Origin of the sequence: Allobacillus salarius (assembly GCF_007559425.1) — a bacterium.
Classification (GTDB): domain Bacteria; phylum Bacillota; class Bacilli; order Bacillales; family Alkalibacillaceae; genus Allobacillus; species Allobacillus salarius.
In genome coordinates, this window is sequence record NZ_VMHE01000018.1 from 1 (window position 1) to 48,690 (window position 48,690).

The window sequence follows — 48,690 nt, forward strand, 5'->3', positions numbered from 1 at the left end:
CTGTTTTTAAAAATGCAATTCAAAACATTGGAGAAGTCTTTGTATTTTTAAAAAGAGCAATTATGAAATTGATTCATATAGTATATGTTTTTACTTTAATACATCAAGTATTTGTCTCTTTTTTGGATAAAACGTTCGAGTTCAGGTTTAGTTTCATTTAACCAATCGTCAGCTTTGCCTACTAACAACGCATGTCGAAGTTGATCTGTACCTGCTAATAAATCAAGAAAATAAAACTGACTGTCATCCAAACTTTTTATGAATTCTATATCATTTGGATATAGATTATAGATGATTTCTAACAATTTCACACCCGTATAAAAAGAGTTGAACTTCTCCCTGTCTAATACGTGTAGTTGAACTCCGGCGCAAGGTTCCCCTTTAAATTTCTGATAATGTGGAGTGAAAAACACTGGTCTCGCCTTTACGCCAGGTATTTCAAGATTATTAAATGCATTAGTAAGCTCGTCTGCATTTATGAAGGGTGCTCCTACATATTCAAAAGGTTTTGTTGTTCCGCGTCCCTCTGATACATTTGTACCTTCTATCAAACATGTGCCTGGATATAACACACACATATCTATTTGAGTAACATTTGGGGTTGGAGCCACCCAACATAAATCCATTTCGTCATAGTAATACTTTCTTTCCCAATCCTGCATCTGTATTACATCCAGTGAGCAACCAATCGAGTATTCTTCATTGAAGTAATTTGCTAGTTCTCCGACAGTCATTCCATGTCGCACAGGAATCGGATAAAGTCCAACGAATGAGGTAAATCCATCTTCGACTATATTTCCCTCAACTTGAAAACCATTTATCGGATTAGGTCGATCAAGCACAACAAATTTAACATTATATTTTGCACAAGCTTTCATCATATTTGCCATGGAATAAATAAAAGTATAGTATCTAGAACCGATATCTTGTAAATCAAAGATAACAACATCAAGACCATCTAGCATTTCTGCAGTCGGTTCTCTCACTTCACCGTATAGACTATAAACTGGGAGACCTGTTTTTTCGTCTACCGTAGAATCCAAATGCTCCCCTTCATTAGCATTACCACGTATTCCGTGCTCAGGTGAAAAAAGACAATGCAAATTTAACAAATCGCTATTATACATCAAGTCAATTGTAGAATTCAATTGCTTATTCACACCAGTAATATTCGTTAACAAGCCTAACTTTTGCCCTGAGAAGTCTTTTTCAAATGAATCTAAAAAAACATCAACACCGAGTTTCATACACGCACCTAACCTTTTATTGAATCAGATCCAGAATTTTCAACGAAGTGTCTTTGCAATGCTAAAAAGACGATTAATATTGGAATTAAAGCAATTATGGTACCTGTTGCTATATGTCTCGTATTTGCTGAGAACTGACCTTCCAATTGATAAAGGCCCACAGTAAGTGGATACATCGAAGAGTCTTTTAATAAAATAAGCGGCCACAAGAAATTGTTCCACGCTCCAATAAAACAAAGAATAGCTAAAGTTGCGAGCATCGGTTTGGTCATTGGCATCATAATTCTCCACCAAACTTGAAATACATTCGCCCCATCAATAATTGCCGATTCTTCAATTTCTTTCGGAATTCCCAAATAAGCTTGGCGCATTAAGAATATACCGAAAGCATTAATAGCAGTTGGTAAAATAACACCTGTATATGTTCCTACTAATCCCATCTTATTTAAGATTAAATAAATCGGAATCATAGATGCCTCAACCGGAATCATCATCGTTGCAATAATCAAGATAAAGACTATCTTATTTCCTCTAAAGTTAATTCGAGCTAGAGCAAAGCCTGCTAAACTAGCAAATAATAATGGAAGAACAACCCCAAAAAACGTTAAGATTGCACTGTTCATCAAATAAATTGGGATTGGTAACGTATTCCACACTTCAATATAATTTGCAAAAGTGAAATTCTCCGGAATAAAAGTTGGAGGAAATGAAAAAACTGATTCATTCGCACTCTTGAAAGAAGTTGATACTGTCCAAATAAATGGCATAATCGTAAACAGCGCCAAAACCGTCAATAGTAGATAAGATACTAATTTATTTACAGTTTTGGGCTTTAAACGACGCTTAGACATTTTGTTTTTCGATTCTATTTCTGTTACTTTCGCTTGGTCTAAACCTGGCTGTTGTGGCACTTTTGTTCCTCCTCCCCTTTAGGATGATTGGTCTTTTCGATCTTGAGCAATCATATTTAAGATTGTAATTAACAGAATAACGACAAATAGCAATACTGCAATAGCACTTGCGTAACCGAAGTTAATATTCTCAAATGCTTCCTGATAAACCATATAAACTAGAGTCGTTGTTGATTTTAATGGACCCCCACCTGTCATAACAAGCATTAAAGTAAATTCTTTGAAAGCACCCATAGTTGAAATGACGGTTACAAAAAATATAATTGGTCTAATTAATGGAAATGTAATGGACATGTGTTTTCTCCAAAACCCTGCTCCGTCAATTTCAGCTGCTTCATATAATTGTGGGGAAATCGCTTGCAATCCAGCCAAATATATAATCATATAGTAACCAATACCTTGCCATACAGTTACTATAGCAATACTGATCATCGCAGTGTTTTCACTTGTTAACCAAGGTATTGCGTCTATACCGATTAGAGAAATTAAGTAATTTAGCAATCCTTCGCTAGCAAACATCCACTTCCAAAGAAGTGCTGTAATAACGACAGATACAAGTACCGGAAAATAAAATGCTAGGCGATACATTTTAATACCCATCAATTTTTGATTTACCAAAATGGCTAGTAACAAGGAAATAATTGTAATGGCTGGCGTTACCATGATCCAATAAAAAAATGTATTCTTTAAAGCTTTCCAAAAATCACCGTCATCAAAAGCTTTTTTGTAATTTTCTAACCCCACAAATTCAGGAGGAGTAAACACGTTATAACTAGTAAAGCTTAGATAGATGACCCATCCAATAGGAATTAAACTGAAAAGCAATAATAGTATTGCTGCCGGCGAAAGGAACAGCCAAGCATGTCTCTCTTTATACATAGATATCCTCCTAGAATCTAAGAAAAATCAAACCCCGTGTATACAACTACACAGGGTCTGTATTTTTCAAGCCATTCGCTGATTACTCACTCAACAATTCATTGACCTGTTTCTCAGCATTATCTAGAGCCTCTTTGGGATCTAGATCATTCAATAGAACTTCTTCATATGTTTCACTTAGAATCGTGTTAATTTCGTTTGCGTTGCCGATTGGCGGTGCCATGTCAACAGCTTTTTCAATGTTTGTTGCTGAATAATAGTTACCCTTTTCCTGAGGGTCTTCTGAATCTTTACCTTCAAGGAATTTATCATCACTTGCAGCTTCTTCGTTAGTCGGCAAAATTGCTGCCAAATCTGTAAACTCTAACTGATTTTCAACATTTGTAACGTGTTTTACAAAAGCTGTAGCTGCTTCTGGGTGTTTAGTATTCTTTGAAACGACTAAGTTTTGAATTGCTGAATATACGATATCTTCATCACTTACAAAGAATGGTGCTGCTTTGGACTTCTCATACATTTCTGGATTCAAGTCTTCAATTTGTCTGTACAGTTGTGGACCAGAAACCCACCATGCTAAACGCCCGTCAGCGTACCATTCACTTGCAAGGCTAGAATCCAATAATAAATCATCTGGAATTAAGCCTTTATCGTAATATTCTTTTCGCTCTGTCAACAACTCAAGAGCTTCCGGTGTATTAAATGCGGCCTTTGTACCTTCTTCATTTACTAAGTCAATTCCATATGTTGGGAAAAGAATCCAAAGGTCTTGCCAAGAGGTTGTTGTATAACCACCTGCGTATGTTCCTGTTTCTTCATAGATTTTTTCTGACATTTCCCATGCTTCATCGATTGTTTCTGGTGGTGCATCGAAACCAGCTTCCGCGAGAATTTCAGGATTATAAATAACTCCTCCAGTTGTAAAATACCAAGGTACAGCATAAGAAGTTCCATCAACTACACCTGATGCCCATAAACCTTCTGGATAGCGATCTTTGTAGTCAGACGCCGCTTCATCCATATTCAATAGTGCACCTTCACCAGCTAAACGCTTTGTAAAACGAGGGTTCAAGTTGACAACGTCAGACATATTGCCACTTGAAGCTTCTGTTAACGTTTTCTGCTCAATATTTTTAGCTGGAACATCTTCCCAAACTACTTTCACATCTGGATTTTCTTCTTCAAACGATTCAATCATTCCATTAATATAATCATCGAAAGTAGGGCTTAACTCCATCGTGTTAAAGACTATTTCTTTTTTACCATCACTGCCCTCTTCGTCCCCACAAGCTGCTAAAAACGTTATCATGAGAACGATCAATAAACCAGATAATGCTTTTTTCATGATCTTACCCCCTGTTTAATTAGATAAAGAATCAAAAACAAGATTGTGTACCTCTTTTCGCAAAGAGGCTATACTGTTTTCTCTTCCATAGTGAACTCGGTTGGTTAGAAGAATCACTGCTTTTTTTCTAGAGTCATCAAACCAAATCGACGTACCCGTAAAGCCAGTATGACCAAAACTCCAATCTGAAAACTGCTCTCCAGCAATCTGTACACCCTTGTTGAATTGCCATCCTAGTCCTCTCGCTTGATTCGATGAAACGAACTTCGTTTCAATGGAAAACTGTCGAGTCGTTTCTGCCAGGAAGTCATCATCATTTTGTTTCAACCAAGCTTGTGCATATTTTTTCATATCTGTTAAGGTCGAGAATAATCCTGCATGTCCCGCAACACCATCCATGTGACGTGCATTCTCATCATGCACCTTCCCTTGGATATATTGCTCACTGCTTGAATCCCATTCTGTCGCAGCAAATGAAAGGTTTAATGAAGGATTAAAACATGTGTGGTTCATCTCTAGCGGTTCAAAAATTATTTTATCAGCTAATACATCCAGTGGCTTTCCGGTTATGTTCTCTGCTAATAGACCAAGCAAAATGAAGTTCAAATCACTGTAAGTAATTTCATTCGATGTTTCTGTTCGTGATTCTAGCTCAATAATTTTTTGGATAATTGCATCTTTCGAAAAATTACTCATATGATGAAATGGATAAAACGCTTGCAATCCGCTAGAATGTTGTAACAATTCTTTAACACTGATTTCCCTAGAAAAATGAAATGAAAAATAGTTGTTGATTGAATCATCCAACTGAATCTTTTCTTGCTCAATCAACTTTAATATGACTGGAAGCGTTGCTGTTACTTTCGTCAATGAAGCTAAATCAAAAACTGTATGTATATTGATGGGTGTATGGTCTTGTTCTCCATTAACTCCATTGTAAGCTTCAAGAATTGTTTGGTCGGAATCCACAACAGCTAATGCATAACCTGGAATCTTTCTATTTTCGATACATTGATCCAAATACTTTATTACTTGATGAACCAAGGACTCTGCACTCCTCTAATACCATTAGAAACCGCTTTCACTATGTTTAATTAAGATTATATAGAATATTATTACAAATAGCAATACTTTTTTCTGAAATTTAATTTCATTTTTATTTTTGCAATGGAATATACTTTTGATTGATTTGTTGTAATGCAGCAATAACCGATCCGATCACCGGTTCAACCTTAGGCAAGATCAATTCACATTCCTCATTTAAAAAATGTTCAAGCATAGGAAGAATCACATCATTACGATTGAACAACCCTCCAACGAGCACGACCTGCTTATTTGATAATGGAAAATGTTCGAGAATCATTTCAATCGATTTCGACAAGTCTTTCGCAGCTCGTTGAAGGATAGATTTTGCGTCGGTATCACCCATATCAAAAGCTTCAAAAACGACCTTACTTAAAGCAGAAATATGATTCCTTGGAGATTCGGCTTGATAAATGGTCGGTACAATATCTTTTAAATCCCCACTGATCTCAAAATATTTTCCAATTAAATTAGCTAAGATGGTTTCTTTCTGATTTCGATCGTAATGTTGAAAGATAACTTGTAAAGCATCCCTACCAATTGCATAGCCACTACCTTCATCACCGATCAAATACCCCCAACCGCCGACACGCTTTTTATTTAAGTGTTGATCTATCCCAAAACCAATTGAACCGGTCCCAGCAATTTGGACAATTCCAGGTTCTCCGAATGTACCACTATACAATGCATTAACAGCATCATGTTCGATTAAATACGGAAATTGACCTCCCACCAAGCGTTTAAATAATGCTTCAATAAACTCTTTATTTACATGGTTTTCTGTTCCAGATAAACCTGCAAAACAGTAATCAATATGTTGAAAAAGTTCTGGTTGCTGGTTTTTTATTTCAGAGAATATTTTTAAGAAAGTACCTTCTATGGATTCTCTTGAACCGGAATTTAAATTGGAGGGTCCGGCTAGAACCCTTGCATACACCTGTCCTGTTTCATCAGATAATACCGCTTCCGTTTTCGTACCTCCACCGTCTATCCCAATAACGTAACTCATGAAATTGCCTCCGTTCATTTTTTCGATTCAATAACTAACAGTTTACAAAGAGAATATATAAAGTGTCTACTATATCATTGAAAAAATTTCCTGTTTTAGATAATCCATATAAACACTTCAACCCAGCCACATTTACCAGTAAGTAGAAATTAGTGCATTCTCAGTTTTTTCTTTCGAATGATATAATACTTCGAAATCTTTTATTCATGCTGTGTACTAGAATCTAATTTGGCTCATATTTTTTCCGTTAGGTCACATAAAATTCCTGATCGGGCGCATATTGTGTTCTTTCATATTCATATTTTTTGAAACTATACCCATATATGACATACTAGGCTCAAATATGACCGATTGGGTCGCATATCCTAACGAAGCATTGCATGGAAACAACCTCTACAACCGCCACCTAAATCCATCCATACAAAAAAGAACCCGCCCTCCATCAGGCGAGTTCATCATTCAATTCGGCGTTGTCATCAACGCATTTTTATCAGTTTTTTCGACATGCGGTTTCGGAAGTTCATCGATAATATGAAAGCTCTTCGGTTTTTTATAACGTGATAGTTTCTCCGCACAATACATTTCCAAATCGACTTCCGTTATTTGGTCATCCTTCACCGAAACGTAAGCGACGACTTTCTCGCCCCATTTTTCATCTGGAATGCCCAGCACAGCTACTTCGTTGACCGCTTCATTCGATTGGAGCCAATGTTCGATTTCGAGTGGAAAAATATTTTCACCACCAGAAATAATCATTTCCTTTTTCCGGCCAATGATATACACGAAGCCATCTTCGTCAATCCTTGCTAGATCGCCCGTTTTCAACCAACCATTTTCTAGTGAACAGTTCGTTTCCTCATCATTATTCCAATAGAATTCGAATAAATGATTTCCGTGAAGCCACAGCTCGCCAACTTCCCCTTGTTCTACTTCATTTCCTCGATCATCTACGACTTGAACGTTATTAAAAATCATTTCTTGCCCGACGGAGCCACGTTTCATCCGAGCAATTTTCGGATCGATATAAAAGTTATTCGGCCCTATAGTAAAATCAAATCGTGGCTAGGACACCAAAATTTTGCGCTACCACCGATTTGAAGCACGCTATTCGTGAATAGGTCACTAAAAATTTGCGCTACCCTTTTATAGTATTTCTCTCGAGTTTTTATGTCTTCAAACAAAACGAATTGTTCGCTCATCAAACACCAAAAAATCCGAACTAAGTTTTTAGTTCGGATTTCGATTCCATGGATTCACTTCATTCCAATCTCAGTTAGTCATCCAAATTGGATATCCCTGACTAGCTCCCGTAATGGCTCGTCCCAATAGTGTGCATACTGACTCGCATATTGGTAGGCTTCGTATTCAGATTGACCGATCTCAGGGGAGATTCCTCCATTTTGAAGATTATCTAAAATGCCCATCACTACGATGACTTGATTATTTGCTTGAATGGCAGCTTGAATCGTTTTCTTTAATTCTTTCTCGCTTATTCCAGCCTTATAATCAAACAACACTTTGTGATACATCATTTCAGTTGTTTGTTCTGGAAACTCATCAAATAGCGCTTGTGCTTGATCAAATTTTTCGAGTTCGATCAGCAACGGAATTAAATCATAACGAACACCAAGATTATCATTCTCGTTTAAATACATGATACGCTCAAAATACTCGCTTGCTTTTTCCTGAGTATTTGTTTCGAGGAGATATTGTGCATATGCATATAAAGCTCGCATATATGGTCTTGTTTCAACCATCATCCAATAAGAACCTGCATTTTCCTTCTCAAATGCATCATCGAACTTCTTTTCGCCAATTTTTACTGCATCCTTCAAATAACTTTCTCTCTCATCAAATGTTAGGTGAGACGCATACAGAACGAGTGCATCGATATAATCAGGTTCAAGGGTCAATACTTGCTCGAGCATCTCTTTTTGCTGCTGAGGTGGAGCTTGGACCGCTTCCTCGAACAATCTTTCAGCTTCGGTTTTATCCGGCATCATTCCTACACCACCGGTTTCATTCCACTTCTGAATAAATTGTTCGAACTCTTCCTCACTCTCAAAAGTTTGTTCGTTCAACGCCCGAAACATATCTTCTGTCGGACTGGAAAAATCCGCTGCTGGAGATTGTCGGGTAATAATCGGCGATCCCATTTCCATTTTATCATCAAAATATTCCTCGATTTGTTTTTTTCGATTACTAATCGACCCAGTTGTTGTTTGATATTTTTCAGCCAAAAATTTGAGTGTCACCTTTTTATAATCCTCTGGATAAAGATCTACTCTGTACACACGCTCAAAAGCCGCGATCATTGGTTCTGGTTTATTGATTTGAATATAATTCATGCGCGCCATATTTTCCCACTCTACAATCATTTCATCAATCACATCTTCATTCCCGGGTTTTTGAAGTCGTCGGATTCCCTGCGAAACTTCTTCTTCTTCCGGAAGCAGGAAAAATGGGCCGTCCATATATTCATCCGCTTCTTCTATGAATTCATCTAAATGATCAATTGCCGGAAAGATATAATCAGTTGTTCGTAAAAACTCATCAATACTTTTTCCTTCTTCATCGGCCGCATACTGAATCAATTGTTTCAAAAGCTCCATTTCATCATCCATGATTTCTATTAGTTCATGCGGAAAAATTTGATATGGACCACACTGCACAGGGAGTCCAAAAACACAGTCCAACTCCGGATCGTCTGTGTGGAATCCTAAGAGTAGTGACGTTTCTTCTTCGGTGAATATATTTTTCGCACGCGCGACACCATTTTCCATTTCAAAAATTTCAAAAAATGACGGCTCAACCTTATGCCATTCATCCATACTTCGGATGACAGACTCCCGTCGTTCTTTTTTCTTTTGGCGCTCGATAACATGATCAAGATAAGATTTACTCTCTTCCTTTTCCTCATTTCGTAACGCGTTCAACAGCTTAGATACTTGATATACAAAATCAAGATCATTGTCTTCAAGTTCCACAAACTGAGTCGGCAATAAATGCGTATAGTTCTCTGTAATCTCAAAAATCATTCGTTGAAACGCTTGGATGGTTTCTTCAAACATCCCTTGAGATACCATCCCTGCCACTTGTTGACTATTATTTAAACAACACTTTTTATACTTTTTTCCACTCCCACATGGGCAAGCATCATTTCGACCAGGCATATATTCACCTCATTTAAGTTCATTTGTTTCAGTATACTCAACTTGATATAATCAGTAAACATAGACGATAAGGAGGTATTCCGTGAAACTTCACTTCTTAATTGGTATTTGGCTCGGGTTCTTTCTCTCATTTTTGATCGCTGGTTGGTTTGAAGGTGAGTTTAATTGGGCTTTCCTAATTGCTTCATTGATCGGTGGTACGCTAGCTCACTTTTTACTCATCGTTCCACTTTCACGTAAATATCCTCATAAAGAATCAAAATAACAAAACGAGAAGCGGAACACTAACGACGATTGCTATGACGCGAATCGTATGTACCATGATGACGACAGGCATTTTGGCACCGAACTCTTCGGAAATAATTGTCACTTCACTCATCCCAGCCGGTGCCGAACTGCAAAAGGACGTCACCATATCAAATTCAAAAATACGATGAAGTACCCACGTTAAAATAACGGCAAGTATTAGGTGTGCAATCGGCGCCAACAGTGCAACCTTCCAAACGGACTGAATCGCCTGGAATGTTTCTGTCGTAAAAGCCAGTCCGATACTTCCGCCAATAATACTCTGCATCACTTTTTTTGCACGAAAGCTGAAGGTCGGTAAGTTTTTTCTAGCAAATTGATAGCCACCGACCGCAAACAACGATCCGAGCAATGTGCCGAGAGGAATACCTGAATAAAAGCCGACCGTACCGCCCGCAAAAGCCAACACGACCACAAAAATCCATTTATCCATGAACATCCCCCTCCTTCTTTCTCAATCGCATCGCCAGTTTCAGCAATACCGGAAATAAACTCATAATGACAATGACACGCACGAGATGAACGAGCACAACGGTCGGTGCGTCTAAGTTTAGTTCCTGTGCTAATGTGGCCACTTCAACAATCGCACCAGGTGACGCCGCGAGTGTTGTTAAAACAGGATTCGTGCCCGTTATCCAACCGAGCGTTGCACCAGCCAATCCTGTAAAAATAACGACAGTGACCACGACCGCTACTAAGCTTTTCCCAAGTGTGATCAGTTGTTTTTTATTGATCTTAATGAGTGACAATCCAAGCATCGCACCGAGCAATACTTGAATGACAAAAGATATTGAAACCGTTCGTTCTAAATGTAAAATATTGAAATACTTCGCCAAACCGACCGCAAACATCGATCCGAGGACAACGCCTACCGGAAATCGAGAAAAATAACCAATTGCACCGCCGATTAATGCGAGAATAAGATAAAAGATAACGGAAGCTGTCATTGTCTATCGGTCCCTTTCATGCGAACATCTATTTTCCATAGTAATGGAGATGCTATAGAAAAGAAACCCAGTAAGTGAGAATGGACGTTGGATTGGGGCACATATTTTTTTGAGTTGGGACCATAAATGTCGCGATTGGGCACATATCAATCATTAAATGCTCATTTCTTCGAGTGTTTGGCTCATATCCGATCGCGGCGATTCCATGACAAACGTCAACAACTTTTCTATAATGGTACAAGTGAATCACAAAGGAGTTTCAACATGAGTTATATACGTTTGCAGTCGACGAGCATTTTACTGATGGGAATAACGTATTTGATTTCCCAATTCATAGACTCGCCGCTTCTACCAAAATTGGTCAGTATTTTCGCTTTTATAACATTAGTTCTTTTTATCCCTTATTTAACAAAAGTTCCAAGGATTCTCATTAGCTCTTTGTTGATTTTGACAATTCTCTTGTCCATTTTCGGCGAAGGGCTTTTGACGATGCTGTGGAGCTTTGATGAAAATGCGGGGCTTTTAGCGATCTTTATTTTCGTTCCGCTTATTTCCATTCCGATTAAAGCAGGTAGATACTTAGATTCCATGGATGTTATTTTTACCTCATATGTTCGTTCAACAAAACAACTCTATAACTATTTGGCCTTCTCAACAATGGGAGTTGGCTCAGTAATGAACTTAGGTTCTATTCCGATTATTCACCAATTAACGAGCACGGAAGCATTCGATCATCATATGGATACGAAGTTACGGGCAATGAACCGCGGATTTTCAATGGCCTTCATGTGGTCCCCGTATTTTATTTCCGTTGCCCTCGTTTTGAGTTATTTCGATATTTCTTGGTTAGAACTATTCCCGTATGGTTTTGCACTCGCTCTTATCGGTATGGTTATCGGGACGATTGCTCAGAGAAAAGATTCACAGCCAATCGTCATCAAACAAGATGCTATCGATAAGCAAACATTGAAAAAAGCCCAGCGAAAAGTAATGCAGCTATTAACGCTCATCGTCACGATGACAGTCATTACGATTTTACTCGAGCAGTTTGTCGATTTATCGATCATCACGATCGTTCCACTCGTCGCGATTGGATTTTCGACCGTATGGACATTGTTTTACTTATCACCGAAGCAATTTGCTGAAAAATTATCCGAGTACGCTCAAGATCGACTACCGAAAATGGGGAATGAGCTATCATTATTCATTGCAGCCGGTGCATTTGGGTATGCAATTATCCAAGCTGGCGCAAGCGACTTAGTTATCTTCTTCTTGCAATCAACCGGCATTACACATGTGCTCATTCTATTGCCATTAATTGCTTTACTCATTAACGTGTTGTCATTTATCGGCATCCACCCAATTATTACAAACACGGCACTCGCGACGACATTTAGTTCATCAATCATTTTTGCTGGCGACCATCTGATTCTCAGTCTCGGCATTTTGAGCGGATGGATGCTGACCATTATGATCTCGCCATTCTCAGCAACAAACTTAATGGTCGGAAACCTCGTCGGAAGCAACTCACTGCGCGTCGGTTATAGATTAAACTTCCACTTCGGATTGCTGATCTATCTTGTACAATACTTAATGATTTGTGGATTTTATTATTTTCTATAAGGAAAACCCGCTCGGCGAAACCGGCGGGCTTTTTTATATGGATGATTTTATGGGGTTTAGCTTGAGCGGTTGGAGTGCTGGTTTGAACGGTTAGCGCGATTCTTTGAACAGTTAGGGCACCCTTTTGAACAGTTGCAGCGACATTTTGAACGGTTAGAGCAACTCTTTGAACGGTCAGCGTGATATTTTGAACGGTTGGAGCAAATCTTTGAACGGTCAGCGTGATATTTTGAACGGTTGGAGCAAATCTTTGAACGGTCAGCGTTTCGGATTGAAAAGTCACGCGCTAACTTTGAACGGTCACGCACGCCCCTGCCTTACGAAAATTAAAAACTTCAGGAATCCTCCTGAAGTTTTCTTTACTTCACCCGATAAAGCCAGTCGTGACTGCGTACTTCTCGTTGGCATTCACCTTTTCTTCGTAAAAATTCCAAATGGGCCAACGCTTCACCAATCGCAAAGCGCATCTCATGCGTTGTCAAACGGTCACCAAACAAATACTGACACACTTCATAAACCGTTTTTCCGTCTCTTAGTTGATCGAGAATATCATTCAGACGGTCTTCATGATGCTTAACGATCTCATCAATTCGTTTATTCGCTCCATGAAAAGGCTCACCGTGCGATGGAATGACATAATCAACATCCAACTGTTTAATTTTCCGCAACGATTCCATGAAAGTTTGAAGCGGGTTTTGATCACCCATGAACATATAAGAAACATTCGGCGTAATCTTCGGTAAAATATGATCGGTCGATAGCAGCACATTTTTTTCTCGATTATATAAAGTAATCAATCCTGGCGCATGACCGGGTGTGAAAATAACCTCATATTCATAGTTTCCTACTTTAATAACATCACCTTCATTGATATATCGATTCACTGAAGGCTCAGGCATGACAAAGTCCCTAGACTCTTTCGTATTTTCACTAATTCCATCAGCTATTTCTTGCGGTATTCCAACGGCTTGATAATACGCGCGTATTGTTTCCACTGTGTTTTCTGACCAATTTCTTTTTCTTGCTCGCTCAGTAGTTTGCGTCATCAACACTTCTGCGCCTGTTTCTTGTTGCAGCTCGCCCGCATAGCCAGAATGATCCGGATGATAATGTGTAATCAATAATTCTTTCACTTCTTTATCGGATAAATGACTTTGCCAAATCTCTTTCGCGACTGGTCGGTTTAACGCCGTATCCATCACGAGCCATCCATCTTGACCTTCCGCTAAAAAACAATTGACATGATTCAACCGAAAAGGAAGCGGAATCGTAACTTTGGTTATTCCTAGTTCCTCTAACATTCAATACCTCCAGCGACTTTGATAGATTTAGTTATCTGATAATTAAATCATGCCATTTTTTGACCAAAAAATCTATGAAGTTCATGTGAATTCCTGTAGAAACGTAGTAGATTCTATCGGTTACTAGGAATAAAGTCTTGTTTATTTTTATGAAAGTACCATAAGACTACATTTGATTATGTATAGGATGAACAATTGCAACAATTACCTGCATGCTTGTTAATACATAAAAAATCGTGGAGCACATCACTATGTAGCCCCACGATTTTTTATTCTTATTGATTAATTGCGTCCATTGATTGGACAAGTCCATACCCATATTCACGCTGAGCACCTAATGGCTCGGCTGTGTCACGCAATAATTGACGCAATTGAACATTGGATAAACCAGGCTTCGCTTGCCAAACTTGCGCTGCAACACCCGCAACATGCGGTGAAGCCATCGACGTACCGTTATACGAATCATAACCATTTCCAGGAACCGTACTTAAAATTTGCACGCCGGGCGCGGATAACTCGACTTGAGAACCGACACTTGAAAAAGAACCGCGTTGATTATTTTCATCAACCGCTGCAACAGCTACCACGGAATCATACGCAGCTGGGTAACCAACTGTATCGAACCATAGGAAGCTTCCTTCATTTCCTGCGGCCGCTACAACGAGAATGCCAGAATCATAGGCAAGATCACTATACTCTTTTAAAATACTAGAGCTGGATGAACCACCAAGGCTCATGTTAATGACATCCATATTGTTTTGGATAGCCCATTCAATTCCTTCAGCGATATCTGCATACGTACCGCTTCCTTGATTATCTAATACTTTTACTGCATACAACTCAACATTTGGCGTGACGCCCAGTACACCTAAATTATTGTCTTGTGCAGCAATTGTTCCTGCAACATGTGTACCATGCCCGCTACCATCATTATATGGATCCGCATTTGCGCCACTATCGTATGCAGAGAATCCACCGGCAACGTTTAAATCCGAGTGACTGCGATCAATTCCTGTGTCCAGCACAGCAACCTTTACGCCGTCACCACTAAAACCATTATCTTGCGCAGTCGTTCCTTCTACTTGAGGAATCCCATAGGGTACCGTCTGCCCATACGCCTTAGCTTTAGCGTTTTCTTCCACAAATTTAATTTGCGGGTGGTTCTTTAACCCTTTCGCTTGTTTGTCTGTTAACTCGATTTGATAGACATCGAGCAACTCAAATTCACGTAATACATCCCCGTCATTCACCCCAAAAGCTTGGAGAATTCCTTTTTTGGCAGGACCGTCAAACATAACCAGGTAATCATTCTTTTCTTTTTTGTCTGCAGATACACCTGTTTGCAATGCCAATAGCACCAAGATCACTGCACTTAAACCGACTAAAAACTTCTTCATTCGAAACTTCCTCCTTTTGGGTATGTTTTGGCAAAAGATGACGTTTCCTGTTGTGTAAATGAAATGTAACACTTTTGTGAACTTTCTTTAATAGGTAAATTGAATGAAAATTCAGTTTAATGTCTTATGGATAAAAGTGCTAAAACGGTGATTTGCTAACTAAGCAAATTCCTTAAAATGGATACAACCGGGTTGCAAATGTAGTTTCATGGAGGGTTTTGTCGAAAACTTTCAATCGTATGAACTAGGCCAATGGACATTTTTCAACAAAAAAAGCTGGAACAAAATTTTGTCCCAGCCTCTTTCTGTTTTTTATTCGATTTTACTAAGGAAGTACTCTCCATCTTTTTCGACAACGGTATAAGTCCACTCATACTTGTTTGTTTCGCTTTTACCGCTTTCATAGTTAATGGTGATTTCTTCTCTGGATTTAGCCTTCCATCCATCCCCACTTTCCTCAACGGATAACACTTCGAACGATTTTAACTCCTCAGTCGTTCCTGCTTCATATAACCGTTTGACAAGCGATCGCTGGTCACTTTCCAAACTACTATCTGATAAGATATACGGTGAAACAAGCGAATAATCTCCCGCATTGATGGCTTCCACTAAATGCTCCACATACTCACCGACTCGAACTGGAATCACTTTCCCCGGATCACCAGCCGCTTCCTCTACTGTTGTTTCCAACAAACGAACGTCACCATCGTACGTATAGTCAAACGTCTGCTCACTATCCGGAAAACCAAACATAGACAGATGGTCCACAACAACCCACTCACCATCACGGTAATTCAATTGATAGTGTCGGTTATTATTCCGGTAATCCGCCAAATCACTTTCACTCGGTTCAGCGTATGAATTGACGATCATTTCTTCTTCCGTTACCGGAACCGTCACATGCCATTCACCTTGGTCATCCTTTCCAAAGCTCATCATAGTCGGATGGATATTGAAATTCTTATAGTGCAACCCACTATACCACTCATCATTACTGTCAAAAGTCCCGTACATCGATTCATAATTATTTTCATACGAATTCCGCAGTCCAGCATTCATGTCTTCCAGTAAACTGAAATCTCTTGTTTCAAAACTCGTCAAAACAGTTTCATAATGATTCTGCAGCCCATCTGCCAACTGCTCAGCCAATTCCTCGTTTACCTGGAAATCCAAGCGTACATATTCTGAATCAATAGGCTGCTCGCCAGTTGACATCGTTCCCCACGGAAAATCAACCTGGTATTCATACGTCGACTGCTCATCCAGTAGAAACGGACCGATTTCCTCGTTAAAAATCGGATCACTGACTTCGTTGCCACTCACGATTAATTTTTCTTCGTAATCATGCTGAAAACCCGTTTCAAATGTTAAATAATCGACATCAAATTCTGGTGAAACATATTCACTTTTGTCGGCAATATAGTGCTCCCTTTGCTCCTCTAACTTCATCCACTCACCCTCATAGGTGAATGTGAACTGGTGAAACCCTCGCACAAGCGGGCCTACCTCAAAAGAACTCTCGCGTTCTGAAAATGTATGAAGATCCTCTTCCAAATCATTGGATAACATCAAACCATCCAACGTTGATTCAATCGTCACATAACTCGGTATGACATAGACACGGTATGTATCTTTCAAAAATCCATCTTTTTTAACTAAGTACATTTCATCCCAGTATGTTGAAAAATCACTTATCGTCTGATCATCTTCCTCAAGCAATTCACTTTGCTCCTGCAAGTCACGCTTCACTTGATCTAAACGATTTTTATTTTCTTTTAAATAATTCACATACACTTCAATGCTTTCTTTAGAAATTTCTTCTTCCGTATCAGCAAAATACATCGAACCCGCTAAAGACTCATAATCATCCGCTTCAATTGCATCCACCACACCATTGACATAGCGATCCGGTGAATTGATAAAAGATAAAGTGAAGTAACCGGCCAAAATAACAAGCGCAACACCTAAACCAATCGACAATAGCATCTTATGTCTTTTGATGAAAGTTGCAAAATCCTCTTTCTTCTCCTTTTGGCGCGTCGGCTGATTCGTTTCCGCCTGGTTGCTCTTCATCGATTGTTCACTTGAATGATTCGATTGATCGCTTGCTGACGACTCAACCTTCCTCCCACAATTCGAACAAAAAGCTGTCGAATCTGACAATTCCGTCCCACATTCTGAACAAAATTTCATTCTCTCTTCCCCTTTATTCTATTTTTCTAGTTCTATAGTAATATACTATCTAAAAATTCCTACAAAAGAAAGAGCATTTCTAGTTTGTGCAGCCTAATTCGCTAAGTATTCCATTAATTCCTCTCTCGAATAAACCTCCGCTACCTCTTCTCGAAGCAAATAATAATCGACCAATGCTGCTGTTGAAATTCCAAAAGCTTCTTTTATTCCTGCACCAATTACTTTCAAATACGTGATGGAAGGAGTGATTCGTTCGTCCGTATCAATGGCATGGGGATGCGTAAACGTATAGATGGGTCGTCCCTCTTTTTCACCGACGTCAAGGACTTTTCCATACATCTTCGTCGAATCGATGACATACTCACCCATTGATTCCAGTTGATTGAAATCAATCTCCAACATCATGTCGTTATTTTCTTGACGAACGACATCCACATATTGCTCCTTCGTAATCAAATACATCCGTCCATACGTTGGGCGTTCAGGGTCGGAAGTCGTATCAATAAACCCGACTCCTTTATTGTCCCATCGACTCGACCGTTTCGCGAAAAACATCGGAAAATCAATCATGACATTTTCGGCACGCAACGGAAGACTTTGATCACGACAACCAACCTCACTTACGGTACCACCAGGCGGAATGTCACCAAAAATATACGCATAAAAACGATCTTGGTTTATATTCGATCCGTAGCTGGCATACCAAACGTAATTTTCCATGATGAACTCCTCCTTCAACTTTTATGGAGATAACAAAACAATTGGCGCGACTCATATAACCGAGTTGCGCCAATTCACTTACTTTACTCGTCGTTTCATGAAATACTGAATTGCCATAAACGCTAATATCCCTGTCGTCACGACAATGACTACAATCAATAACTTATTCGGTTCATCCGGCGTATAACCAGAAGAATAGTGTTTTACCTTCACTTCATTCGCTGAGTCGGTATCCGCTTCAACAACATTATCTTCAGATTTACTTTTTACTAACCGAACTTCTTGGAAGAAACCATCCATTACTCGTTGATTTGAGAAAATACCGCTTCCGATTCCGCCAAGAGTTGCATCTTCCTGCTCTTCTTCATCCACGACATCTTCTGCTGCTTCATCTTCTTCTGGTTCTTCTTCTTCGAGTTGTAAATCTTCTAAGTCAGGATCTTCTTCATATGTAGACTCTCTATGTGGTGACTTTGTTGAGGATGGTGGTTCAGTAGATGTATTTGAGTCGTCTCGGGTGTTTGTTGGTTTGTTTGTGTTTTCTGGTGAAGTGTTTTTTCCATCATCTATATTGCTTGATTCTTTATCCTCTTCTTTTGTTGCAGGATCCTCTTCCTGATTTGCACTTTGTTGATCATTTTTATTTGATTCAGTTGGATCATTCTTGTCTTTGTCAGGTTTCTTATTTTCATCAGGCTTCTTATTAGGCTTTGAATCCTCGGGGTTACTTGGATCATTTGTTGATCCGCTTGAATCCTCTTCATTTAACGATCCATCGTCAGGTGATTCCCCCTCATTATTCCCGCCTGGCTGAGTTGCTCCATTCTCCTCTTCCTGAGGTGTTTCAGTCTTGCCCGGTTCCGAGTCTTCGGCTGGTGAATTCTCTTGCTGCACAGCAGGGCCTTCTTGACCTTGTTCTTCAGCAACCATATGCACGGGCAAAACAAGCAACCCTAAAATCGCCAAGATTGCACTCCAATGTTTTCGTTTCATTTGCGTCTCTCCCAACTTTATGGAAATTCGACTAAGTTAGGTAGATTATATCATTCTTTGCTAAAACTTTCCTCCATTCGATAAAGTCTTACTCTAAAATGTCGCGGGAAAATTCGATCCCCTAATGACAGACCGAATACACTTTTCTAACCCTTCAACCTTTTAAAAAACGGCTAACCTTCAATTAATCATTTCACGTTTTTACAATGTTTTGCTATGATATAAATAATCTGCAAACGAAGGAGAACCATTGATGACAAAAAACTTACACTTACGACCGTTAGAAAAAAGCGACTTAGAATTCATGCATAACATGCGCGTTAAGTCAGACGTGATGGACTATTGGTTTGAAGAGCCATACACAACACTTGAAAAAATGAACACGATGTATGAAAACAGCCAAGACAACGATTCGCACCGGCAATTTATTTTGTACCAAAATGATGAGCGAATTGGTTATGTAGGCCTTTTTGATATTGAAACAAGACACCGAAACGCAGAATTCGGAATTATGATTGCACCCGAGCATCAAGGCAAAGGTTATGCTGCAGACGCGACTCGATTAACTGTCGAGTATGGATTCAATAAAGTGAACCTACGCAAACTATATTTATACGTAGATGAAGTAAACGAAAAAGCCGTCCACATTTACAAGAAACTCGGCTTCCAAGTAGATGGTACACTACGTGAACATTACTTTGTAAACGGAGAATATCATGATGCTTATGTGATGAGTTTGCTGCGGAAAGATTATACATTTGGTCAGTAAATAGTCACCAACGTAAAAAAGGCTGCCCATGTAGGACAGCCTTTTTCAATCAATTATTCTGCTCTCGTAAGGACCTCTGATTCACCAGTACTTACATGTTCCATTGTTAACTCGTCACCATCGACGTTTAATGTCACTTCTTCAGTTTCACCCATCATGGAGATTTCATACAGGTCATCTTTAATATGTTTGAGGTCAATTTCTAAGGCCATGCCCATATCTTCCCCGAATTTCATTGCATCCTCAGTAATCTCAACGATTGCACCTGTGCTATCTTCCCATTTTCCTTCGATGCTTTGTCCACCGCAGGCTACTAACAATAGAAAACCTGCCATTAAGACGGTCATCAATAACTTTCTCCATAATATCTCTACCATTTATTCAATTGCTGAAATTTATCCTCTATGTATATAAAACTTCAGTCTCTTCTTTAGTGTATCACAATTTCGGATTGTACGACTTTTTTCTACAATATTCGACAACTTATCAGCTAAGCCAATACACCAACACAGGGACGATCAAAGGCATCACCAACGTCACTACCAAAAAAGATAACGTACTGATTGCCCCTGAATAGTCATCTTCCTCCATCAACCTCGACGTACCGATTGCATGTGCAAGCGCACCCATCGCGACGCCCTGTGCCAGTTTACTTTGAACATTAAATCGCCGATAAATCATCGGACCGACGACCGCGCCAAGCATGCCGCACAAGGTACAGATAATCGCAACCAATGATGGAATACCGCCGTATATTTCTGCCAAGTCAATCGCTACTGGAGTTGTAATATTTTTCAGCATCGCCGTAACGATATAATTATGGCTCACTGGAAATAACGACAAAACCAATGCACCAGTAACGACACTTAACAACGAAGCAACAGTTACCCAACCAATGATTTTGACTCCACTTTTCAAAAGCATTGTTCGGTATTTGTACAAAGGGTAACTCAGTGCAACTACTGCAGGACCGAGCAACCAATCAATCCATTTGGCTGATGCATAATACTGTTCATACGATTGACCCGATAAGACTATGACACTGATCAATGCTATGGTCGTTGTGAATACAGGAAGTAAATAATTTTTCTTGCGCTTTTTATAAACCCACTGTGCTGTTAAAAAAACAACAATTGTCGTGACTAGCCACACGAAGAACCACCTGCTTTCCGATCCATCATTATGGCCACAAACATCATGACAAATAATGAACTAATGAACAGTAATGCGAAAAACGATAATCCAAACCAACTGACTAAATGCTCATACTGCAAAACACCTACCGTTACAGGAACAAAAAATAACGGTAAATAGCTGATGAATAACTCAGCTCCTTCTTTGACCCAGCGGACGAGTCGTTCACCGAAAATGACAAAGACGACAAACAACAACACCATCCCGATCATGCTGCCCGGGAGCCATGGCAATAGAACAACCTGAACGGCTTCTCCAAGTAAATAAAACCCGATGACAAGTAAAATCCCTAGTATGTAAGTAATCATGAACACCTCGATCAACACAAGTATCGCTTTTTATCATATCGGAATTTTCGTTTGTGTGCCACAAGACTAATCTTTCCGATCTTAAAAGAATCAGAAAAAATGAACATGTAACGTTGTGCTATTCATACAATATAGGTAGAGGTGATGGATGTGACAAGAGTCAGACATACAAGTAATGACATCGATTTAATCGCTCGGATGATTCGGGCAGAAGCCGAGGGTGAAGGTAGACTAGGAATGCTGATGGTCGGAAACGTTATTGTGAACCGTGCCGTTGCAGATTGTTTGGATTTTCGTGATGTACGAACAATCGAAGAAGTCATCTATCAAGTTCAAGGCGGAAATTTCTCTTTTGAAGCTGTACAAAAAGGAAATTTATTTTACCAGCCTGCAAGAGAAATAGAAAGAGAATTAGCAAGAAGAGTCGTGCAACGATGGAGGCAGCACCCATCGAAATACGCTTTATGGTACTTTAATCCATATGCACCCTGCCCACCTACCTGGTACGGCCAACCATTCACCGGACAATATAAACAACATTGTTACTATGAACCGATTGCGAATACGTGTGAGAGTGTTTATCGATAGAGGTACGAGATGTGGAATCTTCTTCATTATGGGACCAATCTAAGGAAATATAATTCTATTTCAGCTATATATGCCCCCGTTTTGATGTTTCATGAGACGATCGCTCGAAGATATGCATCCAATTCGAAAATTTATGGGCCCCACACCGCGCGATATGCATCCTAAAAAAGGAGATATGCGTCCAAAGCTAGTAGATATGCGACCGACGTTAAAATATATGGGACCACAAATAAAAAATATGCGACCAACCAAGAAATTCTCTACAACAAAACAAGAGACCAAGTTATAAAACGAATTGGTCTCTTGTTTTGTGTATTCATCTTTTACCAAACCATCCGCTCAACTTTGAAAGATGAATTTTCTGATGTACTGGATATGGAACTGACAACCAAGGATGATACCGCTTTTCTTCCTTAATCATACCGGAACGACAAACAACTCTAAGATCACACAAAAGAACTCACCGCTCCATACAAATATCCAAGAGAAATCGAGTTTATTGAAGAACTTCCAAAAACAACATCCGGTAAAATCCGCCGTGTAGAATTGCGTTCGGCTGAGCGGAAATAATATTAGTTCAGACTCCCTTATTATATAGATGAAACCCGGTTGTTCAGGCAGCCGGGTTTTGTCATTTTTCCAAGTATGATTTATTAATGAAATAAAAAGCAGGCTTCTGTCCTTGTTGTTCAATAAGCTCTTCTTCCAACAAGAACCCAACCCTTTTCCGGATTGTTACTTCAGACTTTCCTAATTCAGCTAATTCTTTTACCGTTAATCCTAATCAGGCATATATGGTCCGCTTCCTTGCTATTTGGGACTAACACTGACCGATATGCGCTCAACCTAATATAATATGTGACCCAATTGCCAATTTGTGCTCCATAAATCAAAATATATGAGCCCAACCTAATCTGAAACCTACTCAACACAAAAAACTAACTCCAATATTTTCCAGGGTAGTTTTTAAGCTTGTTTTCAAATCCTATCCCGTCTCACATCCTCCCCATCCATCAAATAAGCTACCATCACACCAAAGATTAACGCCCAAAACTGTGCGCCAATCCCGAAAATCGTGATATTTGCAAGAGGAATTAGGAAGGCGACCATGACTGCGTATTTGAATTTACCGCTTCCAATCGACATCGTAAATGTCTTGATCAAAATAGGTAATAACAGTAGGCCGACTAAGAATTTCAAAATACTCGTTGGATAAACCATCAAAATGCCGATTGCAGGGTAACTGACAAGACCAAAGATAAGCGCAAAAATGGATGCCCAAACGGCTGCATAATAACGCTTGTCTTTCTCCCCGACGGCCGGGTCTGAAAGGACAGCAACCGGTGCACCTGCACTTGTTACACTATGACTTCCGAAAAATCCGCCGAAAAACGTTGCAATTCCAGAAACCATAATCGATAAATCCATATTCGTTTGATATCCTTCTGCCTTTAAGATCGAATTTCCAATCGTTACCTCACCAAATAAACTAATGATTGCTAGCGGAATAGAGACGGTAAATATGACCTCCAAACTGCCAGCAACAGGCCCAACCGTTGGGAAAAGATTGAATGATACCGATCCGAATGAACTCGAGTTAAGTGTTCCATCGACGAATAACGTCAAAGACAAAACAAAGAACACGACAATCGCTGCAGGGAATTTCGGAAACAATTTTGTTGCAAGGATAAATGTGGCTATGCCGATGATCCCCCACTCAATATGACTCGCCGTAACTTCCACGATGTAAAGAACATAGTAAATAATGGTTCCAGAAAACATCGCCATCACGATTTCAAGCTTGATGAAGCGCTCGATTCGCCGGTACAGTTTAAATATACTGATGAGAATCAATACAACACCAGCCATACTGAAAGCGAAAAACACTTCGTCTATTGGATATCGATGCACCGTAAAACCGACAAACACTGCCGCTGGTATCGAAGAAGACACGTTTAACGGAAGCTTTGTTGTTAAAGAAAGAATCAATCCTGCGATACCTGCAAGAACGATCGCTCCAAAGATCCAATTTTTTATGAGTTCGCTTGACCAGCCAAGCTGTTGGCTAACCTCGAATATAACCATTGTTGGAACGATAGCCGTTAAGATTCCGGCTAATACGCCATATATCATATAATTGTAGTTAAATAACTCTTTCCATCTCATAAGGCAAGTCCTTCTTTTTATATCATGCTTCTTATTATAGCACGATGTTTCTCAACAATTCTGAATAAATATTAAATATGATAGAATCAAGCAAAAGGTAACAGAAAAAAGGAGACTCCCTCTATGAAAATCGTATTGGCACCTGATTCATTCAAAGGAAGCTTGTCTTCAAGCGAAGTGACTCAAGTGATGGAACGAGCCATTAAAGATGTCGACCATTCTTATACCGTCGTTTCCAAACCGATGGCTGATGGCGGAGAAGGTACGATTGAGGCCATGTTAACTTCGAGGGAAGGAAAGAAAGTGAACGTACAGTGTACCGGGCCGTTAGGTGAGCCGATCGATAGTTCTTACATCCTTTTTAATTCAAACGAAGCGGTCATTGAGCTGGCTGAGATTGCTGGACTCACGCTTGTGCCAACACAGAAAAGAAATCCAGATCATACAACGACGTATGGATTGGGTGAGGTCATTTTAGATGCCATGGACCGAGGTACGAAGTCAATCATGATTGGACTTGGAGGAAGTGCTACGAATGATGGCGGTTTAGGGATGCTGATTGCTTTAGGAATGAAAGCATGGGATAAGGATGGCCGGCCACTCAGCGGATATGGTTCGAATTTGCATCATGTTCAGAGCATTAGTTTTGAACATATGGATAAACGTTTGAAGGATGTCGACATCAAAGTCGCATGTGACGTAACAAGCCCTCTTTGCGGCGACCAAGGAGCGAGTGTCGTTTTCGGCCCTCAAAAAGGAGCAACCGATCAACAGGTAAAACAATATGATCAGTCACTCCATCACTATGCCAATATCATCGAAAACAATCTCGGTCAATCGTATCAAAACATACCTGGGGCTGGTACTGCTGGTGGGTTAGGTTTTGCCTTACTAACAATTGGCGGCCAGCTCAATTCAGGAGCAAAATTAATTGGTGAGGCAATTCATTTGGAAAAAGAAATTCAAGAAGCAGATTTAGTGATCACAGGTGAGGGACAGAGCGATGAACAAACATTATACGGAAAAGCACCCGGTTTTGTCGCTTCACTAGCCAACAAACATCGGGTACCCGTCGTTTTGCTTTCAGGCAGTTTGTCTAGTGACCAAAAATCGTTAAACAATGTATTCACTAGCTGCTTTTCTATTGTGAATCGCCCGCTTACATTAGAAGAAAGTATGAATGAAGTAGAAGCTTTACTCTACGAACAAACCAAACAAATGATTAAACTTGTGGGGGCCTTTTCTAAAAGATAACTTATATGACCTTTGTGGTTTCTGGTGACCTTTTAGCACCTTTATTCAATGTTAAAATGCCATCAATCAATAAGCATATGAATGCGGCCCAATGCAGCAACATACCAAGAACGGGAATTATTCCGATTGTACTAGCTACAATCCCAACAACCGGCCCCCATATTCTTTGTTCTGATTTCTTCGCTAGAACCAATGTAACAATATGATAGATTAACATAAACAATAATGGAATCCATACAAACGAGAGAATGAATACTCCTCCAACTCCCGGAATACCTAAAAAAAATTCCATTCCAGATCCTATAAGTTTCATAACACCGGAAATAACCATTTAGTCGCCTCCATAAATTTTTATAAATACTACAAAATAAGATATCCATTTACAGGTAATTTATTCGAGAAGTCAGATTGAAATGCTCACCTGATTAGGTTTAATAACGAAGGATAAAGATCTCCTTCGCATATCGAATAGCTTCTAAGTTATCTTTAAACGGCAGGCCATCTCATTGAACACTTAGCGCTCCCTTTCGAACGCTCACCCACACCTCCACCACATTTGGATTCTCTCTTCCTTCTCCTACACCACAAAATAACTCAACATTCTGATTCTCATTTCGACACCCCTTTCACAGTTTTCTTTTACATAATGTAAGCATTTTCATAACTTTTTCCATTTAAAAGTAAGTAAAGAAACGTCTTGACTGACATTTCTACATCTTATATACTATTTTAAAACGTTCAAATTGTTTGAAAACCTTTATTACATAAAAACAAAAAAGGAGAGGTTCATGTGAAGGGTCTAAAGCGTATGATTGGGGTAGCTATTGTTCCATTGGCAGTTGCATCACTTGCTGCATGTGGCGGAGAGAAAGTTGAATCAGCAGAGGAGTTTCCTTCAAAGGAAATTGAAATGACGATTCCTTGGTCACCGGGTGGTGGAAGTGACATTGAAGGCCGTTTCGTTGCAGAACATGCAGCCGAATATATCGGAGAAGATATCGTACCAGTCAACGTGCCGGGTGTCGGCGGGACTGTCGGCTTGGAAGATTTAACGAAGGAAGATGCTGACGGATACAATATTGGACAGATTCATGAAGGGTTACTTGTTGCCCATCATTCCGATGTAACAGAGATTAATTATGATAGTTTTGAACCGATCGCCTCATTGTCGTCTTCTGACCAGATTCTTGCGGTTTCAACGGATTTAGGTGTTGAAACGTTAGAGGAATTAGTTGAATACGGACAGAGCAACACGATTCAATTCGGTGGTACGGTTGCTGGAATCCCGCGTGTATGGGTTGAGCAAATGGCGAAAGAACTTGGCGTCCAACATAACTTAGTCGGGTACGAAGGAATTAGTGAAGCCATTCAAGCACTTGCTGGAGGTCATATTGACGCAGCAATCGTCGACTATAAATCTGGTATTGATTTTGTAAAAGCTGGCGAAATCAATTTCATAGCAATCGGTACAAATGAACGAATTGAAACAGCGCCTGATCTACCGACATTCCAAGAAAATGGCTATGACATTACGATGGGAATCAACCGTGGATACGTTGCACCAGAAGGAACACCTGAAGAAGTGATTGAACAATTGGAAAAAGCGTTTGAAGAAACAGCCAAAGACGCAGATTATATTGAAGCCGTCGAGAATGCTGGATCCAGCGTTACCTTCATGGGCACGGAAGAATACAAAGAGTATTTGGACAAGCAAGATAAGATTATCAGCGAAATCATCGAAGAAGTAGCAGCAGAATAAATCATAGAGGGAGCCTCTCCCTCTATCTTTGTTAGGAGGAAGAATTTTGGGTGAATTAATCGTTGCACTCGCACTAGTTGTATTGTCCTTTTTGATTTACACACAGAGCGGTGACCTACCATCCATGAACGAATCCCAATTGGATGCAGGCTCTTTCCCTCAGTTTGTGGCGATTTTACTTGGTGGACTGTCACTCATCTTAGCGATTAAACAAACAATCGTATTGATCAAAGCGCGAAAACAAAATAGCGAAACGTCCATCAAACAACAACTGCTTTACATAGTGAAAGAACACCAACTCGTTTTCATTACGTTGGCTCTATTATTTATCTATATTTTAGCAATCCAACTAATCGGTTTCATTCTATCTTCCATTCTATTTATTATCGTTACAGCAATGGTCATCGGACCACGGATGAAAAAGAGTATTGTAACCGTATCTAGCATCGCGATAATTTTAACGATCAGCTTATATTTCTTTTTTCAAAGTGTTCTTCAAGTCAGATTCCCAACTGGCGTTTTCTTCTAAGAGGGGGTTCCGTTTATGTTCGATTTACTATTCTTAGGATTTGGTGAAATTCTTAACCTAAAAATTTTACTCGTAATCTTTATCGGGGTTGTCGTCGGTGTCATCGCCGGTTTAATTCCAGGGTTTACCGTCGCCATGGCGATTGTGTTGACCTTACCGCTTACGTTCGGTATGGAGCCAGTTACAGGGATTGCCGCGATGATCGGTGTGTTCGTCGGTGGAATGTCTGGTGGGTTAATTAGTGCTGCACTACTCGGCATACCAGGTACACCTTCTTCAGTCGCGACCACTTTTGATGCTTACCCGATGGCTAAAAAAGGACAACCGGGTAAAGCACTGTCGATTGGAATTTGGGCATCCTTTTTAAGCTCGATTGTCAGCTTGTTCATTTTAGTCACGATTGCTCCACAAGTTTCTCAGTTTGCATTAAAATTTGGACCATGGGAAATGTTCGCGCTTATTTGTTTGGCATTGACGATTATCGCAAGTGTCACAGGAGATTCCATTATTAAAGGATTAATTGCAGGTCTGTTCGGATTGCTCATTTCAACAGTCGGAGCCGATCCGATTATGGGCTTCGCACGATTCACATTCGACCTCGATGTCCTTCGTGCAGGCATTCCATTTTTGGTCGTATTGATCGGAATGTTCGCTATTTCACGGTTAATGCAATCGTTGGAAAAAAGCCAATTGGAAAAAGACCGACTCGAACGGTTGAACGAAGATGCTTCGGAAATGAAATTCACGCTAAAACCGTTTCAATCGTTGAAAAAAGTGATCTCAAAACCGATGACATTAATCGGCTCCTCTGTGATCGGTTCGATTATCGGCGCTATTCCCGGAGCAGGTGGAAGTATCGCCAACATCGTCGCTTATGACCAAGCGAAAAAGTGGTCCAAGGAACCGAAAAAATTCGGAACGGGCTGTGAAGAAGGTGTCGTCGCGTCGGAAGCCGGCAACAACTCGACTGTCGGCGGTGACTTGATCCCTACCGTCGCATTAGGAATTCCAGGCTCCGCTGTAACGGCTGTTTTACTATCCGCATTAATGGTACACGGCATTACACCTGGACCTCTATTAATTGTTGACGAACCGAACATCGTCGGTGGAATTTTCGTTGCATTCTTTATCGCGTCACTCGCCATGTTATTTACACAGTTCGCAGGTATGCGTGTCTTTGTGAAAATCACTCAAGTGCCAACGCATATTTTAGTACCAATCATTCTAGTGCTATGTGTCGTTGGGACATTCGTCTTGAACAACCGGACGACAGACTTGTACATTTTGCTTGCGATGGGCATCATCGGCTACTTATTTACGAAATATAAATACGCCCTTGCCCCAGCGATCATCGGAGTCATCCTCGGACCGATTGCCGAACTAAATCTCCGACGCGCATTCATGACAGACCCAGATTGGACGCTTTTCCTATCCCGTCCGATCTCATTAACATTTTTAGTTTTGACCGTTCTATCGATTTTGTTTACGATCTGGCAGACGATAAATGCGAAGAAAAAAGCTCAAGCATAGAAAAATCCCGATTGCATGGCCGTGCAGTCGGGATTTTCTAATTTAAAAAACCTTCCCATAAACCTTCAACCAGTTCCCACCATAGATCTTCACAATCTCTTCTTTCTCAAACCCTCGGTCAAGCAACTTCTCGGTCAATTTCTCCAAGGTTTGATGGTGTAGAATATCAAAAGCAAAAGCACCATCATCGCTTGGTGGGAAGTATTTACGGAGCATGTCGCAACAATCAAGCCCAAGCCCGATATGTTCAATACCAACCGTTTGTTTAAAATGCTCGATATGATCGGCCAACAACTCAACATCGCCCTGGTCGGCTTTCCCGGAAGCAATCCGGCTCAAAATATTAATACCTGCAACGCCACCACGCTCAGCAATTTTCTTCAACTGCTCATCCGTCAGGTTTCGTGGGATCAAACCGACTTCCCGACTATTGGAATGAGACGCAATGACTGGCCCTTCGGTGAACCGCATAACATCTTCAAAGCCGCGGTCATTAATGTGACTGACGTCAATAATCATACCGAGTCTTTCCGCTTCTTTCACGAGTGCCTCACCAAACTGCGTCAATCCGCCACCCCGGTCTTCCTCTTCCATCGTGAAATGGCAACCGTCTGCAGCGAAGTTCCGGCGACTCCACGTTAGGCCGACAAACCGGACACCTAATTCATAAAACACACGCAATAAAGATAAGTCTTGGTGAAGCGGCTCCACACCTTCAAACGAAAGCATAATGCCCACTTTCCCGGCATGCTTCGCCTCTAAAATATCCTCGTAGCTTTTACACAACATCAACTCATCCGGTGACTCATCTATTTCTGCATACAAAGCGCTCACCTGATTCAGCGCCTTACGCAGCACCATTTCCGGGATAAACGCATCGTCCACGAAAATAGATGATATAATGAGGTTAAAACCACCTTTTTTAAAATTCGGTAAATGGTCGGTTTCAATCACCTTCGTCCGACCGAGCGCTCGCTGCTCAACCACATCAAATAACAAATCATAATGCGCATCAATAATAAACGCTTCTTCATGAATTTCTTTAATCAAATCGTTCATCTGTAACCACGTCCTTATCTAAATTAACTCAACTCCAGAATAACATAGATGTCCGATGTCTGACCTTCACATCCTTGTGTGAAAATTCGCATAGAAATATGGTATGAATACGATGGAGGGAAATAGATGAGTGAAAACGAAAAGAAAAATGTAACGCTGACAATGGATGAATATGAACGCGCAGAATTTTTAAAGCTTTTGATCGAGGAAGCAAAGTCTCCCGCTGAGGTCAAACGGCTAGGCATGGAGCTTAAACAGATTTATCACAAAGGACATATACGGTATGTGAAAAATCAATTAGAATAAGGGTAGTAAAACAGACCAGATAGGCGGGAAATGAAATGGAATTTAGTGATTTTACAGCTGCACAAGTAAGAATTGCCAGACCAACAGACAAGTTTGAAGAAATAATCGATTTCTACCAAAACGGCTTAGGCCTTAAACGAATCGGCGAATTCCAGGGTCACCGAGGATACGAAGGGGTCATTTTTGGCTTACCCGAAGTGAATTATCATTTAGAATTCACCCGACATGTTGATGGAAGTCCCTGTCCGGCACCAACGAAAGATAATCTACTCGTTTTCTATATCACGGATAAAAGCGAGATTAATCATGTAGCACACCGGTTGGAGAAAATGGGTTATCCGGAAGTTGATCCGGAGAATGAGTATTGGAAAGAAAAGGGCGTGACCATTGAAGACCCTGATGGTTGGCGAATTGTGTTGATGAATCGGTCTTTTGCGGATTAAAATGAGCAAATCTAATAAGATGAATAAAGTTATTTTTTTCGCAATTTCTTTAATTCAATATGAATCTATATATTATTACGAAGATAAGTTTCAAATTAAAAGTGAGGAGTAAGTCGGCTTTTTAGTATTCCACACCCCACTCCTCACTGCAATCCCAAATCTACTAAATAAAACGTCGGATTTTCTTGGTTTTTTGTAAATCAATAATGACATTCGTAGTACCTGGTATATCCGTAATATCCTTTGAAGATAAGCTAGAGGACGATAAGATTATAGAGCAAAAGCACGTAAGACATATAAATCAGAACAACTCCGTTCACTAGTTATTGCAGTCCCAGATCTGCCAAGTAGAATGTTAGATTCTCTTGATCTTCACTTAATTCAAAAATGACATTCGTTGTTCCAGCTGTCCCAGTTATAGCGGAATTAAAACGTAAATATAAGATCACTAGCCCTTCATTAAAGTAAACAATTCTCGAAGCATCAACGCCAGCTGATTCAATTTGTAGTTCGTCTGTGATGTCGTCATAGTCCAACTGAATTTCTGCGTAATAATCTTCACTTCCCGCAATATAATCTTCAGTTCGTTGTAGCTGGTGAGTGCCCTTCTTTAATGATTCTTTATTCCCACCTAACCACACATATTTACCATCTCGACTAATCTTGTTCTTTGTGGCATCCAAATCATGGGTTGTCTTATTCTCGTAGTCTAAGATATGGGTATCACCTGGTATCAAGGCGTACTGTTCATTTAGCAACAATAAATCTTTAAATTCATTCAGCTCTCCATTATTCAAATTTTTAAGGAAAGAATCTCGGTTTCCGACTACAAAAGAACTAGTAAGGTCCTTACTCAATAAAATATATCCATTCCTGTTTTCTCCACTAGCATCTGTATTTTTAAGTAGGAGAAAAATCGACTTATCTGATAATCGAGGAATTGAAACCACCAGCTCATCTTCCGGATTCCAGTTAAACTTTTCAGCTAATTCAATAGATGTTTCTTTATCTCCTGATCGAAGAGTAAGTAAATTATCTTCCCCCAATTCAATCTCCGGATATTCTTCGATAGGTTCCATCACGGACTCAAAATCCTTAGTTAGCTCATTAAACCTAGTCTCTTGATTATCTGATTGTATTAATGAGGCAAAGTGATTCGCTACTTCTTTTTTAGAAGTAATAAAATAATCTATTCTTTCAGGATTATTTTCCACGTTAAAATGAGAATAAGTAAAACCATCTTCATCTTGCTTGTGGATAGTAGAATACATCGGCATAGAATAAGTAGCCAAAAATTCCAACATAGCAGGAGAGAATTCTTCTGGTAAGCCGACTTTGTAAGACTCGCTACTCGCAGCACTATTCGTACAAGCAGATAAAACAAATAAGGAAGTAATGAATAGAATAAATTTTACTTTCATTTTATGTTCACTCCTACTACTTTGATAGGTTAACCTTTCTAATCAATTCGATAAATTCTTCGCTCTCAATCTCATTTGAGTGAGCCGGATTAGTAATGCTTTCTCCTTCAATAGCATAAGTTGGTCGCTGATCTATTAAACTTCCTAAAGACTCTGCATGTTGACTTGTAATAGAGACCGCGCCGTCATGTGAATCATAATATTTAACTGTGCTAGTCCCTAGTCTTCCCGACGGTCGTTCGTAGAAATCACGCCCAGCTACCGCTGTAATCTCCATATCGTCCAATTGACTGTATATCTCAGGGTTTGCAGACTTTAAATTTTTAACATCTTCTTTCATTTCTTCACTAGTCATATCTGTATATGCATTACTAAATTTAATTTGATTATTGGTTGTAGTATTAAGAGTGTTAAAGTCTAAGTAATCACTATATTCATCAGAAACCTTGTTCATGAATCCTGCGATAGTTGGAAAAGTATTGGCTAAACCACTAAGAAGGTTTTCATCGTAAGGTGTTCCTATTGTAGTAATGCTACTTACGTTTTCAGGATAATCCATAGCAAACTGAAATGATCGCCTACCACCATAACTATGAGCGAACATATTGAGTTTGGTCTCCTCGTTTAATAGACCCATTTCAATTAACTTATCCGTTAAATCATCACTTGTTTTCTGTCGATGTTCATTTTTATATTCTGTTTCATAAATAAGATGCAAACGAGCATCTTTTGAGAACTCTTTATTATTCTTCAAGTCATCTATACTTTTTATAACCTCTGGACCTAATATCCCTTCTTCGGTAACTAAATGATAGCTAATGTCTCCATCCCGATTTTCATAAATAAGCACGTCACCAATATTAGCAGCCTTCTTTGCGGAGTCCAAAAAACTATCTCCGTTATCCTCAATCCCATGAATATACACCGAAACATCTTTAAATCCACTAAAAGGCCCCTTAATATCATTCATCTCACTATACAATCGATTCATATCGTTCAAAGCTTGATGGATGGGTGAACGATACGCTCGCGCAGCATTAGAGAATTCAATATCAATTTGAGTTATTTTTCCTTTCAACATTTGATAAATATACCGAATATGATGATCAATATCATTTTGTATATTTATGACTCGGGATCGATCTTGATAACTTGGATCTTCCATCCGATACAGCTTCGCGATCTCTGCCTCCTTACAAACTTCAAAGTCTTTGATCCACTTATCTATGGTTTGGATGATTTCATCTGCATCGAACCGAATTTTATCACCCGATACAGAAGCACTAATAGATCCGTTGTTAAAATAATTCCAACAAGACACAAATGCATCTCTCACTCGCTTTGAAGCCGTTCGCTGAATAATATCTTCAGCTTGAGCCCGGTGGATATCTAAAATCTGTTTCAAAATCGGATCCATTTGATACATGTCACTGAACTCCTTAGAAAGGTATGTTAACTTGGAAATGCGTTTGATAGACATTGAAATTTGCTGGATAAACTCAGAAAGTTTCTTCTACCCCAACCCATTCTTCACCAAAACTGCCTTAATCGTCGTATAATCATACCGATCATCCAAAGCTTCCTTCAAAGGTTTCAACCTCGGTTCCTCGATCTGCTTACGGGCTTCCAAAATTTCCGCTTCTTCCTCCTCCGTGAAAAAGAGGATCCATTCAAGCGGGTGTCCTTCCTGATAAGCTTTGAACAGGTGATTTTCGATGGTCATTGACTTCACTTCACGTGCAATGGCAATGTCTTTGATGGTTTTGCCGGATCGGAACATTTCGTAGCTAATCAGATGGCTCGGTCGGTCGTCTTGTGGGTTTGCCTTTCGTCGTTTCGGTGCGCCAGAACTTGTAATCTTTACCCGCTTCCTCACATCCGGATTGTCCGCTCGCCATTTTTGAATGACCTCCAAAAACGCTTCGCCGTATTGCTCAAACTTCCGCTCACCGACGCCCTTGATTTCAAGCATATTTTCTGGCGTCTCCGGAAAATAGCGACTTAATTCCTTGAGTGTGGCATCAGAAAACAAGACATATGGCGGCACATTTCGCTCATCAGCCATTTGTTTACGGAGTGCTCGTAACGCCTGGAAAAGCTCCTCCTCATAATCCGCTTCCTCACTTGTCGGAATCGGCGCAACAAACATTTCCACCGGACGCCTTCCCATCAAGACTTCTACAGAATTTTGATTAAGCCGCAACGTCGGAAATTGCCCTTCAACCATCGTAAGAAGCTGCTCGGCAACGAGGAAATGAATGCGTTCAGTCAATTCTTTTTCGGTATATGCCGACAGAATGCCATAAGTTGAGAGCCCATCCAGTCGGAAGTCCTTAATCTTTTTATCACGGGAGCCTTTCAAAACCTTCGCCGTCATCCCAACGCCAAATCGCTCACCCATCCGCTTCACGCAGGACAAAATCATCTGAGCCTCTTCGGTAATATCCGTTTTCTCCTGGCGTTCCGTACAATTACTGCAATGACCACACGGCTCTTTTGCCATCTCCCCTTCAAAATAATTCAAAATGAACGATGTCAGACAGCCGTGCGTATGACAATAATTAATCATCTCCTGAAGCTTACGGTACTCATTTTGCTTCGCCGCTTCATCGGCATTTGACTGTTCAATTAAAAATTTCTGCAGCTGAACATCTTGTGGTGAAAACAATAAAACACAGTCACTCGGTTCACCATCACGACCTGCACGCCCCGCTTCTTGGTAATACGACTCGATATTCATCGGCATCGCATAATGTAAACAATAGCGCACATTCGATTTATCGATTCCCATCCCGAATGCGTTTGTCGCCACCATAATCGTTTTTTCATCATGAATGAAGGCAGCCTGCGCACTTTTCCGCTCTTCTTCAGGCAAACCCGCATGGTATTTTGCGACGTTTAACCCACGTGCATTCAAATCACTATGTAACGCGTCCACCTGTTTTCGCGTCGCCGCATAAATAATCCCCGACTCATCCGGATGCTCTTCAATGAAGGACCGGACATAGGAAGACTTATTCTTGCCCTTCACCAGATGAAAAGACAAGTTTTCACGCTCAAAACCAGTATTAATCACATGGTTATTTTCAATATGTAAAAGCTGCTGAATATCTGAGATGACCTCATCCGTAGCTGTAGCGGTTAATGCGACAAACACCGGGATATTTGGAATCCGTTGTAAATTCGGGACAATCGAACGATAGCTCGGCCGAAAGTCATGCCCCCACTGCGAAATGCAATGCGCTTCATCAAACGCGACGAGCGAAATCTGAATTTTTCTCAGCGTACGAACAAAATAATCCGATTCAAAACGCTCCGGTGCAACATAAACGAATTTATATGTACCCGCTTGAATCTCCTGCATGCGCTCACTCAATTCACTTGAGGAAAGCGAACTATTAATAAACGTTGCCGAAATGCCAAGCGACTGCAGCGCATCCACCTGATCCTTCATCAATGAAATGAGCGGAGAAATAATGACCGCTGTTCCATCCATCGACAAGCCAGGAATCTGATAACAAATCGACTTCCCGCCACCCGTCGGCATGACAGCAAGCGTGTTTTTCTGATTCAATATATAGTCAATCGTCTCCCCCTGTCCCGGACGAAACGACTCATAACCGAAATAAGTTTGTAGAATTTGTTGTTGTTTTGTTGGCATGGGTGGGCCTCCTTGAGTAGTCTATTCTATGTTTATTGTAGCATTTATGGGTGAGATTAATATAACAACTCTATTTTTTCGATGCTTTAGGATTTATCCGTCCTTCTTCGGTGTTGATATGAGAAACTTCAACATTAATCTACCGACCTTCTCCATTAATTTTTGAGGCTTCAACACTTATTCGTTGAGCTTCAACATTAATTTGCTAAACTTCAACACTTATTTGCTGAGCTTCAACACTAATTCGCTAAGCTTCAACACTTATTTGCTGAGCTTCAACATTAATTCACTAGTCTTCAACATTCATTGAATTTAACTAAACTCCAAGCCTCTCTTTCATCACCTTATTCAATTGAAACAAGTAATCGAAATCGTCACTTAGAAAGTTGTATGTTAGTTGATAATTTCTTAAGTACTTATCTCCGTAACTAACAGCAGCTCTCTTTAACATTTCTCGGGATGTACTATTTGATTCTAGCCCAGTATATTTCCGAAATGCTCTGTTCGTTATTTCATTTCCATATAATAAATAATAGTCTTTGAGTGCATTTTCATGGGCTAAGGCGTCACGGTAGTTGCATCGTGTACACTGCCATCGACGTCTGATCATCTTCATGCCTAGGTTTCCACAATTTATGCAGAAAATTCCATGGTTAAGTTCGCTTGGTTGGATTCGATTTTGCTTGAGGATGTCTGGTAGATAAGGAGCATTGTGGCGTTTAATTTGATTGGAAAGATGGTTGATCTGCTTGACGGTGAGGTGGTTGGCGTGTTCCTTTGATAGTTCCCGAAATAATGAAGGTAGCCGTTGAAGGGATATGACGCGAGATGCGTGATGAGTATTTGTGGATTCGATTCGTAATCTCGTGTTGGAGTTGGTCATCACGACATAGTATTCTACTGGCAGTTTGCTTATGTCATATTGTTCTAGCCAGTTCGATAATTGAAACGCTTGCTCTTCGGCTTGCAAAACGGGGTCTTCAAAGACTTTAAATTCGTCGCCTTTTGTCTGAATCACTTGATGCACCGTATCATCAAATAATAAGTCATCACTATAATATTTGGATTCGAGAATAAGTATAAATTTAGAGGAGATTAAAATGAAATCCATTTGAAAATGATTCGAATGAAGATTGAGGCGGACATTGGGCAAGATTTTGCAATAGGATGGAAATTTGCTAAGTGGATAAAGCAGTCGCTTTTCACCGTGGAAACCAGCGAGTTCATTGCTTACCTTTTTCTGAATTTGTGGATAGCGCTCATGATGAGCAGGTAATCGATGATGCAAAGCTAGCAACATGAGAATGTGGGGAGAGGGATAGAGGGTTAACTTTCGTGTAGACAAGATTCAATCGCTCCTTTTATTTTATTGTACTTTTAAGTATAGCTAATTCTAGTTAAATGACAAGTAGGTTGATAGGCTGTGTTCAAGCTTCAGGGTTAATACGTATTTCTTCAGTGTTGATTTGCATGGCTTCAGTGTAGATGCGCACAACTTCAGTGTTAATTCAGATTTCTTCAACATTAATTTGCAATCCTTCAACATTAATTCAAGCTTCTTCAACATTAATTCAAGCTTCTTCAACATTAATTCAAGCTTCTTCAACATTAATTTGCAATCCTTCAACATTAATTCAAGCTTCTTCAACATTAATTTACAATCCTTCAACGTTAATTCAAGCTTCTTCAACATTAATTTGCAATCCTTCAACATTAACCCTAATCTTTCAGCGTTTAGTCGTTACACTTCAGCATCCTCCCTAACCCCACAAAAAAAGACACCAACCAAAGTCAGTGCCTACCTGCTCGCACGATCGTTCTTTTCCATTGAAAAGGAATAGCCGAAGCCTCTTACGGTGTGGATGTATTTGACGTCGTTCGACTTCTCGAGTTTCTTCCTCAAATTTCGTATGTGAACTTTGACGGTTTGGATGTTGCCGGTCGCGTCCATGCTCCAAATGTCGTCATAGAGTTGATCGTGGCTCCAAATTCGTTTTGGGTATTGAGCTAGCTGAATGAGTAGTTTCATTTCTTTCGCTGTCAACGGAATTAGTTCACCGTTCAAGTAGCAAAGTTTGTTGTCGATATGAATTTCCAAGTCTCCGTATTTTAATCGTTTGGCACCTTTCGCAAGGTTGACATGGTAGCGTCTAATATTTGCCCGAATTCTTGCTTCTAGTTCGTCGAAGTCAAATGGCTTTGTCAAATAGTCATCTGCGCCAAGTTCAAAACTGGTGAGTTTATCAACCAATTGTTTGCGTACGCTAATAAAAATAATCGGAACAATTAATTGCTTACGAATTTCCTGACAAACTTCGAAACCATCTCGACCAGGCATTTCAATGTCTAATAAGATGAGTTGTGGGATGGTGTGCGAAATGATTTCCAGCGCTTCATCACCGTTTTCAGCAGTAAAAACAGTAAAGCCTTTTTGCTTCAAATAAAGTGCGGTCATTTCACGGATATCACGGTCATCTTCAACAATCAACACCTTATGTTTTCCGATCGTCTTCTCCTCCTTTATTATCGTCTAACACCATAGACGACTAACCGGTGAGTATTGGAACGGTATGGATGACAAGTTAACAACGTAGCTAAATCTTTTCCTTCCTTCACCCGTAAAGAGTCTGTTTCATGAGGCAAAATAACAGCAGACCCTTCAACTTTATAGACTAGTCGTTCATCAAGTGTATGAATATAAAAAACATCTCCAGGTTGCAGCTCGTCTAAGTTTCGAAACATTTCCTTTGTGCCCATTCCGCGGTGGCCTGCCAGTACGGTATGTGTATTCGGTCCACCAACAGGTAAAGATGAGCCTTCGACTTGGCCGATTCCTTGAGATAATGCGTAATCACTCGCTCCTAGAAGAATCGGAATATGTAAGCCAAGTTTTGGGATTTCAAGCGTTGCGAATGTATCAATGTCGGTCGTGTTTCCTTGAGTGTCAGCGGTTAAGCTTCTTTCCTTTAACACCTGGCTGCACTGTGTATAATCAAGTGGATTATATCCTTCGGTGAATGGATCACTGAGTCCCTCGTCATTCTGATAAATCGCATTGTTACATTCACGTGCATCGTTAATCTTTTTTCGTTTGAGTGTTGTAGGGATGGTATCCGCTTCAGCATGAAAATGATCTACATAGGTATGTTGGATTTGATTATTGATGAATTGTGCAACGTGAGGATAGATAACGACAATTACTCCAATCGCAAATAGGCCGACAATGAATCCTTTTTTCTTGTTCATCGTCTTTTCCACCTTTTCCTACGTCGAATATACCAATACGTTAGTATCGACATCAATAAAATTAACAAAGCGATCCACAGTAGATACATTGGTTTCTCTGCTTCGATCATCGGTCCATCTGGAGTAATTAGTGCGGCGGCTTCTTTTGTTTCTTCAGTAGGAATACGTTTACCTCGCACAAGAAGGCGGTGTGTGTTGATCATGTACGGTTCACAAGTAATCAACGTAACGAGGTCTTCGGTAGGATTGAATTCGAGCCAACTCGTTTCTGTCGGCAGGACAATTTGGATATCATCCACTTCATACGTTAACGTTTCCCCTAAAGTATGGATTTGAAACCTATCTTTTACTTTTATTTCATCTAAATTCCTAAAAAGCTTCGAACTGGGTAAACCACGATGTCCTGTTAATGCCGCATGATTACCTTTCCCACCAACTGGTAAGGAAGAATTCGGCATATGGCCGATTCCTTGACTCAGTACATCTTCGCTGACACCATGATAAATCGGGATGCGAACATCAATCGAGGGGATTTCAATACTTCCCATCGCCTCCCCAATATCTAACACATTCAAATAATGCTGATTTTCTTCCACTTCGCCACTTACTTCTTCAGCAAAAGGATCTTCAATCGATACAGGTTGATTTTGGAGCGCCGCATTATACTCTTCAGCCTTCTGTCTTTCCTGTTCCTTTTTCTCATCGGACATGTTTTTCCACGCTTCATTATGCTTGGTAATCGATGAATGGTGCTCCTGTGTATTTAACCAATCACTAATAATTGGATAAAAAAAGATACTGAGTCCGACGACAAATACCGCTACCACGATGAACTTTCGGAACATACCACTCACCTTTCCCCTTTGAAGATTAAGGTTAAGAAGGAGACGCATTGTCCCCTTCTTAACTTTCCATCAAATTTAAGCCGTTTCATTTCTGCGATGACGGATATACATCACTAAAGCTGTTCCCATCAATAATGCACCGATAAGAGTGAAGAGCGATGTACCAATTCCACCTGTTTTCGGTAATTCCCATCCGGACTTGTAGTTATCTACTGTGATGACATGATCGCTCTTATTAGCATTAACGGAGAAGCTGATCGGGTTGTTTAATTTGTTGTAAGGCTTCATGACACCATCGTCATCGTACATCGGAGCTTTTGTTTCGATTAACTCATAATCGCCGTAGTCGAGTTCACCGAAATCAATTTCACCGTTTTCATCTGTTGTGCCGGTAAATACTTCTTCTGTGTCCGTGTTAACGACTTTAAATTCAGCACCTTCAAGTAACGCTTCCGTATCCCCATCTTGTTTAACCACAACTAACGTACCTGCAGTCGGTAAGAAATCTACTGGGTCAGTTGTTTTATCACCAGATTGATCGTGTTTGTTCGTGTATTCTACAGATGCCTCGTTGGAAATTGCTTCATTTGCCGTTGCATCTTCTGAGATGAAGACATCAAATTCGATGACCACTTGATTGACCGACTCAAATGCGGCAAAATCGTTTACATCCCACGTCAACGTTTGACCGTTTTGATTGAATGTAAATGCACTTGAATCAACCCCATTCACATCCCAGCTACCATCGACATAGCTTAAGTCATCATCCAAAATATCGGTTACTTTAAAGTTCGTATACTCAAACATGTCACCTGGTACATCAATCGTAATTGAGTAAGTGATTTCTTCTCCACGGTTGCTGGTATCTACACTGACGTCTTTTTCAATATCCGGCTCCCGATAGTTTACCGCCTCGACCGTGATGTCTGAGTCACTATCTTCTACAGAAAATTCGATTCGTTGATCACCCAAGACATAACCATCAAGTGTATGCGTCTCTTTGAAATAATAATCACCATAAGGTAAATTTTCTACGACGATCTTTCCATTCTCATCTGTTACAAAAGGAACTGAACCATCGACTAACTCGTCGTCATCCCCTCTGTACAGCTCGAATATGACACCTGGCAGTCCTAAGAAGTCATTACTTCCATCTTTCTTCGTCAACTCAACGTCATTTCGGATTGTTTCGTTTTTCGGATAAATATTTACGTGGTAGAATGATTCGCTTCCGTCTTGAACAGTCATAGGAATATCTACGAAAAATTCTTGAGTATTTAAATTGACATGGTCTGGTCCGTCTATTTCTTGAACTTTATATCTACCTAGTGGAATCTCCATCCAACCTGTTATTCCATCCGGACCAGTCACTTTCGTCGACGTAAATCCATCTGTAACTTCTGTCCAAGTATCAAATTCTTTGTTGTATTCGTGCGTCTGGATAATTTGATACGTCACACCTTCGAGTGGTATGCCCTCAACTGGATCAGTTAACTCTCGTCCATCAGCATCCCCTTGTGCTGCTCCAGGTTCTTGTTCATATTTATGAATAAACAACGAACCATACGAAGGCGAGTACGGGTTTTCTACACCCGCAACGCTCAAAGGCAATAACAAACTAAAAATTAACAAAGCGATTAACGTTGTGGCTAATTTTTTCATTCAACTTCTCCCCTATTCATTGTTTTCTTTCCGTCTTCTCCACAAAAGGAACAAAGCGGTTGCCATGAGGATTGCTCCGACACCGTAAAATCCTATTGTTCCAATTCCTCCTGTTTTCGGAATCTCCCAGTCTTGTAACGTGTTTTCGATTGTTTCATTTACGTGCAGTTGATCACTTGAAATGGAGATGGTTCGTTCACCTTCAAGCAGTCGATAACCTTCTGGTGCTTTCGTTTCTGTTAACGTATACTCTCCCAAAGGTAATTCGTCGAAAATGATTAACCCAAATTCATCTGAAGTTCCTGTCATGGAAAATCCATCCGAACCATTGAGCTCAAACATCGCTCCTGCTAGTGGATCACCATTTTCATCAACTTTATAAATCGTTAATGAACCATATAAGGCAGTGTTGGTAACGATTAACACTCCATCTTCTGCTCGGTAACTAGCTTCATAGCCATCCGGAACGTTAAGCTCTATGACTTCGTATTCAATTTCATTTCCTGTTTCATCATCATATTTTCGAAATCCAGTAAAGACAGCAGACCATTGATTATCTTCATTTAATACTTCTGTTATGCCTGTATCTGTTCCATCTGCAAGTAAACTGACTGTCACTTCACCCGTTTCTGGACCAATCCACTCTTTTGTCACTACGACATCAATCAATTCATCGTTCGTATTCGTAAAAGTAAAACCCTCTTCAACTGAACCAGTTTTATGAGATGTATAACCTTCGAGGGCTACTTCTTGAACGATATAGTCTATTTTCACACCTGTCGTTTCATCATATTTTCTTAAATTTTCAAAAGCACCTGACCAATTATTCGTCGCATTTAACGTTATCATTTCTCCTGTGTCAACTCCGCCCGAAAACAGCTGTATCGTGACTTCGTTTGCTGCTGGACCAACCCATTCTTTTGCAACTTGGATATCCAGCGTTTCATCATTCGTATTCGTGACTACAAATCCATTATCAACTGAACCCAAAACGTCACTTGAATATCCAGGTATATCTATTTCTTGTACTGTATAGGAAATTTGGTTCCCTGTTTGGTCATCGAACACATTCAAATCTGCGAATGTGTCCGACCAATTATTCGCTTCATTTAAGACCAACGTCCTTCCAGTGTCAGTTCCGTCTGCAAATAACTGAACGGTCACAGCTTCTGCCGCTGGACCAATCCATTCTTTCGTAACGTGAATATCTATTTGTTCTGGGTTATATGTGTTTGTTACGGTTAATCCGTCTAAGCTTTTCACATAATTGACCGGTACATCTGCTTCATCAGCAGTAAAGATATACTCTCTACCATAGGGATCATACTGAGGTACTTCCTCCCATGTGTATTGCCAAGCTGGGATTTCATTGCCATCCACTGTTGCGTTTTTTATTTGATGAGGAGCTTCACCTGCTGCAGAAACTAATAAATGCAAGGTGATTGATGGTCGTTCTGTACCGCCATCCCACACTTTATTTGCTGTAACATCTGTTTTCGGAATTTCAAATAATAAATCTCCGCCTACATCATGTCCACCACCGATTCCTTTGATAAAGAACGTGTAGATTCCATCGTCGTTTAAATTCAAGTCAGTCAAAGGAAACTTAAAAACAGTCCAATGCGAATCTTTCGTATTTCCTTTCAATCCATCTTTAGGATTATATTCAACACCGTCTATATATATGGGCACCAGAGGATTATATTCATCAAAATCCGTAGAGGTAACACCGTTCAATGTCATGAATTGTAATGTATGTGTTGATTTCACAGCGACATAAACAGTACCTCCATTAGACCATAGACGATGTGGCCTTGTATGATCATTTTGGGATGTACCTACTAAACTTGTAGGTACAACGATTGCGTTCGATCCTGAAAAGTAATTACCTGATGTAGATAAGGAAACAAATAACGATTTGGATGCTATTTCTTCAATCGTGTCATCACTTTTGGAATTTGTTTCTTGACTTTTCTTTTCGTCTTCTTTAGATGAATCTTTCTTTTCATCTCTTTCTACTTGTTGATCTTGGTCCGTTTTTTCATCTTTAGTATCCTTAGTATTTGGTTGCTCTTCAAGTTTGTCTTTAGATTCAGACGTCGACTCATCATTCTTTTCCGTAAGCTCTACTTCCTCAGATTTTGTTTCGATTGAAGATTCATCCGCTTGCTCGTTCGACTCCTCTTCAGTTGATTGGTCCAAAGCAGGCAGCTCAATCGCCTTCTCAGCAAAATCCCGAATCTCCTGTTCGTCAAACGAAGCAATCGCATTTAATTTGTAAACTTCTACTGGATCATCTGTTCTCAAAGTTGTGATTTTAACTTCTTCTTGGAATGCCCCCGATGACTTCAGCAAATAACCAGTCGCCGTTAGTTCAACCTCGATTGAGTTTGATACATCAATCGCCCCATGACTCAGCCCTGGTGAAAATTCGACTTCGACTTCAACCTCGCCATTCTCGGATTCGGTTTTTACATCAATGGACAAGTTCCATTGAATGCCCTCGTCCGAATGAGCAACATAATCGACGGTTACTTTATTTGAAGACGATTGATCCGAAGTAGCTAATAAGCCAGCATTGAGACCAAAGATGTGAAAGATGAGAACTACAATCGTTATAATCGAAATTCCTTTAATATAGCGCATTTCCTTTCCTCCTTTCTAGAAAGATTTCACGTTTTACGTTATCTTCACCGGTGAAAGCAACAATGTCGACAAACTGGATTATTTGAAGAGCGAAACCTCCTTTTAAATGACTATGATAAAAGCACTACATTTATCCTAAGTTGTGAAGGTTAAATCGAGGTTAAGAGTTATAAAATTATTTAGAATATTTAGTTTTATTTTGTCGAATCCAAAAATACGCCTTAAATAAACATGAAAAACCGGTACCACTCTAAACGTTCAATCGCAATAAAAATTGAAATTGCACAACAAAAACCGTTTACGAATTCGTAAACGGTTCAAAAAAATTATATCTACTAAAAGTGCTATAATTACTTTCTATTTATATAGTCAGTGGTACCTAATGAAGCGGATTGGTCTTTTAACGGCATTTCGATTATAAATGAACTGCCTTTCCCTTCATGACTATGAACAGTAATAGTGCCATCATGAGCAAGCACAATCTCCTCAACGATCGCCAATCCGAGCCCAACACCATGGGCTGTCGACCCACTTGAACCTTCCGTTCCCCGGTAATACCGTTTAAAGACATAAGGTAAATCTTCTTTTGCAATCCCAACACCATTGTCTTGCACGACAAGCTTGATATGATTCGGCGCTTTCCAATAAATATGAAATTCGATGCAACCATCATCTTCATCTGTAAATTTAATCGCATTGAACAATAAATTTTGAAACACTTGATCCATTCGAAAGAAATCCATAAAAACAACAAAATCATTTTGTGGGCGACCGAATGCTTTCCAATAAAAGGTTCGGCCCGACTGCTCAACCATGAACGAACCGAAACGTTCGATGCGCTTTAACCAATCAGACACATTCATCCGTTCCAGTCGAACCATCGCTTCTTGTTTTTCAATGACCGATAACTCTTGTAGCTCACCAGCCAACCGACTTAACATCGCAACCTTTTCGAACGCCAATTCGTGATAAGGATGATTCGTTGGATGGATATCGCCGTTCTTGACCATCTGTAAATAACCTTGAATCAACGTCAACGGTGTTCCGATTTCATGTGCCAACATCGCTCTGTATGTACGTTGCACTTCAAGCTTTTGTTGAAGTTTTTTTACCATAGAAGTAAGTTTGATATTTTCTTCAAGCAACTTTTTATTTTCAATATCCAATTCAAGTTGATTGAAACGCTCTTGAAATCCTTTCGTATCATTCACTGATTGAATATCATTTTTGGAAATAGATTCGTTTTTCAAGGAATAACATCCTCTCTAAATACAATTAGTATGGAACCAGCCCATCTTATGCATCGATCTCTGATTTCATGTTGTATTTATGAAATAATGATGTATTTACCTCTCTATTATTCAAGTCCCGTTAGGTCATCGTTCAGTGTTAATTTGTGATTCTTCAGGGTTAATTCATGTTACTTCAGTGTTAATTCTCGGTGCTTCAGCGTTAATTGTATTCCTTCAGGGTTAATTCTCGTTTCTTCAGCGTTAAATTGCATTCCTTCAGGGTTAATTCTCGTTTCTTCAGCGTTAAATTGCATTCCTTCAGGGTTAATTCTCGTTTCTTCAGTGTTAAATTGCATTCCTTCAGGGTTAATTCTCGTTTCTTCAGTGTTAAATTGCATTCCTTCAGGGTTAGTTAGCCCACACACAAGACGTTCAGCAGCTGAGCATCCGTACAATTTAACAACTCAGCACCTATGGACATCTTTAACACAAAAAATGCCAATATCAAGTACTGCTATGAGTTACTGGATATTGGCTACGACGAGTAGTGTGTATATTTTATTTTGTGAATTTAATTTAGCATATTTTTCCTTAAAGTTAAATTATGGTTAATTATATACAATGGATTGGAAGAAATCAACTGTTATATAGGTCTTTAGATAAAATGGTAGAAGTATTAGAATTAATAGTGCCAAAGACAATTCTCCATATAAGAGGGGTAGGTTTACATTAAGCTGTTTATTTTTTCTTCTATACCTCACTGAACCATCAAGTATGTTGATAAGAAGGATCTAGACTCGTTTAAAATTATGAACCTTCATCAACAGGATATGCGTAGGTTACATATCTATCAGGAGCTGGACCAACAAAATGAAATGGATAGCAAGTACTGACAACTAGTACTTCCTCTGAGTGCCTTCCAATGACAGATGTATCATCTTCCGGAACAATTTCTTCCTCTTTAATTTCATACTCGAAAACACCGTATGGCATATGCACAATGAATCGATCACCAATTTCTAACTGACCGAAATCCCTAAAAACGGTATCTCTATGTCCGGACAAAACGATTTGTTTACCTTGAGCAGGAAAGCCGGTACTTGTTACATGACCAACACCTTGCTTTAACGCATCTTCATTCGCTCCTTCAACTATAGCTATTTCACGCTCTAGCTTAGGTATTTCAACTTTTCCTACAATTTCATTTTTGTCAGCAGTAAATTGCTTTGCTTCATCTTTATTCTTACTTAAATCACTAACACTCGACTGTTGGTTCAAAATAAAATGAGCCTCAGCCAAGGCTTTGTCTGCACTAACTTTATTATCCCATATTTGATACCCAGCAATGCCGATAACTAATAAACCGAAGATAATTAAAAACTTCCCAAGAATTCTCATCATCTAACTCCTACCAATATAGTTAATTAGGGCTTTCATTGAATTTTTAAAACCATCTTATTCAGATAACCAATATTTTCTATTATACCATTTTATAATAATGTAAAAAACGGTATTACAACACCTTTCCTTAGGCCTCTACCTCTTAACATCTAATAACCGACATATTCCTTCTTTATTAAGTAATTTTTTGGGTGATAGGACAAACATAACCATGCATATCTTTCATTGAGGTGAGAACTATGACAGCTAAGACAATGATGATTTGCCCTAAAAATATTCAAACGTATTATCATGATGAAATAAAGGATGAGAAGAATGCGAAAAGAAAAGTTCATTTTATGAAAAATGAAAGAAAAGGGAGAACGATATCGCTTGTTGTTGAGGAAATTTCTAATGGAGAATATGTACTAATTGAAGGTTTTTCATATTATTCAGCATTATTGAAGGCGCAACCAGCAGAACGGGTCCCTTGTCTTGTCTATCCTAAAACAGACAACCGAACCCGACTTTTACATATTTTAACTTACTGTGTATTTGTCGATAAGAATACATCCTGGGTATTAAAAAATGAAGTGATTATGAAACTAATAGAGGAACATCATTTGTCAGAAAAAACAATAGCCAAAGCATCGAATATAGCATTAAATACTGTTAATTATTATATTTTAGATCGAAAAATTCCTTTGTACATTAGACGAGTAGCAAGTAGCAAAAAGGCAAAATCTGTATTAGATAAAACATCTAAATCTTCGGTTATTCCCAAAGAAATGAAAAAAATATTATATGAGAAGGCAATTATCGATAAGAGTAGCCCTAATCGATTAACAACTACAAAATTTAATTACATGAAGGAGTTTTGCTCCGCAAATAATATACCATCTTGGTTACTCCGTGATTCTTCGAGATTAGAAAGTTTAATTGATTGGCTATTAATAACGAATTTTAACATCAATAGTCACATGAAGAATTTACTAAACTCATTTATCCTCCCAAAACGAACTACCTATCGAATAAAACTCTCCCAGGATAAATCCCAGAAGAGCATCAAAAGTTAAAACCATACTTTCCCTACTGTCACTCTAATGATTAGGCATTTTCTTCATCTGGCCCCAATATGTTAACAACCAGATATATAAATCCGAAAATGAAAAAAACTATTGTTGCTAGGAAAATAACGTTTAAGAACAAGATTCCAAGTGTCCTGAAAATAGAGTTAACCACGATAAATATAAGTGCCAAGGATAATGTGGTTTTCCATGTATAGGACAATTTTGTATTTTCATCTCTAATAATTGATGAAACTAATTGAAATAAAACATAGCCAAATAAAACTGTAGCAATTATCAGGAACAGTAGTGGAAAACTTAAATTCCAAACAGGGTCATAAGTCATTTCCTTTATTTCAGCAGGTTTATCGAATACACTAAGAAATAGTGATTTAATAATGGAAGCTACTGTATCAGTAGTTGTTGTATAGTGCAAAATAAAAGTAGTGAGAATTGCAAAGAAAATCTTAGAACCCTGCAATTATCATAATACAAAGAAAG

45 protein-coding genes and 1 pseudogene are annotated in these 48,690 nt (G+C 39.5%); 12 read left to right on the top strand and 34 right to left on the bottom strand.

The features are described from left to right. Positions 1-95 precede the first annotated feature (95 nt). The 8 genes from FPQ13_RS09550 to FPQ13_RS09585 all read right to left on the bottom strand — a co-directional run bounded on the left by FPQ13_RS09550 (position 96) and on the right by FPQ13_RS09585 (position 9,644). Positions 96-1,247, bottom strand: a complete 1,152-nt coding sequence (locus FPQ13_RS09550; protein ID WP_144089118.1) for an exo-beta-N-acetylmuramidase NamZ family protein — start codon at positions 1,245-1,247, stop codon at positions 96-98. A gap of 8 nt (positions 1,248-1,255) precedes the next feature. After that, positions 1,256-2,158 (bottom strand): carbohydrate ABC transporter permease, encoded by a 903-nt coding sequence (locus FPQ13_RS09555; protein WP_246065467.1) that lies wholly within the window; start codon positions 2,156-2,158, stop codon positions 1,256-1,258. An 18-nt stretch (positions 2,159-2,176) separates the two neighbouring features. Beyond that, positions 2,177-3,037, bottom strand: coding sequence for a carbohydrate ABC transporter permease (locus FPQ13_RS09560; RefSeq protein ID WP_144089119.1), 861 nt, complete (start codon positions 3,035-3,037; stop codon positions 2,177-2,179). 82 nt (positions 3,038-3,119) lie between these two features. Continuing rightward, on the bottom strand, positions 3,120-4,379 hold the full coding sequence (locus tag FPQ13_RS09565) for an ABC transporter substrate-binding protein (protein ID WP_144089120.1): 1,260 nt from the start codon (positions 4,377-4,379) through the stop codon (positions 3,120-3,122). Positions 4,380-4,394: 15 nt separating this feature from the next. Continuing rightward, positions 4,395-5,423, bottom strand: coding sequence for a serine hydrolase domain-containing protein (locus FPQ13_RS09570; protein WP_144089121.1), 1,029 nt, complete (start codon positions 5,421-5,423; stop codon positions 4,395-4,397). A gap of 112 nt (positions 5,424-5,535) precedes the next feature. Next, positions 5,536-6,471, bottom strand: coding sequence for an N-acetylglucosamine kinase (locus FPQ13_RS09575; RefSeq protein ID WP_186279637.1), 936 nt, complete (start codon positions 6,469-6,471; stop codon positions 5,536-5,538). 459 nt (positions 6,472-6,930) lie between these two features. After that, positions 6,931-7,473 carry a class I adenylate-forming enzyme family protein gene (locus FPQ13_RS09580; RefSeq protein ID WP_144089123.1) on the bottom strand — a complete coding sequence of 181 codons (543 nt, stop codon included), beginning with the start codon at positions 7,471-7,473 and terminating at the stop codon, positions 6,931-6,933. 275 nt (positions 7,474-7,748) lie between these two features. Further along, a complete protein-coding gene (locus FPQ13_RS09585) occupies positions 7,749-9,644 on the bottom strand; it encodes an SEC-C metal-binding domain-containing protein (protein WP_144089124.1) in 1,896 nt (631 codons plus the stop codon). Between the two features lie 82 nt (positions 9,645-9,726). Between FPQ13_RS09585 and FPQ13_RS09590 the strand changes: the two genes are divergently transcribed. Continuing rightward, complete coding sequence (locus FPQ13_RS09590; RefSeq protein WP_144089125.1) at positions 9,727-9,909, top strand: hypothetical protein; 183 nt, start codon at positions 9,727-9,729, stop codon at positions 9,907-9,909. Here the strand turns inward: FPQ13_RS09590 and FPQ13_RS09595 are convergent. Together FPQ13_RS09595 and FPQ13_RS09600 are read right to left on the bottom strand one after the other, a co-directional pair. After that, positions 9,901-10,383, bottom strand: coding sequence for an AbrB family transcriptional regulator (locus FPQ13_RS09595; RefSeq protein ID WP_186279638.1), 483 nt, complete (start codon positions 10,381-10,383; stop codon positions 9,901-9,903). The genes FPQ13_RS09590 and FPQ13_RS09595 overlap by 9 nt on opposite strands. Continuing rightward, complete coding sequence (locus FPQ13_RS09600; RefSeq protein WP_144089127.1) at positions 10,376-10,897, bottom strand: AbrB family transcriptional regulator; 522 nt, start codon at positions 10,895-10,897, stop codon at positions 10,376-10,378. Before FPQ13_RS09600 ends, FPQ13_RS09595 begins: the two co-directional genes overlap by 8 nt. 264 nt (positions 10,898-11,161) lie before the next feature. On the opposite strand from FPQ13_RS09600, the gene FPQ13_RS09605 reads away from it, so the two are divergent. Further along, positions 11,162-12,520, top strand: a complete 1,359-nt coding sequence (locus FPQ13_RS09605; RefSeq protein WP_144089128.1) for a hypothetical protein — start codon at positions 11,162-11,164, stop codon at positions 12,518-12,520. Between the two features lie 359 nt (positions 12,521-12,879). Here the strand turns inward: FPQ13_RS09605 and FPQ13_RS09615 are convergent, their stop codons facing one another. From FPQ13_RS09615 to FPQ13_RS13510, 5 genes are all read right to left on the bottom strand, one after another. After that, a complete protein-coding gene (locus tag FPQ13_RS09615) occupies positions 12,880-13,821 on the bottom strand; it encodes an MBL fold metallo-hydrolase (RefSeq protein ID WP_144089129.1) in 942 nt (313 codons plus the stop codon). A 275-nt stretch (positions 13,822-14,096) separates the two neighbouring features. Next, entirely contained in the window at positions 14,097-15,218 is a 1,122-nt protein-coding gene (locus tag FPQ13_RS09620) for a S8 family peptidase (protein ID WP_144089130.1), read from the bottom strand. A 312-nt stretch (positions 15,219-15,530) separates the two neighbouring features. Further along, positions 15,531-17,411 (bottom strand): TcaA NTF2-like domain-containing protein, encoded by a 1,881-nt coding sequence (locus tag FPQ13_RS09625; RefSeq protein WP_144089131.1) that lies wholly within the window; start codon positions 17,409-17,411, stop codon positions 15,531-15,533. A gap of 93 nt (positions 17,412-17,504) precedes the next feature. Further along, positions 17,505-18,131, bottom strand: coding sequence for a hypothetical protein (locus FPQ13_RS09630; RefSeq protein WP_144089132.1), 627 nt, complete (start codon positions 18,129-18,131; stop codon positions 17,505-17,507). 78 nt (positions 18,132-18,209) lie between these two features. Further along, complete coding sequence (locus tag FPQ13_RS13510; RefSeq protein ID WP_186279639.1) at positions 18,210-19,124, bottom strand: prolipoprotein diacylglyceryl transferase; 915 nt, start codon at positions 19,122-19,124, stop codon at positions 18,210-18,212. A gap of 253 nt (positions 19,125-19,377) precedes the next feature. Between FPQ13_RS13510 and FPQ13_RS09640 the strand changes: the two genes are divergently transcribed. Then, positions 19,378-19,893 carry a GNAT family N-acetyltransferase gene (locus tag FPQ13_RS09640; protein ID WP_144089133.1) on the top strand — a complete coding sequence of 172 codons (516 nt, stop codon included), beginning with the start codon at positions 19,378-19,380 and terminating at the stop codon, positions 19,891-19,893. Between the two features lie 53 nt (positions 19,894-19,946). Here the strand turns inward: FPQ13_RS09640 and FPQ13_RS09645 are convergent, their stop codons facing one another. The 3 genes from FPQ13_RS09645 to FPQ13_RS09655 all read right to left on the bottom strand — a co-directional run bounded on the left by FPQ13_RS09645 (position 19,947) and on the right by FPQ13_RS09655 (position 21,395). Next, a complete protein-coding gene (locus FPQ13_RS09645; protein ID WP_144089134.1) occupies positions 19,947-20,270 on the bottom strand; it encodes a hypothetical protein in 324 nt (107 codons plus the stop codon). Positions 20,271-20,379: 109 nt separating this feature from the next. Continuing rightward, complete coding sequence (locus FPQ13_RS09650) at positions 20,380-21,045, bottom strand: LrgB family protein (RefSeq protein WP_186279640.1); 666 nt, start codon at positions 21,043-21,045, stop codon at positions 20,380-20,382. Next, the gene (locus tag FPQ13_RS09655; RefSeq protein WP_144089136.1) at positions 21,036-21,395 is read right to left on the bottom strand and encodes a CidA/LrgA family protein; all 360 of its coding nucleotides are present in this window, start codon (positions 21,393-21,395) and stop codon (positions 21,036-21,038) included. Before FPQ13_RS09655 ends, FPQ13_RS09650 begins: the two co-directional genes overlap by 10 nt. 144 nt (positions 21,396-21,539) lie before the next feature. Between FPQ13_RS09655 and FPQ13_RS09660 the strand changes: the two genes are divergently transcribed. After that, positions 21,540-21,983 carry a cell wall hydrolase gene (locus tag FPQ13_RS09660; RefSeq protein ID WP_186279641.1) on the top strand — a complete coding sequence of 148 codons (444 nt, stop codon included), beginning with the start codon at positions 21,540-21,542 and terminating at the stop codon, positions 21,981-21,983. A 444-nt stretch (positions 21,984-22,427) separates the two neighbouring features. Further along, positions 22,428-22,553, top strand: a pseudogene (locus FPQ13_RS13955) (AMP-binding enzyme); the annotation flags it as partial. 408 nt (positions 22,554-22,961) lie between these two features. On the opposite strand, the gene FPQ13_RS09670 reads toward FPQ13_RS13955, so the two are convergent. Then, positions 22,962-24,149 carry a benzoate/H(+) symporter BenE family transporter gene (locus tag FPQ13_RS09670; protein WP_144089137.1) on the bottom strand — a complete coding sequence of 396 codons (1,188 nt, stop codon included), beginning with the start codon at positions 24,147-24,149 and terminating at the stop codon, positions 22,962-22,964. A gap of 123 nt (positions 24,150-24,272) precedes the next feature. Between FPQ13_RS09670 and FPQ13_RS09675 the strand changes: the two genes are divergently transcribed. After that, positions 24,273-25,403: a glycerate kinase gene (locus tag FPQ13_RS09675; RefSeq protein WP_144089138.1), complete on the top strand. Its 1,131-nt coding sequence runs from the start codon at positions 24,273-24,275 to the stop codon at positions 25,401-25,403. Between the two features lies 1 nt (position 25,404). Here the strand turns inward: FPQ13_RS09675 and FPQ13_RS09680 are convergent, their stop codons facing one another. After that, entirely contained in the window at positions 25,405-25,734 is a 330-nt protein-coding gene (locus tag FPQ13_RS09680) for a hypothetical protein (protein WP_144089139.1), read from the bottom strand. Positions 25,735-26,193: 459 nt separating this feature from the next. On the opposite strand from FPQ13_RS09680, the gene FPQ13_RS09685 reads away from it, so the two are divergent. Genes FPQ13_RS09685 through FPQ13_RS09695 form a run of 3 tightly spaced genes read left to right on the top strand, consistent with a single transcriptional unit; the run spans position 26,194 to position 29,221 of the window. Beyond that, positions 26,194-27,162 (top strand): Bug family tripartite tricarboxylate transporter substrate binding protein, encoded by a 969-nt coding sequence (locus FPQ13_RS09685; protein ID WP_144089140.1) that lies wholly within the window; start codon positions 26,194-26,196, stop codon positions 27,160-27,162. 46 nt (positions 27,163-27,208) lie between these two features. After that, positions 27,209-27,691 (top strand): tripartite tricarboxylate transporter TctB family protein, encoded by a 483-nt coding sequence (locus tag FPQ13_RS09690; RefSeq protein ID WP_186279642.1) that lies wholly within the window; start codon positions 27,209-27,211, stop codon positions 27,689-27,691. Between the two features lie 15 nt (positions 27,692-27,706). Further along, positions 27,707-29,221 (top strand): tripartite tricarboxylate transporter permease, encoded by a 1,515-nt coding sequence (locus tag FPQ13_RS09695; protein WP_144089142.1) that lies wholly within the window; start codon positions 27,707-27,709, stop codon positions 29,219-29,221. A gap of 42 nt (positions 29,222-29,263) precedes the next feature. On the opposite strand, the gene FPQ13_RS09700 is transcribed toward FPQ13_RS09695, so the two are convergent. Next, on the bottom strand, positions 29,264-30,280 hold the full coding sequence (locus FPQ13_RS09700) for a dipeptidase (protein WP_144089143.1): 1,017 nt from the start codon (positions 30,278-30,280) through the stop codon (positions 29,264-29,266). A 126-nt stretch (positions 30,281-30,406) separates the two neighbouring features. Here FPQ13_RS09700 and FPQ13_RS09705 point away from each other — a divergent pair, with 126 nt between their 5' ends. Continuing rightward, positions 30,407-30,586, top strand: a complete 180-nt coding sequence (locus FPQ13_RS09705; RefSeq protein WP_144089144.1) for a hypothetical protein — start codon at positions 30,407-30,409, stop codon at positions 30,584-30,586. A gap of 35 nt (positions 30,587-30,621) precedes the next feature. Beyond that, a complete protein-coding gene (locus FPQ13_RS09710) occupies positions 30,622-31,029 on the top strand; it encodes a VOC family protein (protein WP_144089145.1) in 408 nt (135 codons plus the stop codon). Positions 31,030-31,352: 323 nt separating this feature from the next. Here FPQ13_RS09710 and FPQ13_RS09715 read toward each other — a convergent pair whose 3' ends face one another. The 13 genes from FPQ13_RS09715 to FPQ13_RS09775 all read right to left on the bottom strand — a co-directional run bounded on the left by FPQ13_RS09715 (position 31,353) and on the right by FPQ13_RS09775 (position 47,140). Continuing rightward, positions 31,353-32,450: a hypothetical protein gene (locus tag FPQ13_RS09715; RefSeq protein ID WP_144089146.1), complete on the bottom strand. Its 1,098-nt coding sequence runs from the start codon at positions 32,448-32,450 to the stop codon at positions 31,353-31,355. A 16-nt stretch (positions 32,451-32,466) separates the two neighbouring features. Continuing rightward, positions 32,467-33,876 (bottom strand): alpha/beta fold hydrolase, encoded by a 1,410-nt coding sequence (locus FPQ13_RS09720; protein ID WP_186279643.1) that lies wholly within the window; start codon positions 33,874-33,876, stop codon positions 32,467-32,469. Positions 33,877-33,963: 87 nt separating this feature from the next. Next, positions 33,964-36,111: a DNA helicase RecQ gene (gene recQ, locus FPQ13_RS09725; protein WP_144089148.1), complete on the bottom strand. Its 2,148-nt coding sequence runs from the start codon at positions 36,109-36,111 to the stop codon at positions 33,964-33,966. Between the two features lie 316 nt (positions 36,112-36,427). Beyond that, positions 36,428-37,456, bottom strand: a complete 1,029-nt coding sequence (locus FPQ13_RS09730) for a nuclease-related domain-containing protein (RefSeq protein ID WP_144089149.1) — start codon at positions 37,454-37,456, stop codon at positions 36,428-36,430. Between the two features lie 48 nt (positions 37,457-37,504). Then, a complete protein-coding gene (locus FPQ13_RS09735; RefSeq protein WP_144089150.1) occupies positions 37,505-37,804 on the bottom strand; it encodes a hypothetical protein in 300 nt (99 codons plus the stop codon). Positions 37,805-37,909: 105 nt separating this feature from the next. Continuing rightward, positions 37,910-38,602 carry a response regulator transcription factor gene (locus tag FPQ13_RS09740; protein ID WP_246065469.1) on the bottom strand — a complete coding sequence of 231 codons (693 nt, stop codon included), beginning with the start codon at positions 38,600-38,602 and terminating at the stop codon, positions 37,910-37,912. Between the two features lie 32 nt (positions 38,603-38,634). Then, complete coding sequence (locus tag FPQ13_RS09745; protein ID WP_144089151.1) at positions 38,635-39,357, bottom strand: class C sortase; 723 nt, start codon at positions 39,355-39,357, stop codon at positions 38,635-38,637. Then, positions 39,354-40,202: a class C sortase gene (locus FPQ13_RS09750; protein WP_144089152.1), complete on the bottom strand. Its 849-nt coding sequence runs from the start codon at positions 40,200-40,202 to the stop codon at positions 39,354-39,356. The genes FPQ13_RS09745 and FPQ13_RS09750 overlap by 4 nt, the downstream gene beginning before the upstream one ends. A gap of 75 nt (positions 40,203-40,277) precedes the next feature. Further along, positions 40,278-41,864 carry a SpaA isopeptide-forming pilin-related protein gene (locus FPQ13_RS09755; RefSeq protein WP_144089161.1) on the bottom strand — a complete coding sequence of 529 codons (1,587 nt, stop codon included), beginning with the start codon at positions 41,862-41,864 and terminating at the stop codon, positions 40,278-40,280. Between the two features lie 12 nt (positions 41,865-41,876). After that, complete coding sequence (locus FPQ13_RS09760) at positions 41,877-44,510, bottom strand: Cna B-type domain-containing protein (RefSeq protein WP_144089153.1); 2,634 nt, start codon at positions 44,508-44,510, stop codon at positions 41,877-41,879. A 350-nt stretch (positions 44,511-44,860) separates the two neighbouring features. Continuing rightward, the gene (locus tag FPQ13_RS09765; RefSeq protein WP_144089154.1) at positions 44,861-45,760 is read right to left on the bottom strand and encodes a sensor histidine kinase; all 900 of its coding nucleotides are present in this window, start codon (positions 45,758-45,760) and stop codon (positions 44,861-44,863) included. 170 nt (positions 45,761-45,930) lie between these two features. Next, a complete protein-coding gene (locus FPQ13_RS09770; protein ID WP_144089155.1) occupies positions 45,931-46,197 on the bottom strand; it encodes a hypothetical protein in 267 nt (88 codons plus the stop codon). Between the two features lie 352 nt (positions 46,198-46,549). After that, a complete protein-coding gene (locus FPQ13_RS09775) occupies positions 46,550-47,140 on the bottom strand; it encodes a class D sortase (RefSeq protein WP_144089156.1) in 591 nt (196 codons plus the stop codon). Positions 47,141-47,382: 242 nt separating this feature from the next. Here FPQ13_RS09775 and FPQ13_RS09780 point away from each other — a divergent pair, with 242 nt between their 5' ends. Then, positions 47,383-48,198, top strand: a complete 816-nt coding sequence (locus tag FPQ13_RS09780) for a hypothetical protein (protein WP_144089157.1) — start codon at positions 47,383-47,385, stop codon at positions 48,196-48,198. Positions 48,199-48,690 lie beyond the last annotated feature (492 nt).

Excerpts from the sequence above, each read along its gene's own strand:
- FPQ13_RS09735 (WP_144089150.1), bottom strand. The coding sequence starts at position 37,804 with ATGTTGAAGAAGCTTGAATTAACGTTGAAGGATTGTAAATTAATGTTG.
- FPQ13_RS09750 (WP_144089152.1), bottom strand. The coding sequence starts at position 40,202 with ATGTTCCGAAAGTTCATCGTGGTAGCGGTATTTGTCGTCGGACTCAGT.
- FPQ13_RS09630 (WP_144089132.1), bottom strand. The coding sequence starts at position 18,131 with ATGGAAAATTACGTTTGGTATGCCAGCTACGGATCGAATATAAACCAA.
- FPQ13_RS09755 (WP_144089161.1), bottom strand. The coding sequence starts at position 41,864 with ATGAAAAAATTAGCCACAACGTTAATCGCTTTGTTAATTTTTAGTTTG.
- FPQ13_RS09580 (WP_144089123.1), bottom strand. The coding sequence starts at position 7,473 with ATGAAACGTGGCTCCGTCGGGCAAGAAATGATTTTTAATAACGTTCAA.
- FPQ13_RS09705 (WP_144089144.1), top strand. The coding sequence starts at position 30,407 with ATGAGTGAAAACGAAAAGAAAAATGTAACGCTGACAATGGATGAATAT.
- FPQ13_RS09760 (WP_144089153.1), bottom strand. The coding sequence starts at position 44,510 with ATGCGCTATATTAAAGGAATTTCGATTATAACGATTGTAGTTCTCATC.
- FPQ13_RS09565 (WP_144089120.1), bottom strand. The coding sequence starts at position 4,379 with ATGAAAAAAGCATTATCTGGTTTATTGATCGTTCTCATGATAACGTTT.
- FPQ13_RS09615 (WP_144089129.1), bottom strand. The coding sequence starts at position 13,821 with ATGTTAGAGGAACTAGGAATAACCAAAGTTACGATTCCGCTTCCTTTT.
- FPQ13_RS09600 (WP_144089127.1), bottom strand. The coding sequence starts at position 10,897 with ATGACAGCTTCCGTTATCTTTTATCTTATTCTCGCATTAATCGGCGGT.
- FPQ13_RS09700 (WP_144089143.1), bottom strand. The coding sequence starts at position 30,280 with ATGAACGATTTGATTAAAGAAATTCATGAAGAAGCGTTTATTATTGAT.
- FPQ13_RS09780 (WP_144089157.1), top strand. The coding sequence starts at position 47,383 with ATGACAGCTAAGACAATGATGATTTGCCCTAAAAATATTCAAACGTAT.
- FPQ13_RS09745 (WP_144089151.1), bottom strand. The coding sequence starts at position 39,357 with ATGAACAAGAAAAAAGGATTCATTGTCGGCCTATTTGCGATTGGAGTA.
- FPQ13_RS13510 (WP_186279639.1), bottom strand. The coding sequence starts at position 19,124 with ATGAAACGAAAACATTGGAGTGCAATCTTGGCGATTTTAGGGTTGCTT.
- FPQ13_RS09605 (WP_144089128.1), top strand. The coding sequence starts at position 11,162 with ATGAGTTATATACGTTTGCAGTCGACGAGCATTTTACTGATGGGAATA.
- FPQ13_RS09655 (WP_144089136.1), bottom strand. The coding sequence starts at position 21,395 with ATGATTACTTACATACTAGGGATTTTACTTGTCATCGGGTTTTATTTA.
- FPQ13_RS09640 (WP_144089133.1), top strand. The coding sequence starts at position 19,378 with ATGACAAAAAACTTACACTTACGACCGTTAGAAAAAAGCGACTTAGAA.
- FPQ13_RS09620 (WP_144089130.1), bottom strand. The coding sequence starts at position 15,218 with ATGAAGAAGTTTTTAGTCGGTTTAAGTGCAGTGATCTTGGTGCTATTG.
- FPQ13_RS09680 (WP_144089139.1), bottom strand. The coding sequence starts at position 25,734 with ATGGTTATTTCCGGTGTTATGAAACTTATAGGATCTGGAATGGAATTT.
- FPQ13_RS09715 (WP_144089146.1), bottom strand. The coding sequence starts at position 32,450 with ATGAAAGTAAAATTTATTCTATTCATTACTTCCTTATTTGTTTTATCT.
- FPQ13_RS09660 (WP_186279641.1), top strand. The coding sequence starts at position 21,540 with ATGGATGTGACAAGAGTCAGACATACAAGTAATGACATCGATTTAATC.
- FPQ13_RS09775 (WP_144089156.1), bottom strand. The coding sequence starts at position 47,140 with ATGAGAATTCTTGGGAAGTTTTTAATTATCTTCGGTTTATTAGTTATC.
- FPQ13_RS09695 (WP_144089142.1), top strand. The coding sequence starts at position 27,707 with ATGTTCGATTTACTATTCTTAGGATTTGGTGAAATTCTTAACCTAAAA.
- FPQ13_RS09575 (WP_186279637.1), bottom strand. The coding sequence starts at position 6,471 with ATGAGTTACGTTATTGGGATAGACGGTGGAGGTACGAAAACGGAAGCG.
- FPQ13_RS09720 (WP_186279643.1), bottom strand. The coding sequence starts at position 33,876 with ATGTATCAAATGGATCCGATTTTGAAACAGATTTTAGATATCCACCGG.
- FPQ13_RS09710 (WP_144089145.1), top strand. The coding sequence starts at position 30,622 with ATGGAATTTAGTGATTTTACAGCTGCACAAGTAAGAATTGCCAGACCA.
- FPQ13_RS09675 (WP_144089138.1), top strand. The coding sequence starts at position 24,273 with ATGAAAATCGTATTGGCACCTGATTCATTCAAAGGAAGCTTGTCTTCA.
- FPQ13_RS09585 (WP_144089124.1), bottom strand. The coding sequence starts at position 9,644 with ATGCCTGGTCGAAATGATGCTTGCCCATGTGGGAGTGGAAAAAAGTAT.
- FPQ13_RS09550 (WP_144089118.1), bottom strand. The coding sequence starts at position 1,247 with ATGAAACTCGGTGTTGATGTTTTTTTAGATTCATTTGAAAAAGACTTC.
- FPQ13_RS09595 (WP_186279638.1), bottom strand. The coding sequence starts at position 10,383 with ATGGATAAATGGATTTTTGTGGTCGTGTTGGCTTTTGCGGGCGGTACG.
- FPQ13_RS09645 (WP_144089134.1), bottom strand. The coding sequence starts at position 20,270 with ATGGTAGAGATATTATGGAGAAAGTTATTGATGACCGTCTTAATGGCA.
- FPQ13_RS09670 (WP_144089137.1), bottom strand. The coding sequence starts at position 24,149 with ATGAGATGGAAAGAGTTATTTAACTACAATTATATGATATATGGCGTA.
- recQ (WP_144089148.1), bottom strand. The coding sequence starts at position 36,111 with ATGCCAACAAAACAACAACAAATTCTACAAACTTATTTCGGTTATGAG.
- FPQ13_RS09560 (WP_144089119.1), bottom strand. The coding sequence starts at position 3,037 with ATGTATAAAGAGAGACATGCTTGGCTGTTCCTTTCGCCGGCAGCAATA.
- FPQ13_RS09625 (WP_144089131.1), bottom strand. The coding sequence starts at position 17,411 with ATGAAATTTTGTTCAGAATGTGGGACGGAATTGTCAGATTCGACAGCT.